We start from the raw sequence: 54,970 nt of genomic DNA, 5'->3' as shown, positions 1-54,970 counted from the left end.
ACGCGGTGAAGACCCAGTACGGGACCGTCCAGGTCCGGCTGACCGTGAGCGACGGGAAGATCACCAAGGCGGAGACCGTGCAGGCGCCCAGCGGCGGGCGCAGCACCGAGGTCACCGCCATGGCCGTGCCGCGGCTGAACCGGGCGGCGCTGGGCACACAGAGCGCGGAGATCGACGCGGTGTCCGGGGCGACGTACACCAGCAGCGGCTACAAGGAGTCGTTGCAGTCGGCGCTGGACAAGATGGAGGCGGCCGGCGGTCAGGAATCGCAGGAGCCGGGCTCCGGGAGCGCCGAGGCCGCCGCCCGTACCGTCACCGGCAGCGTCGTGGACACCCAGTACGGGCCCGTGCAGGTCCGGATCACCGTCAGCGGCGGGAAGATCACCGAGGCGGAGGCCGTGCAGGCGCCCAGCGGCGGGCAGAGCACACAGATCAACGGCAACGCCGTACCGAAGCTCAACCAGGCCGCGGTGGCGGCCGGGAGCGCGGACATCGACGCGGTGTCCGGGGCCACGTACACCAGCAACGGCTACAAGCAGTCGTTGCAGTCGGCCCTGGACCAGGTCGGTGGCTGAGTCGGTGGCGGAGCCGGCGGAGGCTCCCGCCGCGGTGCGTCATGTGGAGGAGGTCATGGGGACCGTCTTCTCCTTCGACGTCCGCGGCGGGGATCCGGACGCGGTGGCGGCGGCGCTGGCGGAGGCGGTGGCGGGGCTGCACCGGGCCGACGAGGTGTTCAGCACGTACCGCGAGGACAGTCAGGTCTCCCGGCTGGTGCGCGGGGAGCTGACCGTCGAGGAGTGCGCTCCCGAGGTGGCGCGGGTGCTGGCGCTGGGCGCGGAGGCGGAGCGGGTCAGCGACGGCTGGTTCAGCACCTCGTACGAGGGCCGGCTCGATCCGACCGGGATCGTGAAGGGCTGGGCCGTGGAGCGGGCCGCGCGGCGGCTTGCGGAGGCCGGGGCGAGCGGGGTGAGCGTCAACGGGGGCGGGGACGTGCAGCTGCTCGGCGTGCCGGGGCCGGAGCGGCCCTGGCGGGTGGGGGTGGCGGATCCGCTGCGGCCGGGTGGGCTGGCGGCGGTGGTCTCGGCGGCGGGCGTGGACGAGCTGGCGGTGGCCACGTCCGGGACGGCGGAGCGGGGGGCGCATATCGTCGACCCGCGCACGGGGCACTCCGCCGTCACCGACCTGGTCGCCGTGACGGTCGTAGCCCCAGAGCTGACCTGGGCGGACTGCTGGGCGACGGCGGCCTTCGCGATGGGGTCGCGGGAGGGCTTGCGCTGGCTGGAGTCGCTGCCGGGTGTCGAGGCGCTGCTGATCACGGCGGGCGATGAGGTGCGGTGTACGGGGGGACTGGCGGCGCGGCTGGGCTGAGCGGGGGGGGTGGGTGCGCTCGCCGGCGCTGGCCGGGTGCCGCTGCGCCCACCCGTGCCGCCCCAGCGGCACGACTGCCCGCAGCTACGCGGGTGACATGGTGAAGCGGGGCACGGGTAGCGCCCCTTTAGGGGCGCGGGGAACTGCGCGACCAGCCCCCCACGCACCCGCACCCGCACCCGGCACAAACCCGCAACCGCCCCCTTCAGTGGCCGTTCTGAGCCAGCCGCAGCAAGTGCTCCGCCAGTGCCTGCCCGCCACTCGGATCCCGGCTGATCAGCAGCAACGTGTCGTCACCGGCGATCGTGCCGAGGATGTCGTGCAGCTCCGCCTGGTCGATCGCCGAGGCGAGGAACTGCGCCGCCCCCGGAGGGGTCCGCAGGACCACGAGGTTCGCCGACGCCTCCGCGGAGATCAGCAGCTCCTGCGAGAGGCGCCGCATGCGCTCTTCCTTCGCCGACTCCCCCAGCGGTGCCCGAGGGGTACGGAACCCCCCCTCGCTCGGCACCGCGTAGATCAGGTCGCCGTCGTTGTTGCGGATCTTCACCGCGTTCAGCTCGTCCAGATCCCGGGAGAGCGTCGCCTGCGTCACCGTCAGCCCGTCATCCGCCAGCAGCTTCGCCAACTGGCTCTGCGACCGCACCGGTTGCCGGTTGAGGATGTCCACGATCCGGCGGTGGCGTGCGGTGCGGGTCTGCGGCACGGCAGGCCCGTTCCCTGCGTGCTCGTGGTCCTGCGCCTGACTCATCGTCGTCTCATTCTCCGGATCATCCGTCCCCCTTGGCCACGTCCAGGACACCGGACAGCGCCCGGAGGAACGCGTCCACCTCGTCGTCGCCGAGATTCAGCGGCGGCATCAGCCGTACGACTTCGGGGGCGGGCGCGTTCACCAGGAGGCCGGCGTCCTGAGCCGCCTGCTGCACCTGGGCTGCGCGCGGCTCGGTGAGCACGATACCCAGGAGGAGGCCCGCGCCCCGGACGTGGGCGACGAGCGGGTGTCCGAGTGACTCGATCCCGTCGCGCAACTTCTCGCTCTGCTGCTTGACGTTCTCCAGCAACCCTTCGTTCGCAATCGTGTCGAGGACAGCGAGTCCGGCGGCGCAGGCGACCGGGTTGCCGCCGAAGGTCGTGCCGTGCTGGCCCGGCTGGAGCAGCTCGGCGGCCCGCCCGAAGGCGACCGTCGCGCCGAGCGGCAGCCCGCCGCCGAGGCCCTTGGCGAGTGTGACCACGTCGGGCAGGACACCCTCGTGGGCCTGGTACTCGAACCAGTGCCCGGTGCGGCCGATACCGGTCTGCACCTCGTCCAGGACGAGCAGCGAACCGGTCGCCGCGGTGATCGCGCGGGCGGCCTTCAGATAGCCGGGGGGCGGCACGACCACGCCGTTCTCGCCCTGGATCGGCTCGATGATCACCAGGGCCGTGTCCTCGGTGACCGCGGCGGCGAGCGCCTGCGCGTCGCCGTAGGGAACGTGCGTGACGTCGCCGGGCAGCGGCAGGAACGGGTCCTGCTTGCCGGGCTGGCCGGTCAGCGCGAGGGCGCCCATGGTGCGGCCGTGGAAGCCGCCCTGGGTGGCGACCATGTGGCTCCGCCCGGTCAGCCGGCCGATCTTGAAGGCGCCCTCGACGGCCTCCGCGCCGGAGTTGCAGAAGTACACCTTGCCGTCGCGGCCGAAGTGCTGGAGGAGCCGTTCGGCGAGGGCGACGGGCGGCTCGGCGATGAACAGGTTGGAGACATGACCGAGGGACGCGATCTGCCGGCTCACGGCCTCGACGACCGCCGGGTGCGCGTGGCCGAGGGCGTTGACCGCGATTCCGCCGACGAAGTCGAGGTACTCCTTGCCGTCGGCGTCCCACAGCTTGGTGCCCTCGCCGCGGACCAGGGGAAGCCGCGGGGTGCCGTAGTTGTTCATGAGCGCGCCCTGCCACCGGGCGGTGAGCTCCTGGTTGGTCATGACTCCCCCTGATCGAATCCGTCGGGCACGACCATGGTGCCGATGCCCGAGTCCGTGAAGATCTCCAGCAGGATCGAGTGCTGGACCCGGCCGTCGATGACCCGGGCGGTGTGCACCCCGTTGCGCACGGCGTGCAGACAGCCCTCCATCTTCGGCACCATGCCGGAGCTCAGCTCCGGCAGCAGCTTCTCCAGCTGGGAGGCGGTGAGGCGGCTGATCACCTCGTCGGAGTTGGGCCAGTCCTCGTAGAGGCCCTCGACGTCCGTGAGGACCATGAGGGTTTCGGCGCCGAGAGCAGCAGCGAGTGCCGCAGCCGCCGTATCAGCATTGACGTTGTAGACATGTCCGTCGTCCTGGCTGCGGGCGATCGACGAGACGACCGGGATGCGGCCGTCGGCGAGCAGGGCCTCGATCGCGCCCGTGTCGATCGCGGTGATCTCGCCCACCCGCCCGATGTCGACCGACTCGCCGTCGATCTCGGGCAGGTGCTTGGTGGCGGTGATGGTGTGCGCGTCCTCGCCGGTGAGGCCGACGGCCAGCGGGCCGTGCTGGTTGAGCAGCCCGACCAGCTCGCGCTGCACCTGCCCGGCCAGCACCATCCGTACGACGTCCATGGCGTCCTCGGTGGTGACGCGCAGGCCCGCCTTGAACTCGCTGACGATGCCGTGCTTGTCGAGGGCGGCGCTGATCTGCGGGCCGCCGCCGTGCACGACGACGGGCTTGAGACCGGCGTGGTGCAGGAAGACGACGTCCTGCGCGAACGCGGACTTCAGCTCCTCGTCGACCATGGCGTTGCCGCCGAACTTGATGACGACGGTCTTGCCGTTGTGCCGGACCAGCCAGGGCAGCGCCTCGATGAGGATCTGTGCCTTGGGGAGCGCGGTGTGCTTACGCGTAGTGCTCATGACGAGTAGGCGCTGTTCTCGTGGACGTAGTCGGCGGTCAGGTCGTTGGTCCAGATCGTGGCGGTCTCGGACCCGGCGGCGAGGTCGGCGACGATGTGCACCTCGCGGTAGCGCATGTCGACCTTGTCGCGGTCCTCGCCGACGCCGCCGTTCTTGCAGACCCAGACGCCGTTGATGGCGACGTTGAGGTGGTCCGGCTCGAAGGCGGCCTTGGTGGTGCCGATCGCGGAGAGCACGCGGCCCCAGTTGGGGTCCTCGCCGTGGATGGCGCACTTGAGGAGGTTGTTGCGGGCGATGGAGCGGCCCACCTCGACGGCGTCGTCCTCGGTCGCGGCGTTGATCACCTCGACCTTGATGTCCTTGCTGGCGCCTTCGGCGTCCCGGATGAGCTGCTGGCCGAGGTCGTCACAGACGGCCCGTACGGCCTCGGCGAACTCGTCGTACTCCGGGGTGACTTCGGCGGCGCCGGAGGCGAGCAGCAGCACGGTGTCGTTGGTGGACATGCAGCCGTCGGAGTCGACGCGGTCGAAGGTGGTCCGGGTGGCGGCCCGCAGCGCCCTGTCCAGGGTCGCGCTGTCGAGCTCGGCGTCGGTGGTGAGCACGACCAGCATCGTGGCCAGGCCCGGCGCGAGCATGCCCGCGCCCTTGGCCATGCCGCCGACGGTCCAGCCGTCCTTGGTGACGACGGACGTCTTGTGGACGGTGTCGGTGGTCTTGATGGCGATGGCGGCCTTCTCGCCGCCGTGCGGGCTGAGTTGGGCGACCGCCTTGTCCACGCCGCGCAGCAGCTTGTCCATCGGCAGCAGCACACCGATCAGACCCGTGGAGCAGACAGCGACCATGCCCGCGGCGTGGCCACCCGTCTCGTCGTATCCGGCGGTGTTGAGCGACTCCGCGACCTTCTCCGCGGTGGCGTGCGTGTCCTGGAAGCCCTTGGGTCCCGTACACGCGTTGGCGCCGCCGGAGTTGAGGACGACGGCGGTCAGCTCGCCGCTCTTCAGCACCTGCTCCGACCACAGCACCGGCGCGGCCTTCACACGGTTGGAGGTGAAGACGCCCGCGGCGGCGCGGCGGGGCCCGGTGTTGACCACGAGGGCCAGGTCCGGGTTGCCGTTCTCCTTGATCCCGGCGGCGATGCCCGCCGCCGTGAATCCCTTGGCTGCCGTGACACTCACGGTGCGACTCCGATCGTGGAAAGTCCCGTGGACTCGTCGAGTCCGAGGGCAATGTTCATGCTCTGCACGGCACCGCCCGCGGTGCCCTTGGTCAGGTTGTCGATGGCGCTGATGGCGATGATGCGGCCCGCCGCCTCGTCGTACGCGACCTGCACCTGAACGGCGTTGGAACCGTAGACGGACGCCGTGGCGGGCCACTGTCCCGCCGGGAGGAGGTGGACGAAGGGCTCGTCGGCGAGGGCCTTCTCGTAGGCCTCCCGTACGGCCGCGGCGGTGACGCCGGGCTTGGCCTTCGCGGTGCAGGTGGCGAGGATGCCGCGGGGCATCGGCGCGAGGGTCGGCGTGAAGGAGACGGAGACCCGCTCCCCCGCGGCCGCGCTGAGGTTCTGGATCATCTCGGGCGTGTGCCGGTGGCCGCCGCCGACGCCGTACGGCGTCATGGAGCCCATGACCTCGCTGCCCAGCAGATGGGCCTTGGGCGCCTTGCCCGCGCCGGAGGTGCCGGAGGCGGCGACGATCACGGCCTCGGGCTCGGCGAGCTGTGCCGCGTACGCCGGGAAGAGGGCGAGGGAGACGGCGGTCGGGTAGCAGCCGGGCACCGCGATGCGCTTGGACCCCTCCAGCGCGGCGCGGGCACCCGGCAGTTCGGGCAGGCCGTAGGGCCAGGTGCCGGCGTGCGGGGAGCCGTAGAAGGTCTCCCAGTCGGCCGGGTTCTTGAGGCGGAAGTCGGCCCCCATGTCGACGACGAGCACGTCCGGGCCGAGCTGCTCGGCGACGGCGGCGGACTGCCCGTGCGGCAGCGCGAGGAAGACGACGTCGTGCCCGGCGAGGACCTCGGGGGTCGTCTCCTGAAGCACCCGGTCGGCCAGCGGCAGCAGGTGCGGCTGGAGCGCGCCGAGCCGCTGTCCGGCGTTGGAGTTGCCGGTCAGGGCACCGATCTCGACCTGGGGGTGGGCCAGCAGCAGGCGCAGGAGCTCCCCGCCCGCATATCCGCTCGCTCCGGCCACCGCCGCGCTTACCGCCATGGAAACCTCCTCGTGATGGCATGACTATACGTTTCGATGCACGTTTATGCAATCCAGTGATCGACCCTCTCGATCATGGCTGTGACTGAGCACTTCAGGTGGCGGGTGAGCGGCTGACTTGGCGGGGCTGAGTGTTCGAGTTGGCGAGGAGCGCTCCAGCCTCAACCTTTTCGGCCAGGTCGTCGGTCGAATGCAACGTTCGTGCCAGTCCTGTTCCAGGAAGGCCGGGACGTGGGGGGGCGCGAACCCTGGACCTCGGGGCATGCACCGGTCGACAGTGGCCGGGGTGGCGTTGACCAGCGGCTCCAAGATCTCGCGCAGTTGCTGTGAGCAGGTGTGTTCATGGCGCTTGCGGAAGCGGAACCAGGACATGCGGCTGTCGTGGGTGTCGAAGGATGCCTCGAACAGACTCATGATCCGCTGTCGGGAGTTCGTGGCGAACAGCAGAGAGTCTGCGACGTTGATCAGCGCGCCGCAGACCATGGCGTCGGCCGGCGCGGTGTTCATCAGGTTGACCCGGTGGCGCCTGTCGGAGGGAGGCTCCCTGTTCGCCTGAAAGTACCCGTTAACACGAAGATCGTGCGGTGGCCGCGGACCACAGCGTTGACCCTGCCCGCCGGCGGGTGTTGTTCGACCAGGTCATGGCGTATCGCCGGGCGGTTCGGCCGAGTTGAGCCTCGTGCGACCGCCCGCGCCTACGCGCTGGGACTACTGTCGGCCACCGAGCGGAATAACTGCTGGCAACTGGCCGAACAGGCCGGTCACGCCCGGCCGGGGCCGATGCAGCGCCTGCTGCGCTATGCCCGCTGGGATGCTGACGCCCTCCGTGAAGATGTCCGCGCCTACCTTGTCGACCACCTCGGCGACGACGGCGTTCTCATCGTGGACGAGACCGGCTTCGTGAAGAAAGGCAGCATGCCGGCGGGGGTGCAACGCCAGTACAGAGGCACAGCCGGCCGGATCGAGAACTCCCGGGTCGGCGTATGCCTCGCCTACGCCACTGAGCGGGGACGCGCGCTGATCGACCGACGGCTGCCCTACCTGCCCGAGCGGTCCTGGTGCTCCGATCCCGAGCGCCGCAACGCTGCCGGGGTGCTCGAGGACCTGCCTTCGCAACCAAGCCCCGGCTGGCCGAGGAGATGATCGTCGCCACCTTGGACGCCGAAGTGACCGCATCGCGGGTGACCGGCGACGAAGCCTACGGCCAGGACCCGCAGTTACGCGCACGCCTGGAGCGGATCGGAATCGGCGTGACGGCATGCCCGCACCCGGCAACGGTCCGAGCAGTACACAGCCGCCCTCGACCGCTCCACCCCACCGTCCACGACCTGCCACATACCGGGCACTCGCTTGCTCGCCACGCTGCGTCGCGATGACTCGCTCACGGGTCTGCTGACGTCTCCGCCACTGCCTGGACCTGCACCGACCCGAACAAAACCGTGCCTCCGCCGGCATCGTCTGCGGCAGCTGACCACCGCACTCCTGGCAATACCGCCGAGCCGCCCTGTCAGCCCGCACAACCCGGATGATCCAGTCGTGCACACCGCACGGCCAGGGATCAGAAACACCTGCTGAACCGACGACCGTCACGTGGAGCCAGAGGCAGGCTCTGGCGGCGTCCGAAGCCCGCGAGGGTGATCCGGGTCAAGGACAGAACTTACGCGTTCGCGTCGCGGAGCGTGCGCAGGATTCGCTCAAGGTGGCGGCGGTCCTCGGCTGAGAGTGGTCCGGCGATGTGGTTGCGCAGGTGGGAGACGTGGGCGGTCAGTGCGTGGTCGAGCGCCTGTCCGCCCTTGTCGGTCAGTACGGCGAGTGCGGCTCGTCGGTCGGCGGGATCGGGGTCGCGGCGGATGAGTCCTTCCTTTTCCATGCGGTCGGCGAGTCGGGTGAAGCCGCCCGAGCTGAAGGACACGGCCTCCGCCAGGTCCGTCATGCGGAGCTGGTGGCCGGGGGTACGGCCCAGTCGCAGCAGCACTTCGAACCAGGTGTGCGGTATATCGAGATCGCGGTTCACCAGGGGCTTTATGCGGCTGTAGGCCTCCACGAAGAGACCGAAGAGTGTCACGTCGTCGTCGTTCAGCAGTTGCTCGTTCACTCCTCAAGGATGACAGAAGGACATGAGTGGAAGAATCTGTCGTTGCAATATCTGTTGTAGCAGATATATTGTCTGCGTCGGCAGATACTTCGCCGTGTCCACCCCACAGATGTGGAGTCCGCCCCATGAGAAAGCGCGTCCTGGCTGCCTTCGGCGTCGTAGCTCCCATGGACGGCCTCCTCGCGGCCGGCCTGTCTGCGGCGGACGCCGCCACCTCCTCCACCGCCGAACACCGGTCGGCTGGAACACGGTCCACCCGCAGATCAAGGAGCTCACCGACACTTACCGCTTCGACTACCTGAAGAAGCCGCTCGCCCAGCACCCCCTGCTCGACACGGGCTGCCCACCTCGACCCGGTTCACGTCGTACACCTCGCCGCGAGGCGATTTCCCCGACCATCACCCTTCACCCGAGGAAGCACGCATGAGCACTCTCTCCTTCAAAGTCCTCGATCTCGACTTCCCGGCCGGCAGCAAGAACAAGACGGCCACCCTCGTCACCGGCGAGAACGAAGCACTGCTGGTGGACGCCGCCTTCACCCGCGCCGACGGCCACCGCCTGGTCGCCGAGATCCTCGACTCCGGCAAGACGCTGACCACCGTCTTCGTCTCCCACGGCGACCCCGACTTCTACTTCGGCGCCGAAGTCGTTGCCGACGCCTTCCCCGAGGCGAGGTTCGTCGCCACACCGATCGTCATCGAGCACATCAAGCACTCCTACGAGGGCAAGCTCAAGGCCTGGGCGGCGCTCGGCCCGAACCTGCCCACCCGCCTGGTCGACCTGGAGCCGCTGACCGGCGACCTCACCCTGGAGGGCCACCGCTTCGAGCTCAGGGGCGGCCCGGCCGGCCTGCCCGACCGCCACTACCTCTGGCAGCCCGAGCACCGCGCCCTGCTCGGCGGCGTCCTGCTCTTCCAGCAGGAGCACGTCTGGGTCGCCGACACCCCCACCCCCGGCGACCGCGCCGCCTGGATCGACCTGCTCGACGAGATGGCCGCCCTCGACCCGGAACTGGTCGTCCCCGGCCACCGCCTTCCCGGCACCGCGGCCGACGGCTCCGCCATCACCGCCACCCGCGACTACCTGATCGCCTTCGAGGAGGAGCTGGGCAGGGCAGCCGACGGTGCCGCGTTGAACGACGCCCTCGTCAAGCGCTTCCCGGACAACGGCATGCTGATCGCCGCGCAGATCGGTTCGAAGGTCGCCAAGGGCGAGATGAAGTGGGGCTGACCATGAGCGAGTTCGCCACCTCGACCGCGTCCGCCGACGTCGTACGCCGCCAGTACCTGGCCTCGGCCGCTGGCGACCTGGACGCCCTGCGCGCCACGCTCGCCCCCGACGTGGAGTGGACGGAGATGGCCGGCTTCCCGCTCGCCGGCACCTATCGCACCCCCGAGGGCGTCACCTCGAACGTCATGGAGAAGCTCGGCCAGGACTGGGACGGCTGGGCCGCCCACGACGACACCTACGTCGTCGACGGCGAGAACGTCGTCGTCCTCGCCCGCTACACCGCCGTCAACAAGGCCACGAGCAAGCCGATCGACGTCCGCGTCGCTCACCACTTTGTCGTACGCGGCGGCCTGATCGTCCGCTTCGAGCAGTTCGTGGACACGGCGCTCGTCCGCGACGCCATGACCGACTGAGCCGTACCGCACCCATCACCCCAGGCACGAGACGCGTATGTCCGCCGCGGACAACAAGGCGCTCGTGATCGCCTTCTACGAGCAGGCCTTCAACGACCACCAGCCCGAGGCCGCCGCCACCGCGCACCTCGGCGAGAGCGTCGTCACCCACAGCAGTCTCCACGGAAAGATCGTCGAGCACTGGGACGTGATCCAGGAGGTACCGGAGAAGAGCGCCAACGACAACACCATGTTCTGACGTCCGTCCGGCAGAGCACATCACTCGCGCACCACACGGGTGGTGTGCTGCACCAAGGCGGAGTTCAACCGACCGATTGAACTCAGGTTCCACCTTCTTGAGCGCCTTCCATCCCCCTGGATGACGCGCAACCGGGTCCGCCCGCAGGCGAATGAGTAACGCCCTCGGTGCGAGCCCTGTCCCCCACCCCCCAAAGGAAGGTTTCATCGGCATGTCCATCCTCCCCAGCAGGCGACGTATCCTGGCGACAGGTGCTGGTGCCGCCCTCGGCGCCGGAGTGTTCGGCGCCTCAACAGCCTCAGCCTCTGCCGCGGTGTCCCCGCACTCGGCCGGCCCCGAGGAGACCCGGTCGCTCGACGAGCTCTACCAAGCCGCCCTCGCGGAGGGCGGAAAGCTCGTGATCTACGCGGGTGGTGACGTCTCGACGCAGGCGGACGGCCTTCGCACCGGCTTCAAGAACCGCTTTCCCGAAATCGATCTGACGGTTGTCGTCGACTACAGCAAGTACCACGACGTCCGGGTGGACAACCAGTTCGCCACCGACACCCTCATACCCGATGTCGTACAGCTGCAGACCGTCCAGGACTTCGTGCGCTGGAAGGAGCAAGGGCGTCTGCTCGCTTACAAGCCGGCCGGATTCTCGCAGGTGTACGCCCCCTTCAAGGACCCGCATGGCGCCTGGGTCGCCGTGCAGGTGAGTGCCTTCAGCTTCATGTACGGTCCGGCGGCGGTCGGTTCGGACGTGCCCACGAGCCCGCTCGACCTCGTCGACGCCAAGTGGAAGGGGCGGATCGCCTCCTCCTATCCGCACGACGACGACGCGGTCCTCTACCTCTACGCGCTCTATGTGCAGAAGTACGGATGGGACTGGCTGGCACGACTGGCCGCCCAGGACCTGCAGTTCGCCCGCGGCAGCTTCAGCCCCAGGGAGGCCGTCACCAATGGACAGAAGGCCATCGGCATCGGTGGCTCCGGCGCGCCCCTGGCCTCGGGGCCAGTCAAGTGGGTGCTCCCTGACGGGGCGACGCCGTTCATGTCCTGGGGGCAGCGGGCCGCGATCCTGAAGCAGGCCAAGAACTCCACTGCTGCCAAGCTCTACCTCAACTGGCGGTTGTCCACCGGAGAACAGCAGGCCGCCACCAACGGCTGGTCGGTCCGCACGGACGTCACTCCGCCCACGGGCCTGAAGCCCGTCTGGCAGTACCCGAACGGGAACCTCGACGGGTTCCCCCGCTTCATGGCCGACCGCGCCGCGATCGAGCGCTGGAAGCAGACGTTCGCTCTCTACTTCGGAGAGGTCGAGGGAGACCCGACGCCGGGCTCGCTCGGACTGCATCCGGGCGCCTGACCGCCGACCGGTGCCGCCGGCCCCGCACTCCCCGCGCGATGGGCCGGCGGTCCGGCAGTTCCTGGCCGTCATACAGGCGACGGACAGAATCAGCGACTCCGGCCCTGTCGATGCTCCTGCCCAGCACCCCAGTGCGGTCTCATGATCTATCTGGTGAGTTCGTCGGCGGATCTTCGTCGGTGGTGACAGCGGCGGGCTGCGGCCTGGTGGTATCTGCGCCAGTTGGACCAGTGCAGCAGCCTGGCTGTGGAGGTAACCGGAGGGGTGAGGACGGCGGCGAGAAGGTGGCGGATCTCCGGGACGGTCGGTGGGACGGGTGTATTGGTGTGGCCGGAGTGGAGTGGGCCGGTCCTGGTCGGCGCCGGCGACAAGAGCGGTCAGGAAGGCCGGGGCAAGCATGGCGAGTGTGATGTGGCGGTGCCGTGAGGTCCAGTGTCCGACCTGGTAGTGGTCGAGTCCGGCCTGGCTCTTGAAGGCCTGGAAGCATTCCTCGACGCTGCGGCGGATGAGCAGGTGGCGGTGGCTGTCGTGGCGGGTCGGCGAGGGAGTCGGCACGGATGGGGGTACGGCCCTGGTTGATCCGTACCCGGGTCGCGCAGACGACGGCCAGGACGTAGCCGATGCCCCGTTCCTCCACGCCGGCGCGCAGGTGCGGGTCCTGGCCGTATGAATTGTCGCCGGTCATCCACGCGGCGGTGATTTTGGCGTCCAGGGCGGCGGCGATCATCTCTGTGGCCAGGCGGGGCCTGGTCGCGAACTGCCCCTCCTCGGGCGCTCCGGCCGCCTGACGGTGTTCGGGATCGGAGCACCGGGAGTGCTCGGGCAGGCAGAGGCGACTCTGTCAGGGCGCGTCCGCGCGGGGTGGCGTAGGAAGGAAAGACGCCGCCTGGCCGTTCTCGATGCGTCCGGCGGTGCCGGTGTACAGGCGCTGCACCCCCGCCGAGGCGCAACCCTTCTTCACAGAGCCCGTCTCGTCCACGATCAGGACACCGCCGTCGGTGCCGAGGTGATCGACGGCGTAGGCGCGGATATCGTCGCGCATGGCGTCGGCGTCCCAGCGGGCGGAGCGCAGCAGGCGCCGCATCGGCCCCGGCCGGACATGACCGGCCTGTTCGGCCAGCCGCCGACAGTTCTCCGCTCGGCGCCGGACAGCAGTCCCAGCGCATAGGCGCGGGCGGTCGCCCAGGGTTCGACCCTCCCGAAACGACCCGCGAGGTGGGCCATCACCTGGTCGAACATCGCCCGCCGGCGGGCAGGGTCTACGGCATGGCCCGCGGCCACCGCACGATCTTCAGGAGTCCCCAACCCCCGATGATCACGCGGTGGCCGTACCCGTTCCCGACCGGGGCCACCGCAAGATCGCGAAGTCGGACTGGAGTACTCAATCCCTGAAGCGCAACCTCGGCGTTTGCGCCGTAGTTGGCGAAGTCCGCCATCTGTGGCGCTCAGTCACACCGACCGCGGCAGACTGCGACCATGCAGCTCCCCACCGAGGCCGTCGCCGCCGCCGCGCTGATCGAAGTCGTCCGGATCTCCGCTCTCCCGACCGAGCGAGGTGCCCCGTATCCCGGCGAGGTGGTCGCCCACTGGACCGGGAGCGAGGCCGCCGACGCCCTGGCCTTGATCGGAAACCTGCCCGGCAGCGCGCAGCATCGCTGCGGGTTCTCGCCCGGCTGGAGCGTCCGGGCCTACGAGGACACCCTCGACCTGGCGCTGTTCGAGGCGGCGTTCTGCTTCACCTGCCACGAGGTGCGCATGCACGGAACGGCCGTGCCGGCGACGCTGGCCACACAGTTCTTCGACGCGGACGCCCCAGCGGCACAGAGCCTCCTGGCCCTCTTCCGCAAGGTGACCCCGTAGTCGGCGGCCCTCCGTCGCGGTGGGCGGCGGACACCGTCGCTCGCCGTGGGAGAGAATCGGCGCCATTGCGCCGTTGATCACCTTGGAGACGTCAAGTGACCGTGGACCTGGCCGACTTCACCGAACCCGACGCCGAACGCCCGCCCGCCCCCGTGCCCGTCGACTGGACGGCCGTGGAGGCCTGGCTCGGGGTGCGCCTGCCGGACGACTACAAGCGACTGGCCGACCGGTACGGCCCACTCGACTTCGGTGAGTTCCTGTGGGTCCATGTGCCGTGCGTGCAGGACCGCCGGTTCGACTACGGCGGATGGCTGCGGGAGACCCAGCGCGAGGCGCGGATCGAGGCCCGGAGGCTACCGGAGGACGAGCGGCCCCGGCTGCACCCCGAGCCCGGGGGGCTCCTGGCCTGGGGCGAGAGCCGGGGCGGCGACACCTTGTTCTGGGACACCTCGGTCTCCGACGACCCCGACGCGTGGACGGTGGTCGTCCAGCACAGCGGCCCGGTGCCCGGCAGCGGGCTGCGGCCCTGGCACGCGTACGACCTGACCCTCACCAGCTATCTCCGGCACACCGTCCGCGAGGGCTGGGAGCTGCCCTCCCCACCCGGTCCCCTGATGGGCCCGCTGCCCGGCAGCATGGCCCGCACCGCCTACCTGGAGACGGCCGGGCCGTGGACGCCGCCCGCGCCGGTCCCGCCCCGGCTCACCGAGGAGGAGAGCCGGGTCGCCCTGGAGACCGGTGCGGGCCTGGAGGCGCTGCGTCTGCTGGTTCCGCCGCCGGAGGCGCCCTATCTCGGCGACGGCAGCTGGGAGGGGCTCTTCACGGAGCTGGGCACCCGGCTGCCGCGCGAGTACAGGACGCTGATGGACAGCTACGGCGCGGGCATCTGGAGCGACTGGCTGCGCTTCCACACGCCGCTGCGCACCGGCGGACGGCGCTTCCTCACCCACGTCGAGGAGACCCTGGACGGCTACCGGAGCCTGCGCGCGGGATATCCGGAGGCGCAGCCGCTCGCCGCGTGGCCCGAGCCCGGGGGCTTCCTGCCGTTCGCCAACTCCATCGACGGCGACTACCTCGGCTGGCTGACCGAGGGCGAGGACCCCGACGCCTGGCCGCTGATCGTCTGGCCCCGGCATGCCCGCCAGGGGCCGCCGCTCGATGGCGGCCTGATCGACACGCTCCTCGCCTGGCGGCGCGGCACCCTTCAAACGGAGGGGCTCCCCGGTCTGGACGAGGACGACGACCCCATGGAGTTCGCGCACTTCAGGGCGTGGGACGACCGCGCCTACTGGTGAGCCCGTCAGCGTGATTTCCGTGCCGCGTACGCCCGCGCCGCCCGCACTCGGTTGCCGCACTTCGTGGTGCACCAGCGGCGGGCGCCGTGGGAGCGCAGGAACCAGCTGTCGCAGCCCTCGGCGCCGCACTCGGTGAGCTGCGCGGCCTCGGTGCCGGTGAGCAGGTCGACGGCGTCCTCGGCGAGCAGCGAGAGCGCGGCGGCGGCCGGATTTCCGGTGTCGGGCCGGTCGGCGCGGTGCGGGCCGTCGGCGCTCCAGTCCAGCCGCGGGGTCGAAGGGGCCGCCGCCAGCGCGGAGTTGAGGGTCGCGAGGTCGTCGGCCGGCGGCCGCTCATGGGTGCCGTACGCGGTGAACAGGGCGCGCAGCGCCTCGCGCAGGCCGAGCAGTCTGCCGAACTGCCTGCCGTTGAGGTCGACCGGGTCCGGCAGCAGCTCGTGCCGTTCGAGCCACAGGTGCGCGGCCTCGGTGTCGTCGAGCAGGTCGACCCGGCCATGGCTGAGGGTGAAACGCGTGTTGACCAGGGCCAGCGAGACATAGCGCTCCTCGCCGGGGACGGGGGGCCGGTGCAGGTAGACGGGGGTCTCGTGATCCACGGCTCTCATGGTAATGCTTGCGATTCTCCGTGAGAACGACTTAGCGTGTCTCACGGAGAATCAACCATGAACCCGTGAGAGGTGGGACACCGTGACCTTCGACGCGGACGCGCTGCGCAAGGACTTCCCGATCCTGGAGCGCACGTTGGACAGCGGCGCCCGTCTCGTCTACCTGGACTCCGGTGCCACCACCCAGAAACCGCTCCAGGTCCTCGATGCCGAGCGGGACTTCTACCTCACGCACAACGCGGCCGTGCACCGCGGCGCCCACCAGCTCGCCGGTGAGGCGACGGAGGCGTACGAGAGCGCGCGCCGGACGATCGCCCGGTTCGTCGGCGCCGCCGAGGACGAGGTCGTCTTCGTCAAGAACACCACCGAGGGCATCAATCTGATCGCGTACGCGCTCGGCAACGCACGCCGGATCGGGCCCGGCGACCGGATCGTGGTGACCGAGATGGAGCACCACGCAAACCTGGTGCCGTGGCAGCAGCTCGCCGAGCGCACGGGGGCCACGCTGGACTGGTTCGGGCTGACCGAGGACGGGCGCCTGGACCTCACGCGGATCGACGAGCTGATCGACGAGCGGACCAGGGTCCTCGCCGTCACCCACCAGTCGAACGTGCTCGGCACGGTCAACCCCGTGCGGCAACTTGCCGACCGCGCCCATGAGTTCGGTGCGCTGGTCGTGGTCGACGGCGCCCAGTCGGTGCCGCACCGCCCGGTCGACGTGCACGAGCTGGGCGCCGACTTCCTCGCCTTCTCCGGGCACAAGATGCTCGGCCCGAACGGCATCGGCGTGCTGTGGGGCCGGCGCGAACTCCTCGACGGGCTGCCGCCGTTCCTGACCGGCGGCTCGATGGTGGAGATCGTCGAGATGGACCGGACGACGTTCCTGCCGCCGCCGCAGCGCTTCGAGGCGGGCGTGCCGATGACGTCCCAGGCGGTGGGTCTTGCGGCGGCCGTGGAGTACCTCCAGGCGCTGGACATGACCCAGGTCGCGGCACACGAGGACCGACTGACCGCCCGGGCCCTGGAGTTGCTCGGGGAGATCCCCGGCGTCAGGATCGTCGGCCCGCGCGACCTGACCGACCGCGGCTCCGCCGTCTCCTTCACGGTCGACGGCGTCCACCCGCACGACGTCGGCCAGATCCTGGACGAGCGGGGCGTCGCCGTCCGGGTCGGCCATCACTGCGCCCGCCCGATCGTGCGCCGCTACGGCATTCCGGCGACGACACGGGCGACGTTCTACGTGTACAACACGGAGGCCGAGGTGGATGCCCTGGTGGAGGGGGTCGTGGCGGCTCAGCGCTACTTCGGGGCCTCGATGAAGTAGGGCTCGGAGTCGGCCGGGCCGCCCCGGGTGCCGGGCAGCACGCAGTATCCGAGCTGCTCCTCGACGTCGTGCACGGCGATGAGGAGCTCCGCCCGGTCGTCGCCGTTCAGATCCGCGAGACGGACGTCCCTGGCGAAACGCATCTCGGTCGTACGCGTGGCCGGCACATCGCAGTCGGCGAGGTCGACCGACTGGGCACCCTTGCCGGTCAGCCGCCCGGACCCGTCGCCCTTGAGTACGACAACCCGGCCCGGGGCCTCCCGCTTGTCCACCAGTCGCCGGGGAGATCCGACGGCCACGTCGAGGTCACCGTCCCCGTCGACGTCCCCCAGGGCATGCTCCAGGCCGAAGTCCAGGTCCCGCCCACCCGGTTCCGCCACACCCGGGGCCCTGGAGCCGACGGAGGTCACCTCGGTTCCGTCGGGGCCGGACGCGCCTCCGCGCACCAGGCCCACGTGGCCGTCCTTCAAGTCGTAGATGTCCCCGAACAGGACGTCGGTGAAGCCGTCCCCGTCCAGGTCTCCCGTGCTGAGTTCCTGGCCGGCCCGCAGGTCCCGGCCCGCGGAGCGCGTCACGGTCCGCGGCTTGGCCAGGCCCTCGGGCGTGCCCTTGAGATACAGCAGGAAGGGGGTGCCGACGAGCTCGCCGTCGTAGTCCACCCAGGCGGTGGCCAGGAGATCGTCGCGGCCGTCGCCGTTGACGTCACCGGCCTCGACGTCGAACGTCTCCCACACCTCCAGGTCGTCCTCGTCCACCGGGTGTTCGCGGGTCTGCAACGTGAACTCGGCCGTGCGCTCCGCCCCGCCCCGCCGGGTGACCGGCCCGTAGGCAACCATGCCCTCGGTGGCGAGATCCAGATGGCCGTCCCCGTCGAAGTCGCCCGTGACCGTGTGTCCGGCCGTGTCGCTGGGCACCTCGATCTCGGTGCCGCCGGACAGGCCTCGGGGCCCGCCCCACAGCACTGTCAGCCCGGTTCTGTCGTAGTTGTCGCCTCGGTAGTCGCCAGGCGCGCTCACGACCAGGTCCGTATAACCGTCGCCGTCGAGGTCGCCCTCGGCCGGCGACGAGCCGAAGGAGTTGCCCCTCTCCGCCCGGCCCGGCACGCCGGGCGAGTTCTGCGAGATCAGCTGGGTACGCGTCTTCCGGGCAGTGGCCGATCCGTACACCACGCTGACGTAACCGGCACCGCGCACGCCGTCGACGTCGCCTGCGACGGGGGACGCGAGGTCCTGGTGGCCGTCCCCGTCGAAGTCCACCACCCGCTCCCGGGACTCGGCGGGCGAGTCGTCGGGCGAGGAGAATCCCCTCAGTCCCGCCAGGGCCACCGTCACGGCACCCACCGCCACAGCACCCACCACCGCCGCCTGCCGCACCCGATTCACTCGCCGCCCCCCACTCATCACGTTCCGGAGACGGCGGGCGCCACAGGGAACGCCCGCCGTCCCGGCTATGACTTGCAGGTGAACCGCAAGGTTGTACGCGAGCGGCGGCTACCTCTGCTTGATCCTCAGGAACGTGACCGAGTTCGCCGGGAAGGTGTACGTGAACTCGTCGGCGACCCCCGAGAAGGTGGACGTCACCGGTGTGACCGGCGCCTGGGTCTCGGAGTTCACCGCGTCCGGGTCGGCCGCGAGGGTGGTCACCCGGGCCCTGGCGGCGACCTGCGCGCCACCCAGGTCGATCGCCGTACGGGCCGCCGCGGACTGGGCGTTGACGACCTTGACGATCAGGTCGCCGGTCCTGGCGTCCTTGGTGACGACCTGGCGGAACGGCTCGGCGGGCTTGTCGTCGGTGAAGCTGCCCCACTCCTGGCCGTCGAGGTAGAGGGTGACCTGGCGGCCCCGCACCTTGATGTCGATGTCGTAGGCGCGACCCGTCTCGATCGACCCGGCCTTGGAGATCAGCGTCGACTTGCCGCCGTCCGAGGCCTGTTCGACCGCGGAGAGGGTGTTGTTCCAGCCGCCCAGGTTCCACCAGTAGTGGTTGCCGGTGTCCTTGACGCCGAAGGCGACGAGGAAGCCCTCCTTCCCGGACTTCTTGGTGGCCTTCACATGCAGGTCGTAGTCGTGCCAGGCCGGGTCGCCCGCGGTGACCAGGGTGTTCTCGGCGGCCTCGTCGCTCTGGACGTAGGCCCCGTCCTGGATGCTCCAGCTTCCGGTGCCGTTGTGGGTCCACTTCGAGGCGTCACCGGAGAAGTCGTCGCTCAGCAGCGAAGTGCCGTCCGCCGCCGTCACCTTCACGTCGTCGTACGCCGCGCTGGTCGCCCAGGTCGACAGGCCCACGGCGCCGGTGATCGGGCCGCTGACGGTCGGGGTGCCGGTCGCGGTGGAGGGGACGACGCGGTCGCCGGTGTTGGTCATGAACAGCTTCTGGACCTCGTAGTTGGCCGAGTTCCAGGAGGCGTGGTTGTTGAACCAGATCATGTCCGGCCGCCACTGCACATAGTCCTCGTTGGCCAGCAGCGGGGCGTACGAGGCGAGCTTGACGACGTCGGCGTTGCGCTCAAGGCCGGTCATGAACGCGGCTTCGGCGAGGGCGTTCTTGAAGGCGTTGCCCTGGGAGGCGTACTCGCCGAGGAAGACCTTGGGGCCGCTGCGGTCGTAGCTGTCGTAGCGGTCGTTGTTCTGCAGGAACCACTGCGGGCTGTTGTAGTAGTGCTCGTCGACCATGCCGACGTTCGCCTCGCGGTTCATCTTCCAGAGGCTGTCGAAGGTCGAACCGGTGTCGTCCGGGCCGGAGTTGGAGACGACCGTGATGTCCGGGTACTTCGCCTCGATGGCGGCGCGGAACTTCTGGAAGTTGGCGAAGAACTGGGCCGGCAGGTTCTCCTCGTTGCCGACGCCGAGGTGGGTCAGGTTGAAGGGCTTGGGGTGGCCCATCTCGGCGCGCTTCTTGCCCCATTCGCTGGTCGCGGGGCCGTTGGCGAACTCGATGAGGTCGAGGGTGTCCTGGATGTGCCGCTGGAGCAGCGCCTCGTCGTCGGTGGCGCGGTTCTGGCCGCAGCCGGTGACCAGGGCGGGGACGACGGGCAGCGGCATCGCGCCGATGTCCTCGGCGAAGCGGAAGTATTCGTAGTAGCCGAGGCCGTAACTCTGGTTGTAGCCCCAGAAGTTGGCGTTGGTCGCGCGCTCCTCGACCGGGCCGATGGTGTCCTTCCACTGGTAGGAGCGCTTGCGCTGCCAGCCGGAGGCCTCGCTGTAGTCCTGCATGGAGCCGGTGTTGACCAGGCAGCCGCCCGGGAAGCGCACGAACCCCGGGTCGAGAGCCTCGATCTTCTCGGCGAGGTCCCTGCGCAGGCCGTTGCTCTGGTGCTTGTAGGTGTCGCGCGGGAAGAGGGACACCATGTCGAGCGCGGCGGCGCCGGAGGAGGCGACGGCGAGGCGGCCGGTGGAGCTGGTGCGGCTCGCGGTGAAGGTGGCGGTGTACTTGGTCCAGCCGCCCTGTACGGCGACCCGGCGGGCGTCGGCCAGGGTGCCCGCGGCGTCCTTCAGGGTGACGGTCAGGGTGCTGCCGCTCTCGGCGCGGGCCCATACCGAGAAGTCGTACCTCTTGCCCGCGTCGACATGGACGCCGGTGTTGTAGCCGGCGTTGGTGACGGACGAACCGGCGCCCAGGGAGAGGTAGTTGCGGTTGCGCTCGTTCAGGCGTCCGGCGTCGTTCACGACCTCGGCGGTGCCGTCGGTCGCCCAGGAGGTCAGCGGCGTGTACGAGCCGTTGTCGGCGGTCGAGTACTCGAAGGACCGGTTCTGGACGAGCTCGGCGTACAGACCGCCGTCGGCGGCCCGGTTGATGTCCTCGAAGAAGACGCCGTACATCGTGTCGTCGATCTTCGCGCCCCGGCCGGCCGGGTCGACGGTGATCGCGTAGTCGGTGACGTCCTCGGCGTGCGCGGGGGCCGGGACTGCGGCGACGGCCAGCACCAGGGCGGTGGTGGTGAGACCGAGTCTCCAGCGGGTGCGGGTGGTGCGTGACATGGATGCTCCGCGGCTCGATGTGCGTGGGTCGGTACGAAACTCGCTCGTTCACTCGCTCGTTCGAAATATCAGACACTGATCAGAAGCTCGAACGGCAAGATAGGGAGGGGGCAGGAACGCGTCAATGGGTCGCGCAGGAACGGACGGGACGGAGTCGGGGACGCCATGGGCGAGTTCTGGCCAGTGCGGGACGTGCTGGCGTATCTGGCAGGCGCGTGGCGCGTGCGTCGCTCGGTGCTGGATCAAGCGAACGGCGAGCGGGGCGAGTTCAGCGGAACGACGCTTTTCGGCCCGCTGGACGGCGGCGGCCTTCTGCACGAGGAGAACGGCACGTTCGTCTGGCAGGGCGTGGCCCGGCCCGCCGAGCGGACCCTGCGCTTCCTTGCCGCGGCCCCGCCCGGCACGGCGGACGTCCGCTTCGCCGACGGCCGCCCCTTCCACGGCCTGGACCTGACCACGGGCCACCACATCGCCGACCACCCCTGCTCGGCCGACCTCTACCGCGGGGAGTTCACCGTCCTCGACGCCGACCACTGGCGCTCGGTGTGGCGGGTGCGCGGCCCGGCGAAGGACCTCGTCCTCACCACCGACTACACCCGGGAGCTCCTAGGCCCGTGAGGGCTGGGGCGGGACCCCGTCGAAGCGCAGGTTCCAGCGACCCGCCCGGCCGGTGACCGTGGTCGTCGACAGCGGGCGCACGTCGAGGTTCCAGTACGTCGCGGGCGGCGCCTTCAGGGCGTAGACCAGGGCGGCCCTGATCACGGACGGCTCTGCCACGGCGACGATACGGCCGCCGTCCCCGACCGGGCGGGTGTCGAGCCAGCCGCCGACCCGGGTGATGAACGCCAGCAGCGACTCGCCGCCGTGCGGTGTGGCGCGCGGGTCGGCGAGCCAGGCGTCCACCGCGTCGGGCTCGCGGGCCATGGCCTCGCCGAGGGTCAGCCCGCGCCAGCGGCCCATGTCGCAGTCCCGCAGCGCAAGCTGGACCAGGGGCGCGTAGCCGAGGGCGTCGCCGGTGGCACGGCTGCGCGGCGTGGGTGAGCAGTAGCGCAGCTCGGCGGCCGACAGTGGCACCAGGTCGTGGGCGGCGCGCTGCACCTCGTCCCAGCCGGCCTGGTCCAGCTGTCGGTCGTCCTGGAAGCGCTCCGCGAGCAGCGGGGAGCTCCGCGCGGCGGCGACGAACGTGACCCGTAGCGACATGCGGCGATGGTGATTCCCGAAGGTGCGCAGGTCAAGTGGTGTTACCTCTGAGTTACCCAGGGTGCGCGAAACTCCACTTCCAGGTCAGGACCAGCCGGACAACCCACCAGAAATGGAATCCGCCGCAGTCCGGTCACGAGTGTGAGCGTCGAGCGGCGCGCTCCTCCCACTCCCGACCGATGGACCGCATCAGCGCCGGATACACCCCGACGTACCGGAACGGCTTGATCGCGGCCATGTACAGCGCGCCGAAGCGGCCGTTGGGCTTGACCAGGACGGTCATACGGCCGGTGTAGCCGCCGAAGCCGTCCGGGACCCAGCCGATGTGCATCACTCCGTGCACGGTCTTGTTGCCCATCTCCGCGGCCCACTCGTCGTGCAGTTGGTAGACGGAGGTGAACGGGGACACCCCGAGGTCGGGACCGCGGGGCCCCTCGCGCAGGTCCGCCGGGAGCCGGTCGCGCAGGGGCGTCAGACGACCGCCGACGCCGGTACCCGGCTTGTCCCAGCCGAGCAGCGCTCCGAGCTTCCAGCGGACGGCGAAGAGCACGCGGGAGACGAACCCTTCACCGCTCACCCCGCCGCTGATCCCGTCGGCGATCTGCCGCACCAGCCGGTCCAGGTCGTCGGGCCCGCCGGGAGTGGGCAGTGCCCACACGTCCTCGACCGTGAAGTCGGCGGCGATCTCGTGGATCCGCCAGGGGAGGCCGGTGTAGGCCGTTCGGGGAAGTCGCATGAGCTGAACCCCTTCTATACGGTGGCGTATAGATCCAGCGTAGAGCCGTTTATACGCCCCCGTATACTCGACGCGGACGTGAGGAGGCACACACCATGGGCGCGACCCGCACGCCGCGCGGCAAGTGGATCGAGGAAGGCCTGCGGGCCCTCGTCGCGGGCGGCCCCGAGGCCGTCCGGATCGAGGCACTGGCCCAGTCGCTCGGCGTCAGCAAGGGCGGTTTCTACGGGTACTTCCGCAACCGGGACGCGCTGCTCACCGAGATGCTCGACACCTGGGAGCACGAGGTCACCGACAGCGTGATCGACCAGGTGGAGAGCGGTGGCGGAGACGCCCGCGCCAGACTGGAGCGGCTGTTCGCCCTTGTCGCCGCCGCCGTGGACGGCCCCGTGCGGGGTACCACCGCCGATATCGCGATCCGTGACTGGGCCCGCCGGGACGCGGCGGTCGCCGAGCGTCTGCGCCGGGTCGACAACCGCCGTATGGACTACCTGCGTTCGCTGTTCTCCGCCTTCTGCCCGGACGAGGACGAGGTCGAGGTCCGCTGCCTGATCGCCGTCTCGGTGCGCATCGGCAACCATCTCCACGCCGCCGACAACGGCAGGCTCAGCCGCGCGGAAGTGATGCAGCTGATCAGGCAACGGCTGCTGGCGTAACGGACCGGGTCAGCCGCGCAGTTCGCCGTAGGCCGCCCCCAACCGCCGTACCCCTTCGGTGATCTCCTCCGTGCCCGCGGCCGCGGCGAAGCTCAACCGCACGTACGCGGCCGGAGGTTCGGCGCTGAAGTACGGGCGGCCGGGGGTGATCGCCACCCCCGCGCGCAGGGCGGCGGACGTCAGCGCGGTGTCGTCGGCGCCCTCGGGCAGCCGGAGCCACAGGTGGTAGCCGCCGGACGGGATGTGCGGCAGGGCGAGCTCGGGCAGCCCGCCGAGCAGCGCGGCCGTCATGGCGTCCCGGCGCGCCCTCAACTCGGCGGAGATCGCCCGCAGATGGCGCGGCCAGGCGGGCGACCCGACGAGTTCGAGGGCCGCCTCCTGCAGCGGCCGGGGCACGAAGAAGGTGTCGACGACCTGGATGGCGCGCAGCCGCTCCAGCACCGGGCCACGGGCGGCCAGGGCGCTGACCCGGAAGCTCGGCGAGGTCGCCTTGGTCAGGGAGCCGACGTGCACGACGACCCCGTCGGGATCGTCGGCGGCCAGCGGACGCGGCAGCGGCCCCGCGTCCTCGTGCACCAGCCGTCGTACGAAGTCGTCCTCGACGACGAACGCCCCCGCCTCGCGTGCGATGCGCAGCACCTCGCCGCGCCGCTCGGGGGCGAGCACGGCGCCGGTGGGGTTCTGGAACAGCGGCTGGCAGACGAACACCCGGGCGCCGGTCGCCCGGAACGCGTCGGCGAGGAGGTCCGGCTTGACCCCGTCGGGGTCGACCGGCACCGGCACGGGACGCAGGCCCGCCGCCCGCGCGATGGCCAGCATCCCGGGGTAGGTGGGCGACTCGACGAGCACGGGCGTGCCCGGGGTGGTGAGCGCGCGCAGTGCGGTGGTCAGCGCGGACTGGCCGCCCGAGGTGACCAGCACCTCGGCGGCCGACACCGCGCCGCCGATGCTGCGCGCGAACCACTCCCGCAGTTCCGCCAGCCCCTCCATGGGCGGCCGGCCCCAGGCCCCGGGCCGGCGTCCCGCCCGGGACAGCGCCGCCGCCATCGCCCGCTCCGGTTGCAGCGACGGATGCAGATAGCCGCCGTTGAACTCGATCACCCCGGGCGCCGGAGCGGCCAGCGAGACCAGGACCCCGGAGGCGTCCACCGAGCGCGGGACGGGGTCGGCGGCGCTGTCCGCGCTGAGGGCGACCTCCTGCCAGGAGGTGTCCCCGGCGGGTGCGGCCGTGCGGGCGCGCGGCTGGGCGCGGAACGCACCGGCGCCGGGCCGGGTCACCACCAGCCCCTCCGCCGCCAGCTGCGCGAGGGCCCGCGACACCGTCACGGGGCTCACCCGGAACCGCTCGACCAGAGCCCGGCTCGACGGGAGCTTTCCTCCGGGTGAGTAGCGGTCGAGCTCTCTTCGCAGCTGTTTCGCCAGTTCATCGACACTGCTACGCTCTTGCATGAGAGCACAGAGTAGCGCTACTGCCCCGATCCGGATAGCGGTCGACACCCCGGCCAGGACCTCGACAGCGGGCGGCACCCTGATGGCCGCCCTGGGCGTCATCGCCTTCTCCCTCACCTTCCCCGCGACCGCCTGGGGCCTGGAGGGCTTCGGTCCCTGGTCGCTGGTGGCCGTGCGCAGCGCTCTCGCCGCTCTTATCGCGGGCGGCTGCCTGCTCGCGCTCCGCGTCCCACTGCCGGACCGCCGGCACTGGGCGGGCCTCGCCGTCGTGGGCGGCGGCGTCGTCTTCGGCTTCCCGATGCTGACCACGCTCGCGCTGCGGACGTCGACCACCGCGCACGCGGCCGTCGTGGTCGGCCTGCTCCCCCTGACCACCGCCCTCTTCTCCGCCCTGCGGATGGGCACCCGGCCCTCCCGGACCTTCTGGACGGCGGCCCTGGCCGGCGCGGCCGCGGTCGTCGCCTTCACCGTGCAGCAGAGCGGCGGCGCCCTGACCACCGCCGACCTCTATCTCTTCGCGGCGCTGCTGGTGTGCGCCGCCGGCTACACCGAGGGCGGCCGGCTGGCCCGCACCATGCCGGGCTGGCAGGTCATCGGCTGGGCGCTGGTGATGTGCCTGCCGCTGAGCGTGCCCGCCGCCGCGCTCGCCCTGTCGTACGAGCCGGTACAGCTGACCGCGCACAGTGTGGCCGGGCTGCTGTGGGTCGCGGCGGGCTCGCAGTTCCTCGGCCTGGTCGTCTGGTACCGGGGCATGGCCGCCATCGGCATCCCGAAGGCCAGCCAGTTGCAGTTGGCGCAGCCCCTGCTCACACTGGTGTGGTCGGTGCTGCTGCTGGGCGAGCAGCTGACCGTGGCCGCCCCCCTGACGGCCGCCGCGGTGCTCGTCTGCATCGCGGTCACCCAACGGGCGCGCGGCTGAGTGGGCCGTACGACCCACTTCCCACCGGCGCCCCGGGTCGTAGACTCAAGGCCACGGACCGCTGCTCCCGCACTTGGTGAGGAGGCCCTCCAGATGCGTGCAACCGTGGGCGACCAGCTTGTCCAACACGGCAGGGTGGTCGGACAGCAGGACAAGGTCGGCGAGATCGTCGAAGTTCTGGGCCAGGAGGGCAACCCTCCGTACCGCGTCCGGTTCCAGGACGGGCACGAGGGTCTGTGCTCACCCGGCCCCGACACCGAGATCCGCCACCGGGAGAACTCCCAGTAATTCAGCGCGGAGGCATCGCCGGCCGCGCGTAGTGGTCGGCGACCACCCGCGCCATGGCGCCGCTCGGATCCGCCGCGACCTCCCGGGCGGCGAAGAAGACATGCCCGCGTGCCTCCGGGTGCTCCTTGGCCAGGGCGAGATGCCGGGACAGCTGGGCCGGGTCCTGCCAGGCGGCCGGCTGCGCCGGGTCGCCCGACCGGTACAGGGCCTCGCCCAGGTACAGCTGCGTCCCGGTGCCCCGGACCGCCTTCGCCCACCAGGGCAGCAGCACCGCGTAGTCGGCGGCTGCGTGGCCGATGTGCCAGTACAGCTGCGGGCAGATGTAGTCGATCCAGTTCTCCCTGACCCATTTCCGGGTGTCCGCGTACAGCTCGTCGTACGCCTGGAGCGCCCGGGTGTCGGAGCCGCGCGGGTCGGTGCCCGCGTTGCGCCACACCCCGAACGGGCTGATCCCGAACCGCGTTCCGGGCCGCGCCTGCTGGATCCGGGCCGCCGTCTCCCGCACCAGCCGGTCGATGTTGTCGCGCCGCCAGGCGGCCCGGTTGGTGAAGCCGCCGCCGTGGCGGTCGTAGGCGGCGTCGTCGTCGAAGGTCTGGCCCGGCACCGGATACGGATAGAAGTAGTCGTCGAAGTGCACCGCGTCGACGGGGTACTTCTCCACCGCGTCCAGCATCGCGTCCTGCACGAAGACACGGACCTCGGGCAGCCCGGGGTTGTAGTAGAGCTTGCCGCCGTACCGCACCACCCAGTCCGGATGCCTGCGGGCGGGGTGGGAGGGGACGAGCCTGCTCACGTCGGTGTGGTTGGCGATCCGGTACGGGTTGAACCAGGCGTGCAGCTCCAGGCCGCGGGCGTGGGCCTCGCGGACGGCGGCGGCGAGCGGGTCCCAGCCGGGCGCCCTGCCCTGCGTTCCGGTCAGATACGCCGACCAGGGCTCGTACGGCGAGGGCCACAGCGCGTCCGCCGTGGGCCGCACCTGGAAGATCACCGTGTTCAGCCGGCGCCGTACCGCCGTGTCGAGGTGGGCGATCAGCTCGGCGCGCTGCTGTGCGGCGGTCAGGCCCGTCCGGGAGGGCCAGTCGCGGTTGGCCACCGACGCCAGCCACATGCCCCGCATCTCCCCGGCCACATGCCGCCGCCTCGGCGCGGCCTTCGCACCCGATGCCGTCGTGAGTGTCGCCAACGCGGCCAAGGCGAAGGCCCGGCGAGTGACTCGGCCCATCCTGCACCCCCAATTGCGCTGCGGATCCGCATCGTCACGGACCGTCTCCGGGCCAAAGGATGCCCGACCCCGACGATCGATCATCGATACTTGGGAGTAACGTGCACGAACGGAGCAGGCACCCGAACAACGGCGGACCTGCCACCGGCCAAAGACAGCGAAAGGGACGATGTGACGTACATCCCCGCGGGAGACATCGCGCGCGTCGGAGTGGTGGGCTGCGGCCAGATGGGGGCAGGCATCGCCGAGGTGTGCGCCCGCTCCGGCCTGGACGTGAAGGTCGCCGAGACGACCGGCGAGGCCCTGGAGATCGGCCGCACCCGGCTGTTCAACTCCCTGACCAAGGCCGCCGAACGCGGCAAGATCAGCGAGGAGGAGCTGGCGGCGACGCAGGCCCGGCTCAGCTTCACCACCGATCTCGGCGAGTTCGCGGACCGCGACCTCGTCATCGAGGCCGTCGTCGAGAACGAGCAGGTCAAGACGGAGATCTTCCAGGTGCTCGACCAGGTCGTGACCCGGCCGGACGCCATCCTGGCCTCCAACACCTCCTCCATCCCGCTGGTGAAGCTCGCGGTCGCCACCTCGCGGCCCGACCAGGTCGTCGGCATCCACTTCTTCAACCCGGCCCCGGTGCAGAAGCTCGTCGAGCTGATTCCGGCGCTCACCACCTCCGAGGGCACGCTCAGCCGCGCCCAGGTCTTCGCCGAGAAGATGCTCGGCAAGCATGCGATCCGCGCCCAGGACCGCTCGGGCTTCGTGGTCAACGCGCTGCTGGTGCCGTACCTGCTGTCGGCGATCCGGATGTTCGAGTCCGGCATCGCGAGCCGCGAGGACATCGACAACGGCATGGAGTTCGGCTGCGCCCACCCGATGGGTCCGCTGAAGCTCTCCGACCTGATCGGCCTGGACACGATCGTCTCGATCGCCGACTCGATGTACTCCGAGTACAAGGAGCCGCTCTACGCCGCTCCCCCGCTGCTCCAGCGCATGGTCGACGCCGGCCGCCTGGGCCGTAAGTCCGGATCGGGCTTCTACACCTACAGCTGATTGCACAGTGCCCGTTCCAGGGTGCTGATTACACAGTGCGACGAGCAGGGGCCCGGCACTCCACGGAGTGCCGGGCCCGCCGCATTCACACACCGTGTGCGCTCCGGGCTCGCATATGCCCGTCGCACACTCTCCCCACGTGTCCACCAGGCGAGTTGACTCTTCATGCGCATGCAAGGGCGCAAGAAAGGGATGTGACGACTACGGAAAGGAGCGGACTCGTGACCGCCGACCCCGAACATCCCGTGGTCCATGGAGAACTCGCAGAGTTACGACGCCGCCTCGATGTGGCCTATGCCCGGGTCGAAGGAGGCCTGGCCCTGCTCAGCCACCGCAGCGAGGAGACGGACAAGGAAGTCGACGATCTGGCCGCACGGATCGTCGCCCTGGAGCACGCCCGCTGGCCGCTGCCCGCGGTCGCGGCGCTGACCGCGCTGGGCGCGCTCGTCGTGGCGATCTGGCAGGCCTTCGGCAACTGAGGGACCAGGGCGCCGCGTTGGGGGGATCAGGGCAAGGCGTCCTGCCCGAGCCTGAGGTGGTGCAGCAGGAGTAACGCGGCCGCCATGTTGGCGGCCGGGACCTCCCCACGGGCGACCATGTCGGGAACGAGCTTGAGGGGGACCCATTCCCGACGGTCCGACTCGTAGTCGTCCACGGGGTGTCCGACGTACTCGCCCCTGTCGGCCCAGTAGATGTGGTGCCGGGCGTCGGTGAGGCCGTTGGACGGCTCCACGCTCATGAGGTGGTGCAGCGGTCCCGGCCGCCAGCCGGTCTCCTCCTCCAGTTCCCTGGCGGCCGCTACGGCGATGTCCTCGCCGTCCTCCACGACGCCTGCCGCGAGTTCCCACCCCCAGCTGTCGGTGATGAAGCGGTGGCGCCACAGCAGGAGGACCTCGTTGGCCTCGTTCACCACCGTTGCCACGGCCACGGGCCGCAGCCGTATCAGGAAGTGGTCGAGATGCCGGCCGTCCGGCAGCTCGACATCCGCGAGATTGACGCTGAACCAGCGGTTTGAGTACACAGTTTGTTCGTTCTGTTTCGTCCACTGCACGGTTCTGCCACCTTCCGCCGAGTAAGTGGCAATATCGCAGCAGGAGCGGTCTGACAGCAGGCGCACAGAACCCCGCTCGCAGCGCGGCGCAGTGTTCTTCGGGTGGATTTACGGCGGTACGCGCCGGGTTCAGAGCGGTACGCGCAGGGCCCCGTCGATGAGTTCGGCGGCCTCGGAGGTGCCCGCGCAGCCACTGCGCACGAGGTACTCGCGCACCGCCCGGAGTCTGTCGCGCAGCCGCTGGGACTCCATCCCTCTCGCCTGCTCGGCCATCTGCACAGCGGTCGCCACCGCCTTGTCGGCATGGCCCTGGCGCAGTTCGATCGTGCTGAGCATGGCGAGCCGGTGCACCCGGCCCCGGTCGTGGGCGGGGTTGTCGACGGCCGCGGCGGCATGCACCCCGGCCGCCGCCAGCTCGCCCAGGCTGAGCAGCGCCTCCGCCACCTGGACATTGACAAGTCCCGGCTGGACATAGCCCGTTTCGTCGGGCTCGTATCCGCGCCGGATGCGTTCGGCGGCCTGCTCGGCACGCCGGATGCAGGACAGGGCACTCGTGCCGTCGCCGAGGTGGGCGTACGCCTTCGCCTGCATCGCGTACAGATCGGAGGCGAGCGCCGGGGTGATGTGCTTGCCGGCGGCCCTGAGCGCGGCCTCCGCGAAGGCGACGGCCTGCCGGTACTCCCGCATGAACAGCGACTGGTTGACCAGGAGCGCGATCACATACGCGCCAAGGCCCCGGTCACCGCTGGCCTTCGCCAGCCGGAGCGCCTGGTGGAAGTAGCGCTGGGCCAGTCCGTGCGCGTCCGAGTCGTACGCGCAGATCCCCGCGATCGCCACCAGGCCGCCGGTGGCACGGTGCAGTTGGCGGCCGGTGGCATCGGTGTAGCTGCCGCGCAGCAGCGGGGCCGCCTCGGCGTTGAGGAAGCCCACGATGCGGGTCCTGGTCGCTATGCCGCCGGCCTTGCGGTACATCTGCTCGTAGTGCGTCCGGGCCGCGCGCAGCATCGCGATGTCGGCCGTGGTGACCCGGTGCCGGCCGCCGCGCGAGACGTCCACGTCCTCCGGCGGGTTCTCCCACTCCCAGACGGGCATCACCGCGGGCGTGCCGGTGACGGCGGGCGCGCCGAGGATGTGCGGGCGCTGCTGTTCGTCGGAGCGCCACAGGGCGGTGGCCCGCTCGACGAAGCCGGACAGCGAGGTGCCGTGCGGGACGGCCGGTTCGCCGGGGACGCCGAGGCCGATGTCGTCGAGGGTGACGGGCCGTTGGAGCCGGCCGGCCAGCACCTCGCAGATCAGGTCGGGCACCTGGCCGCGCGGCCGCTGGCCCTTCAGCCACCGCGCCACGGCGGTGTGTTCGTATCTGAGCGCAAGCCCGCGCGCCCGGCCCGCCTGGTTCACATGCGCTGCAAGGCCCGCGTGCGAGATCCCCGCCTCGTCCAGGATCGCGTCGAGCAGAGTGTTGGGCTGCATATATGCCCCCCGGGTGGCTCGGTGCCGTCAGAGTAGTGGGTCCGCCTTCACACGGGGTGTGAACGGAGTGCTCGAATCCGGGCTGTGCGCGCACTGTTGCGGAGAGTTTCGACCCGGTTGACTGAATTGCCTCGCAAGAGGCCGGCCGGGCCGCCGGCTCCCCCTCGTACAGTGCGGCGGCCCGATTCCGCGCCGTCCGCCCAGCTGCCTGCCCGACACTCCGTGGCGGGGCGGACGGCTCCGCCGGCTGGGCCGTACGACTCAACGCCGTTGCGCTAGCGGTGCGTTGTCGGCTGCGGGTTCGTTGTGGCTGGTCGCGCAGTTCCTCGCGCCCCTAAAGGGGCGCTTTTCCGTACCCGGTCGTTCCTGATGACCAAGAGGGCGATGTCGTCCGACGGGGTGCCTGATGTGTGGCGCATGAGTGCTGTCAGGAGTGTGCGCAGGACCAGCTGGGGTGACGACGGCTGGGTGTGGATCGCGCCCGCCAAGGCGGCCCGGAGGGGAAAGAATCGGCCATGTGCGTCGCGGGCGTCCTCCGCACCGTCCGTGTACAGGACCAGGGACTCGCCCGGCAGCAGGCGGCCGGCGCGGGCGGGGGTCAGGTTGCGCGGGAGAGGGAACGGGCCGAGGGGCGGGAGCGGATCGGCGCGGGCCAGCGGCGCGACCGTGGTGCCGCTCATCAGATACGGCCAGGGATGGCCGCAGTTGAGGACGCGCACCATGCCGTCCCGGCGGATCTCCAGGAGCAGGACGGTGACGAACTCCTCGCCGACCGGGTTGTCGGGCTCCCGGCCCCCGGCGGGATGCTCCTCGCGGGAGCGCTCGCGCAGATGCCGGGCGAGGGCCCGCTCCAGCCTCCGCAGGACCCGGGTCAGATCGGGTTCGTCGTGGACGGCCTCGCGGAAGCTGCCGAGGAGGGCGGCGGCGGTGCCGATGGCGGTGATCCCGTGCCCGCGCACGTCGCCCATCACCACCCGTACGCCGTGCTCGGTGGCGATGACCTCGTACAGGTCCCCGCCGACCGTGGCGCCACGGTCGGCCGAGAGCTGCGCGGCGGCGATGTTCAGCCCGTCGATGCGCGGCGGCAGCGGCCGCAGCAGCACGCTCTGCGCGACACCGGCGACCCGGCGGATCTGCCGCAGTTCACGCAGGAGCGCCTGACGGACGTGGAGTATCAGCCCGGTTCCGACGGCGAAGAAGACGGCGCTGGTGGCCACGCGCGCTCCCAGGCCGTCCTGTTGGGCGAGCGGACAGGTGAGCTTGTACGTGATCGCCACGGCGCCCCAGGCGGTGGGCAGCCCCAGCGCGAGCAGCCGCCGGGGAAACACAGCCTTGATGCGGATCATGCCGATGGCCCCCCATGTAGGCCCTGACAACGCAGAATCGGACCGACCCCGAAAGGCCGGTCCGATTCTGTCGACCGCATGGCCCGGAAGGACCAGATCGCCCCCAAACCTCACCCGAACGAGTGAGGTGACGTGAGGCGTCCCGTCAGGGGCCCGGGGAACTAACCCCGCAGCACAGCCCCCGTACGCTCGCCCGCGAGGGCCACCGCGGCATCCCTGGCGGCCGAGGCCTCGTCCACGGTCAGCGTCCGGTCACCCGCACGGAACCGCAGCGCATAGGCCAGCGACTTCTTCCCGTCACCCAGCTGCTCCGCGTTCTCGTACACGTCGAACAGCCGGATGGCTTCGAGCAGGGACCCCGCGCCCTCGCGCAGCGCGGCCTCCACCTCGGTGTGCGGGACGAACTTGTCGACGACGAGGGCGACATCCTGCGTGGCCACCGGGAACGTGGAGATGCTCGGCGCCTGCGGCGTGTCGTCGCCGACCCGCTCCAGCGCGTCCAGGTTCAGCTCCATCGCGCACGTACGCGCGGGCAGCCCGAGCGCCTTCAGCACCCGGGGGTGCAGCTCACCGGCGTGGCCCACGACCTGCTCGACACCGTCGGCGGCGACCACGAGCTCGGCGCACCGGCCGGGGTGCCACGGGCCGTACTGGCCGGACCGCACGATCAGCTCGGCGCCCGCCTCGGCGGCGACCGTCCGCGCGGCCTGGACCGTGTCGGCCCATCCGGCGGGACGGCCCGCGCCCCACCAGCCGGCCTGCTCGCGGGCGCCCGCGAGGACGACGGCGACATGGCGCGGCTGCTCGGGCAGCACGGCGTTGAGGGCGGCGATCTCCTCGTCGGTGGGACGCCGGTCCACGGGCAGGTGGGCGGCGGCCCCCTGCTCCTCGCGCGGCAGGAAGACCAGGCCGGTCTCGAAGAGGGCCAGGTCGTGCGAGCCCCTGCCGTCATTGCGCCGCAGAGCACCCAGCAGGCCCGGCAGCAGCGACGTGCGGAGCGCGGGCTCCTCGTCGTTGAGCGGGTTGGTGAGCTTCACGACCCGGCGGGCCGGGTCGTCGGCGTCCAGGCCGAGCTGGTCGAAGACCTGCTCGGAGATGAACGGGTAGTTCGGCGCCTCGACGTAGCCCGCCCCGGCCAGCGCGCGGCCGACCCGGCGGTGCAGCCGCTGGCGGTGGGTCAGGCCACGGCCGGACGGCGGCTTGGGCAGCGTGGAGGGCAGGTTCTCGTAGCCCTCAAGCCGGATGACCTCTTCGGCCAGGTCGTTCTGCTCCAGCAGGTCGGGCCGCCAGGACGGGACGGTGACGATCAGCTCGTCCTGCCCGTACACGTCGCAGCCGACCTGCTGGAGGCGGCGTACGACGGTCTCGCGGCCGTAGTCGACGCCCGCGACCTTGTCCGGGTGGTTCGCCGGAACGGTGATGGTGTGCGGCGCGGACGGCGTGATGGCCTCGGTGACGCCCGCGTCGGCGGTGCCGCCCGCGAGCAGCACCAGCAGGTCGACCGTGCGCTGGGCCGCGGCAGCGGCGGCGGCCGGGTCGACGCCCCGCTCGAAGCGGCGGGAGGCCTCAGAGGACAGCTTGTGCCGGCGGGCTGTGCGTGCGATGGAGACGGCGTCGAAGTGCGCGGCCTCGATGACGACGTCGGTGGTCGCGTTCTCGACGTCCTCGGTGTGGTCGGCGATCTCCGTGTTCGCGCCGCCCATGACACCGGCGAGGCCGATCGGGCCGCGGTCGTCGGTGATGACGAGGTCCTCGGCGTGCAGCTTCCGCTCGGTGCCGTCGAGGGTGACGATCTTCTCGCCCTCGGCCGCCCGGCGCACGCCGATGGTGCCCTGGACCAGCTTGCGGTCGTAGGCGTGCAGCGGCTGGCCGAGTTCCATCATCACGTAGTTGGTGATGTCGACGGCGAGCGAGATCGGGCGCATGCCGACCTTCTGCAGCCGGCGCTTCAGCCAGATCGGGGAGCGCGCCTCGGGGCTCAGACCGGAGACGGTGCGGGCCGTGAAGCGGTCGCAGCCGAGCGGCTCGGAGACCTGCACGGAGTAGCCGTAGGCGTTCGGCGCCGGCACGTCGAGCAGGGCCGGGTCGCGCAGCGGCAGGCCGTAGGCGATGGCGGTCTCGCGGGCGACGCCGCGGATGGACAGGCAGTCGCCGCGGTTGGCGGTGACGGCGATGTCCAGGACCTCGTCGACCAGCTCAAGCAGCTCGACGGCGTCCTTGCCGACCTCGGTCTCCGGCGGCAGCACGATGATGCCCTTGGTGCCGTCGTCGCCCATGCCCAGCTCGTCGCTGGAGCAGATCATGCCGTGCGAGTTGCGGCCGTAGGTCTTGCGCGCGGAGATCGCGAAGCCGCCGGGCAGCTCGGCGCCCGGGAGTACGACCACGACCTTGTCGCCGACCTGGAAGTTCCGGGCGCCGCAGACGATCTCCTGGGGCTCGCCGGTGCCGTTGGCGGTGCCGACGTCGACGGTGCAGAAGCGGATCGGCTTCTTGAACTCCGTCAGCTCCTCAATGGTCAGTACCTGTCCGACGACCAGGGGGCCCTTGAGGCCGTCGCCGAGCTGCTCGACCGTCTCGACCTCAAGGCCGGCCGAAATGAGCTTGGCCTGCACATCGCGGCCGGTCTCGGTGGCCGGCAGGTCGACGTACTCCCGCAGCCAAGAAAGCGGGACCCGCATCAGATCTCCATCCCGAACGGCCGGGTGAACCGGACGTCACCCTCGACCATGTCTCGCATGTCCTCGACGTTGTGGCGGAACATCAGCATCCGCTCGATGCCGAACCCGAAGGCGAAGCCGCTGTACTTCTCGGGGTCGACGCCGCAGGCGGTGAGCACCCGCGGGTTGACCATGCCGCAGCCGCCGAGCTCGATCCAGCCTTCGGAGGAGCAGGTACGGCAGGGACGGTCGGGGTTGCCGACGGACTCGCCGCGGCAGACGTAGCACACCATGTCCATCTCGGCGGACGGCTCGGTGAAGGGGAAGAAGTTCGGCCGCAGCCGGGTCTTCATGCCCTCGCCGAACAGGGACTGGACCATGTGGTCCAGGGTGCCCTTGAGGTCCGCCATGGTCAGGCCCTCGTCGACCGCGAGCAGCTCGACCTGGTGGAAGACCGGCGTGTGGGTGGCGTCCAGCTCGTCCGTGCGGTACACGCGGCCGGGGCAGATCACGTAGACCGGCAGCTCACGGTCGAGCAGCGAGCGGATCTGCACCGGGGAGGTGTGGGTGCGCAGTACGACACCGGACTCGGTGCCGCCCTGCGGGCCCTCCACGAAGAAGGTGTCCGCCTCGCCGCGGGCCGGGTGGTCCGGGCCGATGTTGAGGGCGTCGAAGTTGAACCACTCGGCCTCGACCTGCGGGCCCTCGGCGACCTCGTAGCCCATGGCCACGAAGATGTCCTCGATGCGCTCCGAGAGCGTGGTGAGCGGGTGGCGGGCGCCGGCCGGTACGCGGTCGTAGGGCAGCGTGACGTCCACGGCCTCCTCGACCAGCACCCGGGCGTCGCGCTCGGCCTCCAGCTCGGCCTGACGGGCGGCCAGGGCCTTGTTGACGGCGCCCCGGGCCATGCCGACGCGCTTGCCGGCCTCGGCCTTGGCCTGCGGGGGCAGGGCGCCGATCTCGCGGTTGGCGAGGGCCAGCGGCGAGGTGCCGCCGGTGTGGGCGACCTTGGCCTCCTGGAGCGCGTCGAGGGAGTCCGCGGCGGCGAAGGCGGCGAGCGCCTCGTCCCGCATGCGCTCGATCTCTTCCGGTTTCAACGCCTCGACCTCGACAGGGTCGTACGACTTATTCGGTGCCGACATCTCTTCCCGTGCTTCCGATTGGCTGGCGGATGGTCCCCGTGACCGGCGCTGAGACTCTCTGCGGGCCGTGTGCAGGACACAAAGGTGCCAAAGGCCGAGTCTAACGGGGTGAAGGATTACGAATGCGCCCGCGGCCGTCAGGCGAGATACGCCGGTGCGGCCACGGGCAACGTAAATCGGAACTCGGCGCCGCCGCTCGCGGCCCGGCCGACCGTGATGGTGCCGCCGTGGGCCTCGACGATGCCCTTGACAATGTACAGCCCGAGGCCGGTGCCACCGCGCTTGCTGCCCCGCCAGAAGCGGGTGAAGACGCGGTTCATGGACTCCTCCGGGATGCCTGGCCCCTCGTCGCTCACCTTGACCGACGTACCGGCGTCCTCCCCCTCGCGGGGTGACGCCGTGGGCATGACGTCAATCGTGACCCGTCCCTCGCCGTGCCGCACGGCATTTTCCAGCAGATTGCTGAGCACCTGGTCGATCTTGTCGGGGTCGGCCCACAGATCGGGCAGCGGCTGCTCGGTGCGCAGCAGGAACCGGTCGGCGGGCTGCCCGGCGGCGACGTAGGCCTGGATGTGGCGTCCGACGGCGGCCCCGATGTCGACGGGCTGCCGGCGCACCTCCAGCCGGCCGGAGTCGATCCGGGAGATGTCCAGCAGCTCGGCGATGAGCCGGGTGACGCGGTCGGCGTCGGCGTCGACGGTCTCCAGCATCAGCCGCTTCTGGTCGTCGGTGAACCTCTCCCACTTGGCGAGCAGCGTCGCCGTGAAGCCCTTGACGGAGGTCAGCGGCGAGCGCAGCTCGTGGGCGACGGTGGCGATCAGCTCGGCGTGGCTGCGCTCGGTGCGGCGGCGGGCCTCGGTGTCCCGCAGCGAGACGACGACCCGGCGGACGGGCCCGGTGGGCTCGGTGCGGACGTACTGGACGGTGACCAGGACCTCCCGCCCGCCCGGCAGCAACAGGTTCCGCTCGGGCTGCCGCACCCGGATGGCGAGTCCGCCGTAGGGGTCGGTCAGCTGCCACCAGCGCCGGCCCTCCAGATCCTCTAAGGGCAGCACCTTCTCCAGCCGCTGCCCGAGGGCGTCGGCGGCGGGGACGGCGGTGATGCGCTCGGCGGCGGCGTTGAAGCAGATGACGTGCCCGTGCTCGTCGGCGACGACGAGGCCGTCGGGCAGGTCGTCGGGGGCGATTCCGAGTTCGGCGAGGTCGCCGTACCGGGGCGCGGGCGGGCGACTCACGTCCCGTGCTCCCGGTGCGCTGCTCGTGCCGACACTCATCCCCGTACCCCACCTCTCAGGACGACTGAGGGGCCCCGAGCTGGTCACCCTACTAGCTCTCGGTGACGGAACGGCACCCTCCGAAGGCGCGCTGTGCACGGGCCGACGCGTAGAGACATACGGCGGCGGCGGTGGCGAGGTTCAGGCTCTCGGCCTTTCCGTGGATCGGGACGCGCACCACGGCGTCCGCGAGCGCGCGGGTCTCCTCCGGGAGCCCCCAGGCCTCGTTGCCGAACACCCAGGCGGTCGGGCCGCCCATGGTGCCCTTGTCGAGCTCGTCGTCGAGGTCGTCGGTGCCGGCCCCGTCGGCGGCCAGGATGCGCACCCCGGCGTCCTTGAGCCCCGCCACGGCCCGCTCGACGGGCACACCGACGGCGACGGGCAGATGGAACAGCGAGCCGACGGAGGCACGTACGGCCTTGGGATTGTACAGGTCGACGGAGGCGTCGGTCAGTACGACGGCCTCGGCGCCGGCGGCGTCGGCGCAGCGCAGGACGGTGCCGGCGTTCCCGGGGTCGCGGACGTGGGCGAGGACGGCGACGAGCTTGGGGCGGGCGGCGAGGATCTCCTCGAAGGGGGTGTCGAGGAACCGGCAGACGCCGACCAGCCCCTGAGGCGTGACCGTGGTGGAGATGTCGGCGATGACCTGCTCGGAGGCGAGGTGGATCCGCGCGCCGACCTCACGGGCCCGCCCGATGATGTCGGCGTACCGCTCCGCGGCCTCGACCGTGGCGAACAGCTCGACGAGCGTGTCCGGCTGCGCCCCGGCCTCCCGCACGGCCTGCGGCCCCTCCGCGAGGAACAGCCGTTCCTTCCCCCGGAAGTTCCGCTTGGCCAGCCGCCGCGCGGCGGTGACCCGGGGGGAACGGGGGGAGATGAGATCGGGGGTGGCGGAGGGCATGCTCATCACTTTCGGCGACTACTTTCCATTACCAACACAACGGACCCGCAGGTAAAAACCCACGGGTCCGTCAAGTCACGTCGGCTCAAGCCAGGCGCAGCGTCAGGCCGCCTTGGGGGCGTTGACGTCGCTCGGCAGCGCCTTCTGGGCGACCTCGACGAGCGCGGCGAACGCGTTCGCGTCGTTGACGGCCAGCTCGGCGAGGATCTTGCGGTCGACCTCGACGTTGGCGGCCTTCAGACCCTGGATGAAGCGGTTGTACGTGATGCCGTTGGCGCGGGCAGCGGCGTTGATGCGCTGGATCCACAGCTGGCGGAAGTCACCCTTGCGCTTCTTGCGGTCGTTGTAGTTGTAGACCAGCGAGTGGGTGACCTGCTCCTTGGCCTTGCGGTACAGGCGCGAACGCTGACCGCGGTAGCCGGAGGCCTGCTCCAGGATCGCCCGGCGCTTCTTGTGGGCGTTGACTGCCCGCTTGACGCGTGCCACTTTTTAACTCCTTGTAGCGGGGCCGTGGTTGGACTCACACGGCCCGGGTTCGAATAGGTCCCGGTCAGAGGTCAGGCGCGCAACGCGCCCGACGTCACTTGCCGAGAAGCTTCTTGATCTTCGCGGCGTCGCCCGGGGCCATCTCGGCGTTGCCGGTGAGGCGACGCGTCACGCGGGACGACTTGTGCTCAAGCAGGTGGCGCTTGCCGGCGCGCTCACGGAGCACCTTGCCGGAGCCGGTGACCTTGAAGCGCTTGCTGGCACCGCTGTGCGACTTGTTCTTCGGCATAGCGCCGTTCTCTCCTCGTCGGTGGCGCTCCGGTGCCCGGTCGTAAAACCGGGCACATGGAACGTCTCTTGTATCGGGTTGTGTCCTCGGGGACTTGTGTCCCCCGGGATCACGCCTCGGCGGGAGCCTCGGCAGGAACCTCGGCAGGAACCTCGGCGTCCTCGGTGTCCGCGGCGTTCTGCGACTTGCCGGGGTTGGCCTTCGCTTCTGCCTTGCGGGCTTCCTGCGCCTGGCGGGCCTCGGCCATCGCCTCGGTCTTCTTCTTGTGCGGACCGAGAACCATGATCATGTTCCGGCCGTCCTGCTTCGGGTTCGACTCGACGAAACCGAGGTCCTGGACGTCCTCCGCGAGACGCTGCAGCAGTCGGTAGCCCAGTTCGGGACGGGACTGCTCGCGACCACGGAACATGATCGTGATCTTGACCTTGTCGCCCTGCTTGAGGAACCGGACGACGTGACCCTTCTTGGTGTCATAGTCGTGCGGGTCGATCTTCGGCCGGAGCTTCATCTCCTTGATGACCGTGTGCGCCTGGTTCTTGCGCGCCTCACGGGCCTTCATGGCCGACTCGTACTTGAACTTCCCGTAGTCCATGAGCTTGCACACGGGCGGACGGGCGTTCGCCGCGACCTCGACCAGGTCCAGGTCGTACTCCTGCGCAAGCTCCAGTGCCTTGGCCAGCGGGACAATGCCCACCTGCTCGCCACTGGGACCGACAAGTCGCACCTCGGGAACGCGAATCCGGTCGTTGATGCGGGGCTCGGCGCTGATGGATCCTCCTCGGTTAGCACCACACGGCGGTCTGGCGGACAGCCGCGTATGTCTCTCGTTCAGTAAGACCTAACCGCGCCGAAGCACAAAAAATGCCCCGGACGATCACAGGCGGGGCTCCAAAACACTACCGGAGCACCGCCGCGGTGAACGCGGGGCGCACTTTCGGGCGACTCCATCGTCCGTACGGAACGATGGTGGCCGCCTGACCGGGGTGACCCGCCGTCCCGGAGGACGGTCAGGTGGGAGATCGGAGCCTCCACTTGTGGGCCGAGCACATACGTGTCCGGCCGGTCGTTACACAAGGTTAGCAGCTACCCGGGGGCGGTGCGAATCGTCGTACACCTGGGCCTATCGTGTGGGGCATGAGTGACACCCCTGCTGAGTCTCCCGAGGCTCCCGACTTCGACGAGATGACCCGCGACATCGCCGAGGTCCCCGCCGTCGAGGTGATCGTGACGGTCGCCGTCAACCTGATGAGCGCCGCCGCCGTGAAGCTCGGTCTGACCGAGGAAGGCGACAAGTACAAGGACCTGGACGAGGCGCGCAAGCTGATCAGCGCGCTCGCCGGTCTCCTCGACGCGAGCACGACCGAGATCAGCTCGTTCCACGCGGCGCCGCTGCGTGACGGCCTGAAGTCGCTCCAGCTGGCGTTCCGCGAGGCGTCGCTCGTCCCGGACGAGCCGGGCCAGGGCCCGGGCGAGAAGTACACGGGCCCGATCTACGGCTAGTCCGTCACCGCACGTACAGGGGCTCGCCAGGTGGCGTCGCCTCGGCCGGCAGCAGTGCCAGGTCGAGGCCGCGCACCAGGCGGGCCCTCAGTGTTTCGTCCGCGGCGAGCCGCTGGGCGACCGCGCGTGCCGCCTCGGCCGGGGCGGCGGCCGGGTCCAGGACGAGGGCGAGGGTGCCGTCGGCCTGTCCGGGCCCGAGGTGGGCGCGGAGCACGGCCGGCTCGGCGGCCACCGCCGCCCGCACCGCCTCCACCACCGCCGGGTCGGCCAGCGGATCGGCCGTCGTACGCCCCTCCGCGACCGCCAGCAGCGCGGACCCGGTCAGCTCGAACGGCACCGGACCGGCCATGTCCAGCACGACCGTGTCCGCCTTCTCGTGCGCGGCGGCCTCCAGGGCCTGGTGCAGGTGTACGGCGACGGGGCGGGCCGCCGGGTCCCAGCGGGCGAGGGAGTCGGTGGAGGTGAAGGCGGGGAGGGCCTTGCGGTCGCCGGCCCGCAGCGTCGGCACGGCCATGTCGCTGGTCTTCTCCCGGCGCAGCCCGTTCTCGTCCTCCTCGACCTCGCCCAGCACGGCCACGACGGGGACGAGCAGCCGGGCGCCCTTGAGCGCCGCCAGGACGGGCCCCAGAGCGGTGCGGTCCTCGGCCCAGGCCGTGAGCGCCGCGCTCAGCCGGGGATCGGCGGAACCGTCGTCGTCGGGGAAGGGAGAGTCGGGAATGTTCTTGTTCGCCACGGTCCTCGACCCTATCGGGGGGATACTGCTGCGCTTGTGCGGCCCCGGAAACATGCCGGTGACGCCCTTCACCGGAATCTCAGATTTCCCTGACACAGATCTAACCTTCGTCTAACGGCAGACACAGTCACCGGTTCGACCATCGCGGGCATGGAGTCCTCCAGAGCGCGCCGCAGCCGTCGTGTCCCCCGGGTGTACCTCGCTCTCGCCGTCGTGGCCGCCGTCGGAGGAACGGCCGCGGGGACGGTGTACGTGCAGGCTCACGCGCACTCTCCGTCGGGCGCGGCGAGCGCCGTATCGTCGTCTGCGGCGCCCCCGACGGTCGCGGCGAGCGAGGAGGCCTCCGTGGAACCCGTGGCACAGCCGACGGTGGATCCCGACGCGCTCCTGGCGGACGCCATGGAGTCGGTGCGGGTCGAGGACGGCGCTCAGGTGTCGGTGGCGGTGCTGGACCTGGAGTCCGGTGAGAGCGCCTCGTACGGGGACGGGTCCTTCGACACCGCGAGCATCGTCAAGGTCGACGTGCTGGCGACGCTGCTGCTCCAGGCGCAGGACGAGGGGCGGCAACTCACCTCGGCGGAGCGGGAGTACGCCGCCGCAATGATCGAGAACAGCGACAACGCCTCCACGTCGGTCCTGTGGGAGACCATCGGGCGGGCGGAGGGGCTGGCCGCCGCGAACGAGCGGTTCGGGCTGACCTCGACCGAGGGCGGGGACGGGTTGCTGTGGGGGCTCACCCAGACCACGGCCACCGATCAACTCACCCTGCTTCAGCAGGTGTTCGGCGAGGACTCGGAGCTGAACGAGGACTCGCGGAGCTATCTCCAGGAGCTGATGGGACAGATCGCCGCCGATCAGCAGTGGGGGGTGTCGGCCGCGGCGGACGGTTCGGCGTGGGCGCTGAAGAACGGGTGGCTGCCGCGGAGCACGACCGGGCTGTGGGACGTCAACAGCATCGGGCGGGTGACGACCGAGGACGGGCGCGACTTCCTGGTCACCGTGCTGTCCGACGGCAACACGACGAAGGCGGCCGGGGTGTCGATGGTCGAGGCGGCCGCCCGGGCGGCGGTTTCGGTGTTCTCGGAGGCCTAGAAGTCGTCGTGGCGTGTGCGGCGGCCCCGCCACAGGACCACCGCCGCCACCAGCAGGACTCCTCCGGTGCTGCCCGCGAGGGGGGCCGCCCAGTCCGACGTGTCGTCCTCGGGCTTCTCGGCATCGGGGCCGGAGCCGAAGTAGCGGTCGCCGAACGCCGCCGCGCGCAGTCCCTCCGGCTTGAGCCCGGCGGCCTTCTCGATGGCTGCGGCGGGGTCGATGAAGCCGTAGCCCCGGGAGTCGTCGCGGCCGTCGGCGGGGGCGTTGCGGGCGGTGTCCTCCAGGAGCTCCTTGATCTGGGCCGGGGTCAGGCCGGGGTGGGCGGACTTGACGAGGGCGACGGCGCCGGAGACGAAGGCCGCGGCGGCACTCGTGCCCCACCCCTCGTAGTACTTGCGGTCGGGGTCGGCGATGACGACGTCCACGCCGGGGGCGCTGACCGTGGCGTACCAGCGGCGGGTGGAGAAGGAGGCGCGGGTGCCGAACTTGTCGACGGCGGTCGCGGCGATCACGCCCGGATAGGCGGCCGGGTAGGAGATGTGGTCGCCCTTCTCGCCGCCGTTGCCGGCCGAGGCGACGACGACCGCGCCCTTCTTCAGGGCGTACTGCACGGCCTCGTCCTCGGCCGGTTCCGGGTGGGCGGACTTGGAGTCGTCGCCCAGGGAGAGGTTGATGACGTCGGCGCCGTGGTCGGCGGCCCAGCGGATGCCCTCGGCGAGGGCGTTGCCGCGGGTGGTGCGGGCCTTGGCGCGGGCGGAGTCGCCGTCCTCCAGGATCACGCGGACGGGGAGGATCTTGGCCTCGGGGGCGATGCCCATGACGCCGTCGGCGTCCGCGTAGCCGTGGCCGTGGCCCGCGATGATGCCGGCCATGGCGGTGCCGTGGCGGGCCCAGGCGCGGTCGCCGCGCTCGGCGCCGAACCCGACGAGGTCCCTGCCGGTGAGGACGTTCCCGGCGAGGTCGGGGTGCTCGTCGTCGACGCCGGTGTCCAGGACGGCGACGGTGATGCCCTCGCCCTTGGTCGTCTGCCATGCCTCCTGGGTGTGCATGGCCTCCAGGGCCCACTGCTGGGCGCGGATGCCGTCGGCGTGGGCGGCGGTGGAGGGGACCAGGGCGAGGGAGGCGGCGAGGAGGACGCCGAGGAGTCCGGTACGGGTCTTCATGAGGGCTGCTCCGTGGCGGCGGAGCCGACGTTTCTGCGCAGGGCGCGTTCGATGCGGTCGGCGAGTCCCTGCGCCTCGTGGCCGAGACCGGCCTGGGCCACGGCGGTGTCGGCGCCGGACTCCATGGCGGCCTCGGCGGGCTGCGGCTCGTCGACGGTGCGGCCGTCGGCCCAGCCGGAGACGGCGTAGACGACGACGGGGGCGTCGGTGAGGACGGAGACGGTCCAGGAGGCGCGCTGCTGGGTGCCGAAGGCGGCGGCGACGGTGTCCTGCGCGGCGTACGGGCGGGGCATCAGGTCGCTGCGGCGACCGAGGCCCTCCTTGGTGAACCGGGTGTCCAGGGCGGTCATGGCGGTGGCGTCGGCCTTGGTGAACAGCAGGCCGACGGTGGTGACGTAGCTCTGGGTGGCGTCGGTGTAGGTGGCGCGCAGCAGCCGTGAGCAGCCGACCGGCGCGAGGGCCTTGCGCAGGAGGGGGTCGAAGGCGTCCTTGCAGCCGCTGTCCGGCGCGACGGCGATACGGGTCCAGGTGCGGTCGGCGCCGCCGGGTCCGGCGCCCCGGCCCACCACGCTGGGCGGGAACAGGGTGTCGACGGGCACGTTGTGCCACAGGCCTCCGGCGGTGGCGAAGGAGTCACGGGCGCCGGCCGCCGCGGAGTCCCCGATGAGCCAACTGCCGGTGACGGCACCGCCCAGCAGGCCGAGGCCGAGCACGAGACAGGCGGCGGCCGCGACGGTCCGGGGGCCGAACCGCACCCCGAGCGGGCGCGGCCGCGCCCGGCCGTCGTAGCCCTCGGGCTCCCCGAACGACACGACGGGCCGCTGCGCGGCGAGCGAGGCGCTCCAGGAGAGGGCAGGGTCCGGGGCGGCCGGGGGCGGCGCCGCGGGGACCGGGCTCCGATGCGATGCCGGGTCCGCCGAGCCCACTTCGGACGGCGGCTCCGCGGGGATCGGGCGCAGGCGGGTGGTCGTCTCCGTGGGGGCCTCGGCGGGGGCGACGGAGGGACGACGACTCGGGCTCGGTGGTACGGCGGGCGGGGTGTCGGGGAAGCGGGGCGGGCGGCTCGTGCTCGGCGACACGGCGGCCCGGACGGCGTCGGGCGTGTCCGGCAGGCGGGTGGCGGGTTTGGGCGGGGGCGGGACGACGGGGGTGCGGTCCTGGGGGAACGGGGAGCGCAGGGCCGGGAAGCGGGGCGGGGGGACGGGGTCCTGGCTCCCGGGGCCGGCGGGCCTGCGGGGGCTGTCGGCCGCCGTGCGTGAGTCGCCGCCGGGCGGCGGAGTGCCGGGCCCTGCGTCGGTGGCTGCCGTGGCCGCGTGGTCCTCGGTCCGCTCGTCCGACGGGGCCGGCGGCTGCGTGGGGCGCGGGGGGACGGAGGCGCGTCGAGCTTCCGTGTTCATGCGCCCCCCGTTTCCTCTGCCCGGGCCTGTCCTGGTGCGCGGGCCCTCGTTGTGTCGCCCGGGCCCGGTGCGGACCTGGCCGTCCCGGGCACATCTACCCGCACGGGCGGACCGGCATCCCGGCGACGGGCCCGTTCGTCACGTGCGTGCGCGTCACTCTACGGGTTGATCCCGGGCGGGCGGGAACCAGTCCACGAGGCCGTTCCTTTAGCCCGGAACGTCCCCCTACCCTGCGGTGATCGGGTCTGGCAGGCTTCGTTCATGACTGCACGAGCCGCCGACCGGGCCCGTTACGACCGGGCCACCGCCCATCTCGACGCCCCGCTGGCGATCGTGGATCTGGAGGCCTTCGACGCCAACGCGGACGATCTCGTCCGCCGCGCCGGCGGCAAGTCGATCCGGGTGGCCAGCAAGTCCGTACGCTGCCGGGCCCTGCTCGAACGCGTCCTGGCGAAGGACGGGTTCGCCGGGATCATGTCCTTCACCCTCGACGAGTCGCTGTGGCTGGCGCGTTCGGGGTTCGACGACATCCTGCTCGCCTACCCCTCCGCGGACCGCGCCGGGTTCGCCGAGCTCACCAGTGACCCCAAGCTCGCCTCGGCCGTCACCGTGATGATCGACGACCCGGCGCAGCTCCGGTTCATCGACGAGGCCCGGGACGGCGGGCGTGAGGTCGTGCGGGTCTGTCTGGAGCTGGACACCTCGCTCAGGCTCCTCGGGGGTCGGCTGCGGGTCGGCGCCCGGCGTTCGCCCCTGCACTCCCCCGCCCAGGTCGCCGACCTGGCGCGGCTGGTGGCCGGGCGACCGGGGTTCGAGGTCGTGGGGATCATGGCGTACGAGGGGCACATCGCCGGTGTCGGGGACGCCGTCAGCGGGCATCCGCTGCGCTCGCGTGCCGTGCGGCTGATGCAGGCCGCCGCACGGCGGGAGCTGGCCGCGCGGCGGGCCGAGGTGGTGCGGGCGGTACGGGCCGCGGTGCCGGGGCTTGAGTTCGTCAACGGCGGCGGCACGGGCAGTGTGCAGCACACGGCCGCGGAGGACTCCGTCACCGAGATCGGCGCGGGGTCGGGGCTGTACGTGCCGCGGCTGTTCGACAACTACACGTCCTTCAGCGGGCGCCCGGCCGCCCTGTTCGCCCAGCCCGTCGTACGGCGGCCGGGCGTCGGCGTGGTGACGGTCCTCGGCGGCGGCTACCCCGCCTCCGGCGCCCCCGGCCCCGACCGCCTCCCCGTGCCGTACCTGCCGGAGGGGCTGCGCTACGACCCCCAGGAGGGGCCCGGCGAGGTGCAGACGCCGCTGCTCGGCGCCCCCGCCGACGATCTGCTGATCGGCGACAAGGTGTGGTTCCGGCACGCCAAGGCCGGCGAGCTGTGCGAGCGGTTCGAGGCGCTGCACCTCGTCGAGGGCGACACGGTGACGGCGACCGTGCCGACGTACCGGGGCGAGGGCCGTACGTTCCTCTAGTTCGGCCCCACGCTGCTGCCGACTCCGCCGCCACCATCGGGGTCGGCGACGGAGCGGATGCCCTTGGTGATCAGCTCCATGTCGGACAGGGGCGGGCCGTCGGTGCCCGCGTCGAAGTAGTAGCGGACGCAGACCGGTGATTCGGTGCCGACGCTGGACGGGAAGACCATCGACTGGACGTAGCCGCCCGGTCCTTCGGCCGTCCTGACCCGCCAGCGCACGAAGTAGCCGGCGCGGCCGGCCACCGCGACCGGGCCGGACTCGACGACCTCGTGGGACTCGATGCCGCCGTAGGGGCGCTTGTCGACCAGGTCGCGGTCGTAGGCCGCGTCGGCCGCCTCCGGGATGTCCTGCTCGGCGAGGGTCTCCGGGGAGGTCTCGCCGTCCGAGGTCGGCATCGTGCGGGACACGACCCGGCCGTGGTGGCAGAAGCCGCCGTCGGCCGGGCAGTCGTAGGTGCCGTCGGTGGTCATGACGATGTCGTCCTCGGAGACGTACTTGGGCCGGACCCAGCCGTCGGGCAACGGCAGGGTGATGCCGTTGAGTTCGTCGGTGACCACGGCCGGGTCGTCGGCCGACGGCTCCTCGGTGGTCGGCGTCGGGGACTCGGTCGTCGGGGCCGCCGTGTAGTACGTGGGTGCGGTGTCGACCTGGGCACCGCCGGTGTCGTCGCCCGAGCGGAGGGCGATCGCGCCGGTCACGATCGCCGCGACGAGGACGACTCCGGCGGTGGTCAGGGCGACGGCCTTGGCGCGTCCGGACGTTGCGCCGCCGGCGGACGGCGGGCCCGGCACCGGCGGACCCGTGACCTCGGGGGCGCGCCGGTGCTCGGTCCAGGCCGTGCCGTCCCACCAGCGCTCCAGATGCGGGGCGTTGGGATCTCGGTACCAGCCGGGCGGGGGCGTCATGCTCATTCGGGCACTGTAGGACGCTCCTAGAGCGGAGTGACGTACGCCCCCGAGATTCCGCCGTCCACCAGGAAGTCGGTGGCGTTCACGAAGGAGGAGTCGTCGCTGGCCAGGAAGGCGACGGCGGCGGCGATCTCCTCCGCCTCGGCGAAGCGGCCGACCGGGATGTGGACGAGCCGGCGGGCCGCGCGCTCCGGGTCCTTGGCGAACAGCTCCTGAAGGAGGGGCGTGTTGACCGGGCCGGGGCACAGGGCGTTGACGCGGATGCCTTCCCGGGCGAACTGCACGCCCAGCTCGCGGGACATGGCGAGTACGCCGCCCTTGGAGGCGGTGTACGAGATCTGGCTGGTGGCGGCGCCCATCCGTGCGACGAAGGACGCCGTGTTGATGATGGAGCCCTTGCCCTGCCGCTGCATGTAGGGGATCGCGGCCTTGCAGCACAGGTAGACGGAGGTGAGGTTGACTTCCTGGACGCGCTTCCAGGCCTCCAGGCCGGTCTCCAGGATGGAGTCGTCGTCGGGCGGGGAGATGCCGGCGTTGTTGAAGGCGATGTCGACGCTGCCGTAGGTGTCGTAGGCCGCCTTGAACAGGGCCTCGACCTGCTCGGGGTCGGTGACGTCGACCTTGACGAAGATGCCGCCGATTTCCTCGGCGGCAGCCTTGCCGCGCTGTTCGTCGACGTCGCCGCAGACGACGTGCGCGCCTTCGGACGCGAGGCGGCGGGCGGTGGCGAGGCCGATGCCGCTGCCGGCTCCGGTGATGACGGCCGTACGGCCCACCAGGCGGCGGCAGATGATTTCGTCAGTCACTGTGCGGGGCCCTCCGTGCTGATGAAGACGTTCTTGGTTTCGGTAAAGGCGGTCAGGGCGTCCGGACCCAGCTCACGGCCGATGCCGGACTGCTTGAAGCCGCCGAAGGGGGTCCAGTAGCGGACGCTGGAGTGCGAGTTGACGGACAGGTTCCCGGCGCGCACCGCTTGCGAGACGCGCAGGGCGCGGCCCACGTCGCGGGTCCAGATGGAGCCGGACAGGCCGTAGTCGGTGGCGTTGGCCAGGCGTACGGCGTCGGCCTCGTCGTCGAAGGGCAGGACGACGGCGACGGGGCCGAAGACCTCCTCGACGGCCACGCGCGCGCGTGGGTCGACGTCGGTGAGGACGGTGGGCGGGAACCAGAAGCCGGGGCCTTCGGGGGCCTTGCCGCGGATGCCGTCGGCGCCTTCGGGGACGTACGAACGCACCCGTTCCAGCTGGGCCCTGGAGATCAGCGGGCCCATGTCCGTCTTCTCGTCGGCCGGGTCGCCGACGCGGACCGCGCCGATCGCCGGGCCGAGCAGCTCCAGGAAGCGGTCGTAGGCGCTGCGCTGGACGAGGATGCGCGTGCGGGCGCAGCAGTCCTGGCCGGAGTTGTCGAGGAAGGACATGGGGGCGGCCTGGGCCGCGGCTTCGAGGTCGGCGTCGGCGAAGACGATGTTGGGGCTCTTGCCGCCGAGTTCGAGGGTGACGCGCTTGAGCAGGGCCGAGCCCTTGGCCAGCACCTGCTTGCCCACGGCCGTCGACCCGGTGAAGACGATCTTTGCGACGCCGGGGTGCTCGACGAGGGCGTTGCCCGCGACGGGGCCGTGGCCGGGCAGTACCTGGAACAGGCCCTCGGGGAGGCCTGCCGCCAGGGCGAGTTCGGCCAGGCGGAGGGCGGTCAGCGGGGTCGTCTCGGCGGGCTTGAGGATCACGGCGTTGCCCGCGGCGAGCGCCGGGGCCGTGCCCCAGGCCGCGATCGGCATGGGGAAGTTCCAGGGGGCGATGACGCCGACGACGCCGAGCGGTTCGAGGATCGTCACGTCCAGGCCGCCGGGGACCGGGATCTGCCGGCCGGTCAGCCGTTCCACTCCCCCGGCCGCGTAGTCCAGCAGGTCACGGACGTTGCCCGCTTCCCAGCGGGCGTTGCCGACGGTGTGACCGGCCTCGGTGACCTCCAACCGGGCGAGTTCTTCGAGGTGTTCGTCGACGGCGGCCGCGAAGCGGCGCAGCAGGCGGGCGCGGTCGGCGGGCGCGAGGGCGGCCCAGGACGCCTGTGCCTTCGTAGCGCGTACGACGGCGGCGTCCACGTCGGCCGCGGTGGCGGCCGGGATCGTGGCGACGACCTCTTCGGTGGCCGGGTTCAGTACCTGGAGCTGCTCGGACAAAGAGGGCCTCACATGCGTTCGAAGGAGCGGCGGAGCTCCCAGTCGGTGACCGCGGCGTCGAAGGCGTCCAGTTCGACGCGCGCCATGTTCCGGTAGTGCGCGACGACCTCGTCGCCGAAGGCGGCCTTGGCGACGGGGCTGTTCTCCCACAGCTCGGCGGCCTCGCGCAGGGTGGTGGGGACGTGCGCGAAGTCGGCGGTGTAGGCGTTGCCGGGGCAGGCCTCGGGCAGCTCCAGCTTCTGTTCGATGCCGTACAGGCCCGCGGCCACCATGCCGGCCACCGCGAGGTGCGGGTTGACGTCGCCGCCGGGCAGCCGGTTCTCGAAGCGCATCGAGCGGCCGTGGCCGACCACGCGCAGGGCGCAGGTGCGGTTGTCGTGGCCCCAGGCGACGGCGGTCGGGGCGAAGGAGCCCGGCTGGAACCGCTTGTAGGAGTTGATGTTGGGGGCGTACAGCAGCGAGAAGTCGCGCAGGGCCGCCAGCTGTCCGGCGAGGAAGTACCGCATGACGTCGGACATGCCGTCGGGCCCGGCCATGGCGTTGTTGCCGGCCGCGTCCGCGAGCGAGAGGTGGATGTGGCAGGAGTTGCCCTCGCGCTCGTTGTACTTGGCCATGAAGGTGATCGAGACGCCCTCCTGGGCGGCGATCTCCTTGGCGCCGGTCTTGTAGACGGCGTGCTGGTCACAGGTGACCAGGGCCTCGTCGTACTTGAACGCGATCTCGTGCTGGCCGGGGTTGCACTCGCCCTTGGCGGACTCGACGGTCAGCCCGGCGGCGGCCATCTCGTTCCTGATGCGGCGCAGGAGGGGTTCGATACGGCCCGTGCCGAGCACCGAGTAGTCGATGTTGTACTGGTTGGCCGGGGTCAGGCCCCGGTAGTTGGCGTCCCAGGCCTGCTCGTAGGTGTCCTTGAAGACGATGAACTCCAGCTCGGTGCCGACCTGGGCGGTGTAGCCGTGTTCGGCGAGGCGCTCCAGCTGGCGGCGGAGGATCTGGCGCGGGGCGGCGACCACCGGGGAGCCGTCGTTCCAGGCGAGGTCGGCGACGAGCATGGCGGTGCCGGCGTTCCAGGGGACGCGGCGCAGGGTGCTCAGGTCGGGGTGCATGGCGAAGTCGCCGTAGCCGCGGTCCCAGGAGGACATGGCGTAGCCGTCGACGGTGTTCATCTCGGTGTCGACGGCCAGCAGGTAGTTGCAGCCCTCGGTGCCGTGCTGGAGGACCTCGTCGAGGAAGAAGCGGGCGGCGAACCGCTTGCCCTGCAGCCGCCCTTGCATGTCCGGGAAGGCCAGGACGACAGTGTCGATCTCACCGCCGGCGACGAGGGCGTGCAGCTCCTCGATGCCGAGCGGGGGTGTGCGGTCTGCCACGGGAAAGCCTCCTTAGGCTTCTTCGGTCAGCCGGGAGCCATAAGGTATTGCCACGGACCATTGATTGGGAAGGGGGTTCCGCCACATGTCGCAGGAGGCGGGCACGGAGCACGTGCGGGATGCCGGCACGGAGCACGGCGCACCCGCGGCCGACGACCGGCTGACGTCGGTCCTGCGGCCGGTGCGGGCCGGCAACGGCTTCGAGGAGGCCCTGGAGCAGATCCTCCAGGTGGTCAGGCTCGGTCTGGTGCCGGGCGGCGAGCGGCTGCCGGCCGAGCGCGAGCTGGCGGACCGGCTGGGCATCAGCCGGGTGACGCTGCGCGAGGTGCTGAAGGTGCTGCAGGACCAGGGCCTGGTCGAGTCGCGGCGCGGGCGCTACGGCGGCACGTTCGTGCTGCCGCGCTCCGAGACGCCCGGCGCGGAGGAGCTGCGCCGCCGCCTGAAGGACGTGGACGTCGAGGACACGCTGCGCTTCCGCGAGGTGCTGGAGGTGGGCGCGGCCGGGCTGTGCGCGGCGCACGGGCTGGGCGAGGAGCAGGCCGAGCGGCTGCGCGAGGCGCTGGCGCGCACGCACGACGCCCCGCTCGCCGAGTACCGCCGTCTGGACACGCTGCTGCATCTGACCCTCGCCGAGCTGTCCGGTTCTGCCACCCTCACTACCCAGTACGCGGCCGTCCGTGCCTCGGTGAACGACCTGCTGGACTGCATCCCGCTGCTCGTGCGCAACCTGGAGCACTCCCAGCGGCAGCACACCGCGCTGGTGGAGGCCGTGATCGAGGGCAACGCCGAGGACGCGCGGGAGATCATGCGCGAGCACTGCGCGGGCACGGCGGCGCTGCTGCGCGGCTTCCTCGGGTGAGTGCGGATTTACGGACGCTTAACGCAGGGGTATTGCTTTCCCACGGCCGCACCGCAAAGGTATGGCTCCATTCCATTGAGCTCTGTCCGCCGTCCCGTGGGGAGTCGTGCCCATGTCCATGGATTCCACCAGTACACCCACGTCCGCCGGGGAGGCGGACGACTATCTGGAGCGCAGAACCCTGCGCCGCGGCAGCGCCGGCTGGGTCCTGCTGACCGGTCTCGGCGTCGCCTACGTCGTCTCCGGTGACTATTCCGGCTGGAACTTCGGCCTGGCCGAGGGCGGCTTCGGGGGCCTGGCGATCGCCATGGTGCTGATGGGCGCCATGTACGCCTGCATGGTCTTCGCGCTCGCCGAGCTGTCCTCGGTCCTGCCCACGGCGGGCGGCGGCTACGGCTTCGCGCGCCGGGCGCTCGGCCCGTGGGGCGGCTTCCTGACCGGTACGGCGATCCTCATCGAGTACGTGCTGGCGCCCGCGGCCATCGTCATCTTCATCGGGGACTACGTCGAGTCGCTGGGCCTGTTCGGCCTGGAGTCCGGCTGGCCGGTGTACCTGGTCTGCTTCGCGATCTTCCTCGGCATCCATCTGTGGGGCGTGGGCGAGGCGCTGCGGTTCAGCTTCGTCGTCACCGGTATCGCGGTGGTCGCCCTGGTCGTGTTCGCGGCGGCGGCGCTGCCCGACTTCAGCTTCGGGGCGCTGGACGACATCCCGGCGGACACCTCGGCCGCCGGATCGAGCTCCTGGCTGCCCTTCGGTCTGCTCGGCATCTGGGCGGCGTTCCCGTTCGGCATGTGGTTCTTCCTGGGCGTCGAGGGCGTGCCGCTGGCCGCCGAGGAGACCAAGGAGCCGGCCCGTACGCTGCCGAAGGCGATCGTCTGGTCGATGGGCATCCTGGTGGTGCTGGCGGTGGTCACGTTCGTCGCGGCGGCCGGCGCACGGGGTTCCGCGGCGATCCAGGAGGCGGGCAACCCGCTGGTGGAGGCGCTCCAGCCGGACGGCGAGGCCACGGCGCTGAGCCGGATCGTGAACTACGCGGGCCTGGCCGGCCTGGTGGCGTCCTTCTTCTCCCTGATCTACGCGGGCTCGCGCCAGCTGTTCGCCCTGTCCCGCGCGGGCTACCTCCCCCGCTTCCTCTCCCTGACCAGCAGCCGCAAGGCCCCGTACCTGGGCCTGCTGGTGCCCGGCACGATCGGCTTCCTGCTGGCGGCGGTGTCGGGCGACGGCGCGCGGATGCTGAACATCGCGGTCTTCGGCGCGACGATCTCCTACGCCCTGATGTCCCTGTCCCACATCGTGCTGCGCCGCCGCGAGCCGGACCTGCCGCGGCCGTACCGCACGCCGGGCGGGGTGCTGACGTCCTCCGTCGCGCTGGTGCTGGCCTGTGCGGCGCTGGTGGCCACGTTCCTGGTGGATGTGACGGCCGCCTTCATCGCGCTCGCGGTGTACGTCGTGGCCATCGGGTACTTCGGTCTGTACAGCCGCAAGCATCTGGTGGCGAAGGCGCCGGAGGAGGAGTTCGCGGCACTGGCGGCGGCCGAGGCAGAGTTGGCACGGGACTGAACTCGCAGCGGGAAGGGGCATGAGCATCGTGGGCAGGCCGTTGATCGGGGTCAGCACCTATCTGGAGGCCGGGGCGCGCTGGGGCGTGTGGGAGCTGGAGGCTGCGCTGCTGCCGGCCGGCTATCCGCGGCTGGTGCAGCACGCGGGCGGGCTCGCCGCCATGCTCCCGCCGGACGCGCCGGAGCACGCCGCGGCGACGGTGGCGCGGCTGGACGGGCTGGTGATCGCGGGCGGCCCGGACGTCGAGCCGGTGCGCTACGGCGCCGAGCGCCACCCGCGGACCGGGCCGCCGGCACGGGAGCGGGACGCCTGGGAGCTGGCGCTGATCGAGGCGGCGCTGGCCGCGGGCACGCCCCTGCTGGGGATCTGCCGGGGCATGCAGCTGCTGAACGTCACGCTCGGCGGGACGCTCGTCCAGCACCTCGACGGGCACGCGGAGGTGGTCGGCGTCTTCGGCAGCCACCCGGTGAAGCCGGTGCCGGGGACGCTGTACGCGGGCATCGTCGCCGAGGAGCTCTCGGTACCGACGTACCACCACCAGTCGGTGGACCGCCTCGGCGCCGGTCTGGTCCCCTCGGCGCATGCGGCGGACGGGACCGTGGAGGCGGTCGAACTTCCGTCCTCGCAGGGGTGGTTGCTCGGCGTGCAGTGGCATCCGGAGATGGGTGAGGACGTGCGGGTGATGCGCGCGCTGGTGGAGGCGGCGGCCGGGATCAGTCGATCCGCTTCCTGATCCAGGCCAACGCCGCGTCGGCCTGGGCGCGTTGGAAGGGGCGCAGGGTGGGAATGCCGGGCGGCGGTGGGCGCAGGGAGCTGCGGAGGAAGTAGCCGGCCAGGCCCGCGAGGGCAGCGGTGACCGCGTCCGGGTCTGCGCCGCGGCCGAGGGGGTGGCCGGTGAACACCGCCTGCGGGTCCGGGCCGCCCTGGGCCCTGACGCAGGGCAGCATCACGAGCAGGTCGAACCAGGGGGCCGCGCGGACGGCGTGCGGCCAGTCGACGAAGACGACCCGGTCGTCGTCGGTGAGCAGGACGTTGTCGGCGCGTATGTCGGCGTGGGCGAGGGTGTTGCCGGAGGTGGCCTCGGGCCAGGGGGTGGCGAGTTCGGCGAGGCGGGGCAGGTGGGTGAGGGTCCAGGGGTCGAGGTGCTCGGCCAGTTCGGACTCGCCGCCTTCGGCGCCGTCGAGGAGTTGCCGCCATCCGCTGAAGGTGTCGGCGAGGGCCTCGGCGACGGGTGGGGCGTCCACGGGGGACGGGGTGAGGGTGTGGGCGAGGGTCGTGACCGCATCGAGGACCCGCTGCAACTCGTCCTGCCGCCAAGGGACTTGTGGCTGGCGCCCCTGGACGTCCTCGAAGGTGAGGGCGACCCAGGTGCCGTCGTCGTACGTGGCGAGGAGGCGGGGGGCCGGGACGGTGGGCGGGAGGGCGGCTGCGTTGCGGGCCTCGCGGCGGTGGAAGCCCGGGCTGCGGGGGTTGGCGTTCGCGCTGACCGCCTTCACGAACGCGCGGCGGCCGTCGGCGGTACGGACGCGGGCGGCCGCGCCCGGGGAGAATCCGCCGGGTTGCGTCTCGGCGTGGGCGACCGGCGCGCCGAGAGTGTCCGCGACGGCGGCACGCAGAGTTTCGGGAAGCTCTTCCCACGGCGTGCGGACGCCGGCGGCGGGCGGGGCGGGCGGGTTCATGCAGGGCATGGTGCAGGCCGAGGGCTCGGGTGCGCCAAGGGTTTTCGCCCCCGCCGCCCCTACCCGTCCCGTCCTCCAGGGGGCGCTGCCCCCTGGACCCCCGCTCCTCAAACGCCGGAGGGGCTGGATTT

At 71.2% G+C, this 54,970-nt stretch carries 53 protein-coding genes and 2 pseudogenes (1 of these 55 cut by a window edge); 22 read left to right on the top strand and 33 right to left on the bottom strand.

Annotation, left to right across the window (positions count from 1 at the left end):
* A protein-coding gene (locus AB0Q90_RS26925) for an FMN-binding protein (RefSeq protein ID WP_363160742.1) crosses the window boundary here: on the top strand, positions 1-575 show its 3' portion. 205 nt of this gene lie to the left of the window's left edge; only the last 575 of its 780 coding nucleotides appear in the window; its start codon lies off the left edge, out of view; the stop codon is at positions 573-575.
* 4 nt (positions 576-579) lie between these two features.
* Positions 580-1,368 carry an FAD:protein FMN transferase gene (locus AB0Q90_RS26920; protein WP_363160919.1) on the top strand — a complete coding sequence of 263 codons (789 nt, stop codon included), beginning with the start codon at positions 580-582 and terminating at the stop codon, positions 1,366-1,368.
* 205 nt (positions 1,369-1,573) lie between these two features.
* Here the strand turns inward: AB0Q90_RS26920 and AB0Q90_RS26915 are convergent, their stop codons facing one another.
* Genes AB0Q90_RS26915 through AB0Q90_RS26890 form a run of 6 tightly spaced genes read right to left on the bottom strand, consistent with a single transcriptional unit; the run spans position 1,574 to position 6,932 of the window.
* Positions 1,574-2,116: an arginine repressor gene (locus AB0Q90_RS26915; protein WP_188287008.1), complete on the bottom strand. Its 543-nt coding sequence runs from the start codon at positions 2,114-2,116 to the stop codon at positions 1,574-1,576.
* A 19-nt stretch (positions 2,117-2,135) separates the two neighbouring features.
* Entirely contained in the window at positions 2,136-3,320 is a 1,185-nt protein-coding gene (locus AB0Q90_RS26910; RefSeq protein WP_363160743.1) for an acetylornithine transaminase, read from the bottom strand.
* Positions 3,317-4,225 carry an acetylglutamate kinase gene (gene argB, locus AB0Q90_RS26905; RefSeq protein WP_363160744.1) on the bottom strand — a complete coding sequence of 303 codons (909 nt, stop codon included), beginning with the start codon at positions 4,223-4,225 and terminating at the stop codon, positions 3,317-3,319. The genes AB0Q90_RS26910 and argB overlap by 4 nt, the downstream gene beginning before the upstream one ends.
* Positions 4,222-5,400 (bottom strand): bifunctional glutamate N-acetyltransferase/amino-acid acetyltransferase ArgJ, encoded by a 1,179-nt coding sequence (gene argJ, locus AB0Q90_RS26900; protein WP_363160745.1) that lies wholly within the window; start codon positions 5,398-5,400, stop codon positions 4,222-4,224. The genes argB and argJ overlap by 4 nt, the downstream gene beginning before the upstream one ends.
* Positions 5,397-6,425, bottom strand: a complete 1,029-nt coding sequence (argC, locus tag AB0Q90_RS26895; protein ID WP_363160746.1) for an N-acetyl-gamma-glutamyl-phosphate reductase — start codon at positions 6,423-6,425, stop codon at positions 5,397-5,399. The genes argJ and argC overlap by 4 nt, the downstream gene beginning before the upstream one ends.
* Before the next feature lie 24 nt (positions 6,426-6,449).
* Positions 6,450-6,932, bottom strand: coding sequence for a hypothetical protein (locus AB0Q90_RS26890; protein ID WP_363160747.1), 483 nt, complete (start codon positions 6,930-6,932; stop codon positions 6,450-6,452).
* A gap of 96 nt (positions 6,933-7,028) precedes the next feature.
* On the opposite strand from AB0Q90_RS26890, the pseudogene AB0Q90_RS26885 reads away from it, so the two are divergent.
* Positions 7,029-7,633: pseudogene (locus tag AB0Q90_RS26885) on the top strand (IS701 family transposase); the annotation flags it as partial.
* 449 nt (positions 7,634-8,082) lie between these two features.
* On the opposite strand, the gene AB0Q90_RS26880 reads toward AB0Q90_RS26885, so the two are convergent.
* Positions 8,083-8,520: a MarR family transcriptional regulator gene (locus AB0Q90_RS26880; RefSeq protein ID WP_363160748.1), complete on the bottom strand. Its 438-nt coding sequence runs from the start codon at positions 8,518-8,520 to the stop codon at positions 8,083-8,085.
* A gap of 423 nt (positions 8,521-8,943) precedes the next feature.
* Here AB0Q90_RS26880 and AB0Q90_RS26875 point away from each other — a divergent pair, with 423 nt between their 5' ends.
* The 4 genes from AB0Q90_RS26875 (at position 8,944) to AB0Q90_RS26860 (ending at position 11,749) form a co-directional block, all read left to right on the top strand.
* The gene (locus AB0Q90_RS26875) at positions 8,944-9,750 is read left to right on the top strand and encodes an MBL fold metallo-hydrolase (RefSeq protein ID WP_363160749.1); all 807 of its coding nucleotides are present in this window, start codon (positions 8,944-8,946) and stop codon (positions 9,748-9,750) included.
* Positions 9,751-9,752: 2 nt separating this feature from the next.
* Entirely contained in the window at positions 9,753-10,163 is a 411-nt protein-coding gene (locus tag AB0Q90_RS26870) for a nuclear transport factor 2 family protein (RefSeq protein WP_363160750.1), read from the top strand.
* Positions 10,164-10,200: 37 nt separating this feature from the next.
* Positions 10,201-10,401, top strand: coding sequence for a hypothetical protein (locus AB0Q90_RS26865; RefSeq protein ID WP_363160751.1), 201 nt, complete (start codon positions 10,201-10,203; stop codon positions 10,399-10,401).
* A gap of 211 nt (positions 10,402-10,612) precedes the next feature.
* Positions 10,613-11,749 (top strand): ABC transporter substrate-binding protein, encoded by a 1,137-nt coding sequence (locus AB0Q90_RS26860; RefSeq protein WP_363160752.1) that lies wholly within the window; start codon positions 10,613-10,615, stop codon positions 11,747-11,749.
* Positions 11,750-12,127: 378 nt separating this feature from the next.
* Here AB0Q90_RS26860 and AB0Q90_RS26855 read toward each other — a convergent pair.
* Positions 12,128-12,988 (bottom strand): annotated as a pseudogene (locus tag AB0Q90_RS26855) (IS701 family transposase); the annotation flags it as partial.
* Between the two features lie 237 nt (positions 12,989-13,225).
* Here AB0Q90_RS26855 and AB0Q90_RS26850 point away from each other — a divergent pair.
* Positions 13,226-13,609 (top strand): hypothetical protein, encoded by a 384-nt coding sequence (locus AB0Q90_RS26850; RefSeq protein ID WP_363160753.1) that lies wholly within the window; start codon positions 13,226-13,228, stop codon positions 13,607-13,609.
* A gap of 95 nt (positions 13,610-13,704) precedes the next feature.
* Positions 13,705-14,904 carry an SMI1/KNR4 family protein gene (locus tag AB0Q90_RS26845; RefSeq protein WP_363160754.1) on the top strand — a complete coding sequence of 400 codons (1,200 nt, stop codon included), beginning with the start codon at positions 13,705-13,707 and terminating at the stop codon, positions 14,902-14,904.
* Between the two features lie 5 nt (positions 14,905-14,909).
* Here the strand turns inward: AB0Q90_RS26845 and AB0Q90_RS26840 are convergent, their stop codons facing one another.
* Positions 14,910-15,506: an ABATE domain-containing protein gene (locus tag AB0Q90_RS26840; protein WP_363160755.1), complete on the bottom strand. Its 597-nt coding sequence runs from the start codon at positions 15,504-15,506 to the stop codon at positions 14,910-14,912.
* An 82-nt stretch (positions 15,507-15,588) separates the two neighbouring features.
* Here AB0Q90_RS26840 and AB0Q90_RS26835 point away from each other — a divergent pair, with 82 nt between their 5' ends.
* The gene (locus tag AB0Q90_RS26835; protein WP_363160756.1) at positions 15,589-16,830 is read left to right on the top strand and encodes a cysteine desulfurase; all 1,242 of its coding nucleotides are present in this window, start codon (positions 15,589-15,591) and stop codon (positions 16,828-16,830) included.
* Here the strand turns inward: AB0Q90_RS26835 and AB0Q90_RS26830 are convergent.
* Together AB0Q90_RS26830 and AB0Q90_RS26825 are read right to left on the bottom strand one after the other, a co-directional pair.
* Positions 16,806-18,212: an FG-GAP repeat protein gene (locus tag AB0Q90_RS26830; RefSeq protein WP_363160757.1), complete on the bottom strand. Its 1,407-nt coding sequence runs from the start codon at positions 18,210-18,212 to the stop codon at positions 16,806-16,808. The two genes, AB0Q90_RS26835 and AB0Q90_RS26830, sit on opposite strands and share 25 nt — an antisense overlap.
* Before the next feature lie 108 nt (positions 18,213-18,320).
* Complete coding sequence (locus AB0Q90_RS26825; RefSeq protein ID WP_363160758.1) at positions 18,321-20,804, bottom strand: alpha-L-arabinofuranosidase C-terminal domain-containing protein; 2,484 nt, start codon at positions 20,802-20,804, stop codon at positions 18,321-18,323.
* Between the two features lie 165 nt (positions 20,805-20,969).
* Between AB0Q90_RS26825 and AB0Q90_RS26820 the strand changes: the two genes are divergently transcribed.
* Positions 20,970-21,422, top strand: coding sequence for a DUF6314 family protein (locus tag AB0Q90_RS26820; RefSeq protein WP_363160759.1), 453 nt, complete (start codon positions 20,970-20,972; stop codon positions 21,420-21,422).
* On the opposite strand, the gene AB0Q90_RS26815 is transcribed toward AB0Q90_RS26820, so the two are convergent.
* Both AB0Q90_RS26815 and AB0Q90_RS26810 read right to left on the bottom strand, forming a co-directional pair.
* On the bottom strand, positions 21,411-22,004 hold the full coding sequence (locus tag AB0Q90_RS26815; protein ID WP_363160760.1) for a histidine phosphatase family protein: 594 nt from the start codon (positions 22,002-22,004) through the stop codon (positions 21,411-21,413). The genes AB0Q90_RS26820 and AB0Q90_RS26815 overlap by 12 nt on opposite strands.
* Positions 22,005-22,137: 133 nt before the next feature.
* A complete protein-coding gene (locus tag AB0Q90_RS26810; protein ID WP_363160761.1) occupies positions 22,138-22,740 on the bottom strand; it encodes a DUF2867 domain-containing protein in 603 nt (200 codons plus the stop codon).
* A gap of 95 nt (positions 22,741-22,835) precedes the next feature.
* Between AB0Q90_RS26810 and AB0Q90_RS26805 the strand changes: the two genes are divergently transcribed.
* A complete protein-coding gene (locus AB0Q90_RS26805) occupies positions 22,836-23,396 on the top strand; it encodes a TetR/AcrR family transcriptional regulator (protein WP_363160762.1) in 561 nt (186 codons plus the stop codon).
* A 9-nt stretch (positions 23,397-23,405) separates the two neighbouring features.
* Here AB0Q90_RS26805 and AB0Q90_RS26800 read toward each other — a convergent pair whose 3' ends face one another.
* Positions 23,406-24,845 (bottom strand): PLP-dependent aminotransferase family protein, encoded by a 1,440-nt coding sequence (locus AB0Q90_RS26800; RefSeq protein WP_363160763.1) that lies wholly within the window; start codon positions 24,843-24,845, stop codon positions 23,406-23,408.
* Between AB0Q90_RS26800 and AB0Q90_RS26795 the strand changes: the two genes are divergently transcribed.
* A complete protein-coding gene (locus AB0Q90_RS26795; RefSeq protein WP_363160764.1) occupies positions 24,844-25,764 on the top strand; it encodes a DMT family transporter in 921 nt (306 codons plus the stop codon). The two genes, AB0Q90_RS26800 and AB0Q90_RS26795, sit on opposite strands and share 2 nt — an antisense overlap.
* Positions 25,765-25,857: 93 nt before the next feature.
* The gene (locus tag AB0Q90_RS26790) at positions 25,858-26,052 is read left to right on the top strand and encodes a DUF1918 domain-containing protein (RefSeq protein ID WP_363160765.1); all 195 of its coding nucleotides are present in this window, start codon (positions 25,858-25,860) and stop codon (positions 26,050-26,052) included.
* Position 26,053: 1 nt separating this feature from the next.
* Here AB0Q90_RS26790 and AB0Q90_RS26785 read toward each other — a convergent pair whose 3' ends face one another.
* Positions 26,054-27,274, bottom strand: coding sequence for a family 10 glycosylhydrolase (locus tag AB0Q90_RS26785; RefSeq protein ID WP_363160766.1), 1,221 nt, complete (start codon positions 27,272-27,274; stop codon positions 26,054-26,056).
* A gap of 171 nt (positions 27,275-27,445) precedes the next feature.
* On the opposite strand from AB0Q90_RS26785, the gene AB0Q90_RS26780 reads away from it, so the two are divergent.
* Complete coding sequence (locus tag AB0Q90_RS26780; protein WP_363160767.1) at positions 27,446-28,321, top strand: 3-hydroxybutyryl-CoA dehydrogenase; 876 nt, start codon at positions 27,446-27,448, stop codon at positions 28,319-28,321.
* 221 nt (positions 28,322-28,542) lie between these two features.
* Positions 28,543-28,800, top strand: coding sequence for a hypothetical protein (locus AB0Q90_RS26775; RefSeq protein ID WP_363160768.1), 258 nt, complete (start codon positions 28,543-28,545; stop codon positions 28,798-28,800).
* 26 nt (positions 28,801-28,826) lie between these two features.
* Here the strand turns inward: AB0Q90_RS26775 and AB0Q90_RS26770 are convergent, their stop codons facing one another.
* The 10 genes from AB0Q90_RS26770 to infC all read right to left on the bottom strand — a co-directional run bounded on the left by AB0Q90_RS26770 (position 28,827) and on the right by infC (position 39,706).
* On the bottom strand, positions 28,827-29,372 hold the full coding sequence (locus AB0Q90_RS26770) for an NUDIX hydrolase (protein WP_363160770.1): 546 nt from the start codon (positions 29,370-29,372) through the stop codon (positions 28,827-28,829).
* A 129-nt stretch (positions 29,373-29,501) separates the two neighbouring features.
* Complete coding sequence (locus AB0Q90_RS26765) at positions 29,502-30,842, bottom strand: transcriptional regulator (RefSeq protein WP_363160771.1); 1,341 nt, start codon at positions 30,840-30,842, stop codon at positions 29,502-29,504.
* Between the two features lie 275 nt (positions 30,843-31,117).
* Positions 31,118-32,188, bottom strand: coding sequence for a PP2C family protein-serine/threonine phosphatase (locus tag AB0Q90_RS26760; RefSeq protein WP_363160772.1), 1,071 nt, complete (start codon positions 32,186-32,188; stop codon positions 31,118-31,120).
* A gap of 161 nt (positions 32,189-32,349) precedes the next feature.
* Positions 32,350-34,866 carry a phenylalanine--tRNA ligase subunit beta gene (gene pheT / locus AB0Q90_RS26755; RefSeq protein ID WP_363160773.1) on the bottom strand — a complete coding sequence of 839 codons (2,517 nt, stop codon included), beginning with the start codon at positions 34,864-34,866 and terminating at the stop codon, positions 32,350-32,352.
* Positions 34,866-35,987: a phenylalanine--tRNA ligase subunit alpha gene (pheS, locus tag AB0Q90_RS26750; RefSeq protein ID WP_363160774.1), complete on the bottom strand. Its 1,122-nt coding sequence runs from the start codon at positions 35,985-35,987 to the stop codon at positions 34,866-34,868. The genes pheT and pheS overlap by 1 nt, the downstream gene beginning before the upstream one ends.
* A 137-nt stretch (positions 35,988-36,124) precedes the next feature.
* Entirely contained in the window at positions 36,125-37,261 is a 1,137-nt protein-coding gene (locus AB0Q90_RS26745) for an ATP-binding protein (protein WP_363160775.1), read from the bottom strand.
* Positions 37,262-37,313: 52 nt separating this feature from the next.
* Positions 37,314-38,162, bottom strand: coding sequence for an RNA methyltransferase (locus tag AB0Q90_RS26740; RefSeq protein ID WP_363160776.1), 849 nt, complete (start codon positions 38,160-38,162; stop codon positions 37,314-37,316).
* 102 nt (positions 38,163-38,264) lie between these two features.
* Positions 38,265-38,648 (bottom strand): 50S ribosomal protein L20, encoded by a 384-nt coding sequence (gene rplT, locus AB0Q90_RS26735; protein ID WP_006141703.1) that lies wholly within the window; start codon positions 38,646-38,648, stop codon positions 38,265-38,267.
* Positions 38,649-38,742: 94 nt separating this feature from the next.
* Positions 38,743-38,937 (bottom strand): 50S ribosomal protein L35, encoded by a 195-nt coding sequence (gene rpmI, locus AB0Q90_RS26730; protein WP_004933563.1) that lies wholly within the window; start codon positions 38,935-38,937, stop codon positions 38,743-38,745.
* A gap of 109 nt (positions 38,938-39,046) precedes the next feature.
* Positions 39,047-39,706, bottom strand: coding sequence for a translation initiation factor IF-3 (gene infC / locus AB0Q90_RS26725; protein WP_363160920.1), 660 nt, complete (start codon positions 39,704-39,706; stop codon positions 39,047-39,049).
* Between the two features lie 365 nt (positions 39,707-40,071).
* Here infC and AB0Q90_RS26720 point away from each other — a divergent pair, with 365 nt between their 5' ends.
* The gene (locus tag AB0Q90_RS26720) at positions 40,072-40,437 is read left to right on the top strand and encodes a DUF1844 domain-containing protein (RefSeq protein WP_363160777.1); all 366 of its coding nucleotides are present in this window, start codon (positions 40,072-40,074) and stop codon (positions 40,435-40,437) included.
* A 4-nt stretch (positions 40,438-40,441) separates the two neighbouring features.
* Here AB0Q90_RS26720 and AB0Q90_RS26715 read toward each other — a convergent pair whose 3' ends face one another.
* Entirely contained in the window at positions 40,442-41,170 is a 729-nt protein-coding gene (locus AB0Q90_RS26715; protein WP_363160778.1) for an SseB family protein, read from the bottom strand.
* Between the two features lie 150 nt (positions 41,171-41,320).
* Here AB0Q90_RS26715 and AB0Q90_RS26710 point away from each other — a divergent pair, with 150 nt between their 5' ends.
* Positions 41,321-42,262: a serine hydrolase gene (locus tag AB0Q90_RS26710; RefSeq protein ID WP_363160779.1), complete on the top strand. Its 942-nt coding sequence runs from the start codon at positions 41,321-41,323 to the stop codon at positions 42,260-42,262.
* On the opposite strand, the gene mycP is transcribed toward AB0Q90_RS26710, so the two are convergent.
* Together mycP and AB0Q90_RS26700 are read right to left on the bottom strand one after the other, a co-directional pair.
* Positions 42,259-43,425 carry a type VII secretion-associated serine protease mycosin gene (gene mycP / locus AB0Q90_RS26705; protein WP_363160780.1) on the bottom strand — a complete coding sequence of 389 codons (1,167 nt, stop codon included), beginning with the start codon at positions 43,423-43,425 and terminating at the stop codon, positions 42,259-42,261. The two genes, AB0Q90_RS26710 and mycP, sit on opposite strands and share 4 nt — an antisense overlap.
* The gene (locus AB0Q90_RS26700) at positions 43,422-44,822 is read right to left on the bottom strand and encodes a hypothetical protein (RefSeq protein WP_363160781.1); all 1,401 of its coding nucleotides are present in this window, start codon (positions 44,820-44,822) and stop codon (positions 43,422-43,424) included. The genes mycP and AB0Q90_RS26700 overlap by 4 nt, the downstream gene beginning before the upstream one ends.
* Positions 44,823-45,083: 261 nt before the next feature.
* Between AB0Q90_RS26700 and AB0Q90_RS26695 the strand changes: the two genes are divergently transcribed.
* Positions 45,084-46,286, top strand: a complete 1,203-nt coding sequence (locus AB0Q90_RS26695) for an amino acid deaminase/aldolase (protein ID WP_363160782.1) — start codon at positions 45,084-45,086, stop codon at positions 46,284-46,286.
* On the opposite strand, the gene AB0Q90_RS26690 is transcribed toward AB0Q90_RS26695, so the two are convergent.
* From AB0Q90_RS26690 to AB0Q90_RS26675, 4 genes are read right to left on the bottom strand one after another with little or no spacing between them, the layout of a single operon-like run.
* Positions 46,283-47,194 (bottom strand): DUF2510 domain-containing protein, encoded by a 912-nt coding sequence (locus AB0Q90_RS26690; RefSeq protein WP_363160921.1) that lies wholly within the window; start codon positions 47,192-47,194, stop codon positions 46,283-46,285. The genes AB0Q90_RS26695 and AB0Q90_RS26690 overlap by 4 nt on opposite strands.
* A 26-nt stretch (positions 47,195-47,220) precedes the next feature.
* Positions 47,221-48,003 carry a 3-oxoacyl-ACP reductase gene (locus AB0Q90_RS26685; RefSeq protein ID WP_363160783.1) on the bottom strand — a complete coding sequence of 261 codons (783 nt, stop codon included), beginning with the start codon at positions 48,001-48,003 and terminating at the stop codon, positions 47,221-47,223.
* Complete coding sequence (locus AB0Q90_RS26680) at positions 48,000-49,373, bottom strand: aldehyde dehydrogenase family protein (protein ID WP_363160784.1); 1,374 nt, start codon at positions 49,371-49,373, stop codon at positions 48,000-48,002. The genes AB0Q90_RS26685 and AB0Q90_RS26680 overlap by 4 nt, the downstream gene beginning before the upstream one ends.
* Positions 49,374-49,381: 8 nt before the next feature.
* Complete coding sequence (locus AB0Q90_RS26675) at positions 49,382-50,740, bottom strand: glutamine synthetase family protein (RefSeq protein ID WP_363160785.1); 1,359 nt, start codon at positions 50,738-50,740, stop codon at positions 49,382-49,384.
* An 85-nt stretch (positions 50,741-50,825) separates the two neighbouring features.
* Here AB0Q90_RS26675 and AB0Q90_RS26670 point away from each other — a divergent pair, with 85 nt between their 5' ends.
* The 3 genes from AB0Q90_RS26670 (at position 50,826) to AB0Q90_RS26660 (ending at position 53,893) form a co-directional block, all read left to right on the top strand.
* The gene (locus AB0Q90_RS26670) at positions 50,826-51,599 is read left to right on the top strand and encodes an FCD domain-containing protein (RefSeq protein WP_363160786.1); all 774 of its coding nucleotides are present in this window, start codon (positions 50,826-50,828) and stop codon (positions 51,597-51,599) included.
* 112 nt (positions 51,600-51,711) lie between these two features.
* Positions 51,712-53,160, top strand: coding sequence for an ethanolamine permease (gene eat, locus AB0Q90_RS26665; RefSeq protein WP_363160787.1), 1,449 nt, complete (start codon positions 51,712-51,714; stop codon positions 53,158-53,160).
* 25 nt (positions 53,161-53,185) lie between these two features.
* Entirely contained in the window at positions 53,186-53,893 is a 708-nt protein-coding gene (locus AB0Q90_RS26660; protein WP_363160922.1) for a gamma-glutamyl-gamma-aminobutyrate hydrolase family protein, read from the top strand.
* On the opposite strand, the gene AB0Q90_RS26655 is transcribed toward AB0Q90_RS26660, so the two are convergent.
* Positions 53,874-54,839, bottom strand: a complete 966-nt coding sequence (locus tag AB0Q90_RS26655; protein ID WP_363160788.1) for a phosphotransferase — start codon at positions 54,837-54,839, stop codon at positions 53,874-53,876. The two genes, AB0Q90_RS26660 and AB0Q90_RS26655, sit on opposite strands and share 20 nt — an antisense overlap.
* Between the last annotated feature and the right edge of the window lie 131 nt (positions 54,840-54,970).

Origin of the sequence: Streptomyces sp. NPDC079141 (genome assembly GCF_040686775.1) — a bacterium.
In the GTDB taxonomy this organism is placed as follows: Bacteria; Actinomycetota; Actinomycetes; order Streptomycetales; family Streptomycetaceae; genus Streptomyces.
Note: the sequence above shows the minus strand (reverse complement) of the source record. Positions and strands in the feature narration are given on the sequence as shown.

Excerpts from the sequence above, each read along its gene's own strand:
- AB0Q90_RS26915 (WP_188287008.1), bottom strand. The coding sequence starts at position 2,116 with ATGAGTCAGGCGCAGGACCACGAGCACGCAGGGAACGGGCCTGCCGTG.
- AB0Q90_RS26910 (WP_363160743.1), bottom strand. The coding sequence starts at position 3,320 with ATGACCAACCAGGAGCTCACCGCCCGGTGGCAGGGCGCGCTCATGAAC.
- argB (WP_363160744.1), bottom strand. The coding sequence starts at position 4,225 with ATGAGCACTACGCGTAAGCACACCGCGCTCCCCAAGGCACAGATCCTC.
- argC (WP_363160746.1), bottom strand. The coding sequence starts at position 6,425 with ATGGCGGTAAGCGCGGCGGTGGCCGGAGCGAGCGGATATGCGGGCGGG.
- AB0Q90_RS26890 (WP_363160747.1), bottom strand. The coding sequence starts at position 6,932 with ATGAACACCGCGCCGGCCGACGCCATGGTCTGCGGCGCGCTGATCAAC.
- AB0Q90_RS26875 (WP_363160749.1), top strand. The coding sequence starts at position 8,944 with ATGAGCACTCTCTCCTTCAAAGTCCTCGATCTCGACTTCCCGGCCGGC.
- AB0Q90_RS26870 (WP_363160750.1), top strand. The coding sequence starts at position 9,753 with ATGAGCGAGTTCGCCACCTCGACCGCGTCCGCCGACGTCGTACGCCGC.
- AB0Q90_RS26865 (WP_363160751.1), top strand. The coding sequence starts at position 10,201 with ATGTCCGCCGCGGACAACAAGGCGCTCGTGATCGCCTTCTACGAGCAG.
- AB0Q90_RS26860 (WP_363160752.1), top strand. The coding sequence starts at position 10,613 with ATGTCCATCCTCCCCAGCAGGCGACGTATCCTGGCGACAGGTGCTGGT.
- AB0Q90_RS26850 (WP_363160753.1), top strand. The coding sequence starts at position 13,226 with ATGCAGCTCCCCACCGAGGCCGTCGCCGCCGCCGCGCTGATCGAAGTC.
- AB0Q90_RS26840 (WP_363160755.1), bottom strand. The coding sequence starts at position 15,506 with ATGAGAGCCGTGGATCACGAGACCCCCGTCTACCTGCACCGGCCCCCC.
- AB0Q90_RS26825 (WP_363160758.1), bottom strand. The coding sequence starts at position 20,804 with ATGTCACGCACCACCCGCACCCGCTGGAGACTCGGTCTCACCACCACC.
- AB0Q90_RS26820 (WP_363160759.1), top strand. The coding sequence starts at position 20,970 with ATGGGCGAGTTCTGGCCAGTGCGGGACGTGCTGGCGTATCTGGCAGGC.
- AB0Q90_RS26815 (WP_363160760.1), bottom strand. The coding sequence starts at position 22,004 with ATGTCGCTACGGGTCACGTTCGTCGCCGCCGCGCGGAGCTCCCCGCTG.
- AB0Q90_RS26810 (WP_363160761.1), bottom strand. The coding sequence starts at position 22,740 with ATGCGACTTCCCCGAACGGCCTACACCGGCCTCCCCTGGCGGATCCAC.
- AB0Q90_RS26805 (WP_363160762.1), top strand. The coding sequence starts at position 22,836 with ATGGGCGCGACCCGCACGCCGCGCGGCAAGTGGATCGAGGAAGGCCTG.
- AB0Q90_RS26795 (WP_363160764.1), top strand. The coding sequence starts at position 24,844 with ATGAGAGCACAGAGTAGCGCTACTGCCCCGATCCGGATAGCGGTCGAC.
- AB0Q90_RS26800 (WP_363160763.1), bottom strand. The coding sequence starts at position 24,845 with ATGCAAGAGCGTAGCAGTGTCGATGAACTGGCGAAACAGCTGCGAAGA.
- AB0Q90_RS26790 (WP_363160765.1), top strand. The coding sequence starts at position 25,858 with ATGCGTGCAACCGTGGGCGACCAGCTTGTCCAACACGGCAGGGTGGTC.
- AB0Q90_RS26785 (WP_363160766.1), bottom strand. The coding sequence starts at position 27,274 with ATGGGCCGAGTCACTCGCCGGGCCTTCGCCTTGGCCGCGTTGGCGACA.
- AB0Q90_RS26765 (WP_363160771.1), bottom strand. The coding sequence starts at position 30,842 with ATGCAGCCCAACACTCTGCTCGACGCGATCCTGGACGAGGCGGGGATC.
- AB0Q90_RS26760 (WP_363160772.1), bottom strand. The coding sequence starts at position 32,188 with ATGATCCGCATCAAGGCTGTGTTTCCCCGGCGGCTGCTCGCGCTGGGG.
- pheT (WP_363160773.1), bottom strand. The coding sequence starts at position 34,866 with ATGCGGGTCCCGCTTTCTTGGCTGCGGGAGTACGTCGACCTGCCGGCC.
- pheS (WP_363160774.1), bottom strand. The coding sequence starts at position 35,987 with ATGTCGGCACCGAATAAGTCGTACGACCCTGTCGAGGTCGAGGCGTTG.
- AB0Q90_RS26745 (WP_363160775.1), bottom strand. The coding sequence starts at position 37,261 with ATGAGTGTCGGCACGAGCAGCGCACCGGGAGCACGGGACGTGAGTCGC.
- AB0Q90_RS26740 (WP_363160776.1), bottom strand. The coding sequence starts at position 38,162 with ATGCCCTCCGCCACCCCCGATCTCATCTCCCCCCGTTCCCCCCGGGTC.
- rpmI (WP_004933563.1), bottom strand. The coding sequence starts at position 38,937 with ATGCCGAAGAACAAGTCGCACAGCGGTGCCAGCAAGCGCTTCAAGGTC.
- AB0Q90_RS26720 (WP_363160777.1), top strand. The coding sequence starts at position 40,072 with ATGAGTGACACCCCTGCTGAGTCTCCCGAGGCTCCCGACTTCGACGAG.
- AB0Q90_RS26710 (WP_363160779.1), top strand. The coding sequence starts at position 41,321 with ATGGAGTCCTCCAGAGCGCGCCGCAGCCGTCGTGTCCCCCGGGTGTAC.
- mycP (WP_363160780.1), bottom strand. The coding sequence starts at position 43,425 with ATGAAGACCCGTACCGGACTCCTCGGCGTCCTCCTCGCCGCCTCCCTC.
- AB0Q90_RS26700 (WP_363160781.1), bottom strand. The coding sequence starts at position 44,822 with ATGAACACGGAAGCTCGACGCGCCTCCGTCCCCCCGCGCCCCACGCAG.
- AB0Q90_RS26695 (WP_363160782.1), top strand. The coding sequence starts at position 45,084 with ATGACTGCACGAGCCGCCGACCGGGCCCGTTACGACCGGGCCACCGCC.
- AB0Q90_RS26690 (WP_363160921.1), bottom strand. The coding sequence starts at position 47,194 with ATGACGCCCCCGCCCGGCTGGTACCGAGATCCCAACGCCCCGCATCTG.
- AB0Q90_RS26670 (WP_363160786.1), top strand. The coding sequence starts at position 50,826 with ATGTCGCAGGAGGCGGGCACGGAGCACGTGCGGGATGCCGGCACGGAG.
- eat (WP_363160787.1), top strand. The coding sequence starts at position 51,712 with ATGTCCATGGATTCCACCAGTACACCCACGTCCGCCGGGGAGGCGGAC.
- AB0Q90_RS26655 (WP_363160788.1), bottom strand. The coding sequence starts at position 54,839 with ATGAACCCGCCCGCCCCGCCCGCCGCCGGCGTCCGCACGCCGTGGGAA.